The organism is Salmonella sp. 741265116_PST (assembly GCF_046567715.1).
GTDB classification, from domain to species: domain Bacteria; phylum Pseudomonadota; class Gammaproteobacteria; order Enterobacterales; family Enterobacteriaceae; genus Salmonella; species Salmonella enterica.
Genome location: NZ_JBKFPH010000009.1, coordinates 57,672 through 115,342, shown reverse-complemented (window position 1 = coordinate 115,342; position 57,671 = coordinate 57,672). Strand labels below are relative to the sequence as shown.

Annotated in this window: 55 protein-coding genes (2 of these 55 cut by a window edge); 44 read left to right on the top strand and 11 right to left on the bottom strand. The window is 53.6% G+C overall.

The features are described 5' to 3' along the window. The 4 genes from folC to purF form a co-directional block, all read left to right on the top strand. On the top strand, positions 1-864 hold the 3' portion of the coding sequence (gene folC / locus ACLD11_RS08770) for a bifunctional tetrahydrofolate synthase/dihydrofolate synthase (RefSeq protein WP_000792275.1). 405 nt of this gene lie to the left of the window's left edge; only the last 864 of its 1,269 coding nucleotides appear in the window; its start codon lies off the left edge, out of view; the stop codon is at positions 862-864. Continuing rightward, positions 854-1,528 carry a cell division protein DedD gene (gene dedD, locus ACLD11_RS08765; protein WP_057393737.1) on the top strand — a complete coding sequence of 225 codons (675 nt, stop codon included), beginning with the start codon at positions 854-856 and terminating at the stop codon, positions 1,526-1,528. Before folC ends, dedD begins: the two co-directional genes overlap by 11 nt. A 310-nt stretch (positions 1,529-1,838) precedes the next feature. After that, positions 1,839-2,327 carry a colicin V production protein gene (cvpA, locus tag ACLD11_RS08760; protein WP_000262102.1) on the top strand — a complete coding sequence of 163 codons (489 nt, stop codon included), beginning with the start codon at positions 1,839-1,841 and terminating at the stop codon, positions 2,325-2,327. Positions 2,328-2,364: 37 nt separating this feature from the next. Next, positions 2,365-3,882 carry an amidophosphoribosyltransferase gene (gene purF, locus ACLD11_RS08755; RefSeq protein WP_000334205.1) on the top strand — a complete coding sequence of 506 codons (1,518 nt, stop codon included), beginning with the start codon at positions 2,365-2,367 and terminating at the stop codon, positions 3,880-3,882. Between the two features lie 35 nt (positions 3,883-3,917). Here purF and ACLD11_RS08750 read toward each other — a convergent pair whose 3' ends face one another. After that, positions 3,918-5,345 carry a sigma-54 interaction domain-containing protein gene (locus tag ACLD11_RS08750; RefSeq protein ID WP_000168925.1) on the bottom strand — a complete coding sequence of 476 codons (1,428 nt, stop codon included), beginning with the start codon at positions 5,343-5,345 and terminating at the stop codon, positions 3,918-3,920. Positions 5,346-5,555: 210 nt separating this feature from the next. Between ACLD11_RS08750 and ACLD11_RS08745 the strand changes: the two genes are divergently transcribed. The 10 genes from ACLD11_RS08745 (at position 5,556) to hisP (ending at position 16,085) form a co-directional block, all read left to right on the top strand. After that, positions 5,556-6,953, top strand: coding sequence for a diaminopimelate decarboxylase family protein (locus ACLD11_RS08745; protein WP_000132306.1), 1,398 nt, complete (start codon positions 5,556-5,558; stop codon positions 6,951-6,953). Between the two features lie 90 nt (positions 6,954-7,043). Next, entirely contained in the window at positions 7,044-8,465 is a 1,422-nt protein-coding gene (locus ACLD11_RS08740; RefSeq protein WP_000072512.1) for an APC family permease, read from the top strand. Position 8,466: 1 nt separating this feature from the next. Then, a complete protein-coding gene (locus tag ACLD11_RS08735; protein ID WP_411014792.1) occupies positions 8,467-9,570 on the top strand; it encodes an alanine/ornithine racemase family PLP-dependent enzyme in 1,104 nt (367 codons plus the stop codon). Positions 9,571-9,633: 63 nt separating this feature from the next. Further along, positions 9,634-11,040: an amino acid permease gene (locus tag ACLD11_RS08730; RefSeq protein WP_411011493.1), complete on the top strand. Its 1,407-nt coding sequence runs from the start codon at positions 9,634-9,636 to the stop codon at positions 11,038-11,040. Positions 11,041-11,066: 26 nt separating this feature from the next. After that, positions 11,067-11,636, top strand: coding sequence for a UbiX family flavin prenyltransferase (locus ACLD11_RS08725; protein WP_001727041.1), 570 nt, complete (start codon positions 11,067-11,069; stop codon positions 11,634-11,636). A 288-nt stretch (positions 11,637-11,924) separates the two neighbouring features. Continuing rightward, on the top strand, positions 11,925-12,707 hold the full coding sequence (argT, locus tag ACLD11_RS08720) for a lysine/arginine/ornithine ABC transporter substrate-binding protein ArgT (protein WP_000754418.1): 783 nt from the start codon (positions 11,925-11,927) through the stop codon (positions 12,705-12,707). Positions 12,708-12,944: 237 nt separating this feature from the next. Then, positions 12,945-13,727: a histidine ABC transporter substrate-binding protein HisJ gene (gene hisJ / locus ACLD11_RS08715; RefSeq protein WP_183058686.1), complete on the top strand. Its 783-nt coding sequence runs from the start codon at positions 12,945-12,947 to the stop codon at positions 13,725-13,727. A gap of 180 nt (positions 13,728-13,907) precedes the next feature. Then, positions 13,908-14,594, top strand: a complete 687-nt coding sequence (locus ACLD11_RS08710) for a histidine ABC transporter permease HisQ (RefSeq protein WP_000965498.1) — start codon at positions 13,908-13,910, stop codon at positions 14,592-14,594. Next, on the top strand, positions 14,591-15,298 hold the full coding sequence (gene hisM / locus ACLD11_RS08705) for a histidine ABC transporter permease HisM (RefSeq protein ID WP_000569771.1): 708 nt from the start codon (positions 14,591-14,593) through the stop codon (positions 15,296-15,298). Before ACLD11_RS08710 ends, hisM begins: the two co-directional genes overlap by 4 nt. A 13-nt stretch (positions 15,299-15,311) precedes the next feature. Then, complete coding sequence (hisP, locus tag ACLD11_RS08700; protein WP_001293591.1) at positions 15,312-16,085, top strand: histidine ABC transporter ATP-binding protein HisP; 774 nt, start codon at positions 15,312-15,314, stop codon at positions 16,083-16,085. A gap of 51 nt (positions 16,086-16,136) precedes the next feature. Here hisP and ACLD11_RS08695 read toward each other — a convergent pair whose 3' ends face one another. After that, positions 16,137-17,030: a TIGR01777 family oxidoreductase gene (locus ACLD11_RS08695; RefSeq protein ID WP_001166274.1), complete on the bottom strand. Its 894-nt coding sequence runs from the start codon at positions 17,028-17,030 to the stop codon at positions 16,137-16,139. Positions 17,031-17,155: 125 nt separating this feature from the next. Then, entirely contained in the window at positions 17,156-17,803 is a 648-nt protein-coding gene (gene yfcG / locus ACLD11_RS08690; RefSeq protein WP_000566562.1) for a GSH-dependent disulfide bond oxidoreductase, read from the bottom strand. A 142-nt stretch (positions 17,804-17,945) separates the two neighbouring features. On the opposite strand from yfcG, the gene yfcF reads away from it, so the two are divergent. Genes yfcF through yfcD form a run of 3 tightly spaced genes read left to right on the top strand, consistent with a single transcriptional unit; the run spans position 17,946 to position 19,808 of the window. Then, positions 17,946-18,590: a glutathione transferase gene (gene yfcF / locus ACLD11_RS08685; RefSeq protein WP_411014791.1), complete on the top strand. Its 645-nt coding sequence runs from the start codon at positions 17,946-17,948 to the stop codon at positions 18,588-18,590. Between the two features lie 55 nt (positions 18,591-18,645). Beyond that, positions 18,646-19,197 carry a phosphodiesterase gene (gene yfcE / locus ACLD11_RS08680; protein ID WP_411014790.1) on the top strand — a complete coding sequence of 184 codons (552 nt, stop codon included), beginning with the start codon at positions 18,646-18,648 and terminating at the stop codon, positions 19,195-19,197. Between the two features lie 56 nt (positions 19,198-19,253). Beyond that, positions 19,254-19,808, top strand: coding sequence for an NUDIX hydrolase YfcD (yfcD, locus tag ACLD11_RS08675; RefSeq protein ID WP_000230215.1), 555 nt, complete (start codon positions 19,254-19,256; stop codon positions 19,806-19,808). A 5-nt stretch (positions 19,809-19,813) separates the two neighbouring features. Here the strand turns inward: yfcD and ACLD11_RS08670 are convergent, their stop codons facing one another. Beyond that, positions 19,814-20,833: a LacI family DNA-binding transcriptional regulator gene (locus ACLD11_RS08670; protein ID WP_000026946.1), complete on the bottom strand. Its 1,020-nt coding sequence runs from the start codon at positions 20,831-20,833 to the stop codon at positions 19,814-19,816. A 252-nt stretch (positions 20,834-21,085) separates the two neighbouring features. Here ACLD11_RS08670 and ACLD11_RS08665 point away from each other — a divergent pair, with 252 nt between their 5' ends. From ACLD11_RS08665 to ACLD11_RS08645, 5 genes are all read left to right on the top strand, one after another. Continuing rightward, positions 21,086-21,529 (top strand): PTS sugar transporter subunit IIA, encoded by a 444-nt coding sequence (locus ACLD11_RS08665; RefSeq protein WP_000901810.1) that lies wholly within the window; start codon positions 21,086-21,088, stop codon positions 21,527-21,529. 80 nt (positions 21,530-21,609) lie between these two features. Continuing rightward, entirely contained in the window at positions 21,610-21,882 is a 273-nt protein-coding gene (locus ACLD11_RS08660) for a PTS sugar transporter subunit IIB (protein ID WP_000699818.1), read from the top strand. 20 nt (positions 21,883-21,902) lie between these two features. Then, positions 21,903-23,294: a PTS ascorbate transporter subunit IIC gene (locus ACLD11_RS08655; RefSeq protein ID WP_001522266.1), complete on the top strand. Its 1,392-nt coding sequence runs from the start codon at positions 21,903-21,905 to the stop codon at positions 23,292-23,294. Beyond that, entirely contained in the window at positions 23,291-24,121 is an 831-nt protein-coding gene (locus tag ACLD11_RS08650; RefSeq protein ID WP_411014789.1) for a transketolase, read from the top strand. The genes ACLD11_RS08655 and ACLD11_RS08650 overlap by 4 nt, the downstream gene beginning before the upstream one ends. Beyond that, on the top strand, positions 24,114-25,067 hold the full coding sequence (locus tag ACLD11_RS08645; protein ID WP_227242248.1) for a transketolase family protein: 954 nt from the start codon (positions 24,114-24,116) through the stop codon (positions 25,065-25,067). The genes ACLD11_RS08650 and ACLD11_RS08645 overlap by 8 nt, the downstream gene beginning before the upstream one ends. 48 nt (positions 25,068-25,115) lie before the next feature. Here ACLD11_RS08645 and yfcC read toward each other — a convergent pair whose 3' ends face one another. The 3 genes from yfcC to ackA form a co-directional block, all read right to left on the bottom strand. Continuing rightward, the gene (gene yfcC, locus ACLD11_RS08640) at positions 25,116-26,636 is read right to left on the bottom strand and encodes a putative basic amino acid antiporter YfcC (RefSeq protein WP_411014788.1); all 1,521 of its coding nucleotides are present in this window, start codon (positions 26,634-26,636) and stop codon (positions 25,116-25,118) included. A gap of 217 nt (positions 26,637-26,853) precedes the next feature. Next, positions 26,854-28,998, bottom strand: coding sequence for a phosphate acetyltransferase (gene pta / locus ACLD11_RS08635; RefSeq protein WP_000086692.1), 2,145 nt, complete (start codon positions 28,996-28,998; stop codon positions 26,854-26,856). A 76-nt stretch (positions 28,999-29,074) separates the two neighbouring features. Beyond that, positions 29,075-30,277, bottom strand: a complete 1,203-nt coding sequence (ackA, locus tag ACLD11_RS08630; RefSeq protein ID WP_000095689.1) for an acetate kinase — start codon at positions 30,275-30,277, stop codon at positions 29,075-29,077. 339 nt (positions 30,278-30,616) lie between these two features. On the opposite strand from ackA, the gene yfbV reads away from it, so the two are divergent. The 4 genes from yfbV to ACLD11_RS08610 all read left to right on the top strand — a co-directional run bounded on the left by yfbV (position 30,617) and on the right by ACLD11_RS08610 (position 34,222). Then, positions 30,617-31,072, top strand: a complete 456-nt coding sequence (gene yfbV, locus ACLD11_RS08625; RefSeq protein ID WP_000106617.1) for a terminus macrodomain insulation protein YfbV — start codon at positions 30,617-30,619, stop codon at positions 31,070-31,072. Between the two features lie 82 nt (positions 31,073-31,154). Beyond that, positions 31,155-31,649 (top strand): YfbU family protein, encoded by a 495-nt coding sequence (locus ACLD11_RS08620; RefSeq protein ID WP_000426135.1) that lies wholly within the window; start codon positions 31,155-31,157, stop codon positions 31,647-31,649. Beyond that, the gene (locus tag ACLD11_RS08615; RefSeq protein ID WP_411014798.1) at positions 31,642-32,319 is read left to right on the top strand and encodes a sugar phosphatase; all 678 of its coding nucleotides are present in this window, start codon (positions 31,642-31,644) and stop codon (positions 32,317-32,319) included. The genes ACLD11_RS08620 and ACLD11_RS08615 overlap by 8 nt, the downstream gene beginning before the upstream one ends. Positions 32,320-32,395: 76 nt before the next feature. Beyond that, positions 32,396-34,222 (top strand): SLC13 family permease, encoded by a 1,827-nt coding sequence (locus ACLD11_RS08610; protein ID WP_080250239.1) that lies wholly within the window; start codon positions 32,396-32,398, stop codon positions 34,220-34,222. Positions 34,223-34,312: 90 nt separating this feature from the next. Here the strand turns inward: ACLD11_RS08610 and yfbR are convergent, their stop codons facing one another. Together yfbR and alaA are read right to left on the bottom strand one after the other, a co-directional pair. Beyond that, entirely contained in the window at positions 34,313-34,912 is a 600-nt protein-coding gene (gene yfbR, locus ACLD11_RS08605) for a 5'-deoxynucleotidase (protein ID WP_000813882.1), read from the bottom strand. Positions 34,913-35,005: 93 nt separating this feature from the next. Beyond that, a complete protein-coding gene (gene alaA, locus ACLD11_RS08600) occupies positions 35,006-36,220 on the bottom strand; it encodes an alanine transaminase AlaA (protein WP_000074540.1) in 1,215 nt (404 codons plus the stop codon). A gap of 1,055 nt (positions 36,221-37,275) precedes the next feature. Here alaA and lrhA point away from each other — a divergent pair. The 15 genes from lrhA to nuoN all read left to right on the top strand — a co-directional run bounded on the left by lrhA (position 37,276) and on the right by nuoN (position 53,985). Next, positions 37,276-38,214, top strand: coding sequence for a transcriptional regulator LrhA (gene lrhA, locus ACLD11_RS08595; RefSeq protein ID WP_000606288.1), 939 nt, complete (start codon positions 37,276-37,278; stop codon positions 38,212-38,214). A 79-nt stretch (positions 38,215-38,293) separates the two neighbouring features. Next, positions 38,294-38,446, top strand: coding sequence for a hypothetical protein (locus ACLD11_RS08590; protein WP_001121022.1), 153 nt, complete (start codon positions 38,294-38,296; stop codon positions 38,444-38,446). 394 nt (positions 38,447-38,840) lie between these two features. After that, a complete protein-coding gene (gene nuoA / locus ACLD11_RS08585; protein WP_000062993.1) occupies positions 38,841-39,284 on the top strand; it encodes an NADH-quinone oxidoreductase subunit NuoA in 444 nt (147 codons plus the stop codon). 15 nt (positions 39,285-39,299) lie between these two features. Further along, positions 39,300-39,962 (top strand): NADH-quinone oxidoreductase subunit NuoB, encoded by a 663-nt coding sequence (nuoB, locus tag ACLD11_RS08580; protein ID WP_000386728.1) that lies wholly within the window; start codon positions 39,300-39,302, stop codon positions 39,960-39,962. 86 nt (positions 39,963-40,048) lie between these two features. Then, positions 40,049-41,851, top strand: coding sequence for an NADH-quinone oxidoreductase subunit C/D (gene nuoC / locus ACLD11_RS08575; protein ID WP_000247855.1), 1,803 nt, complete (start codon positions 40,049-40,051; stop codon positions 41,849-41,851). Positions 41,852-41,853: 2 nt separating this feature from the next. After that, the gene (gene nuoE / locus ACLD11_RS08570) at positions 41,854-42,354 is read left to right on the top strand and encodes an NADH-quinone oxidoreductase subunit NuoE (RefSeq protein ID WP_000545038.1); all 501 of its coding nucleotides are present in this window, start codon (positions 41,854-41,856) and stop codon (positions 42,352-42,354) included. Continuing rightward, complete coding sequence (gene nuoF, locus ACLD11_RS08565; protein ID WP_000800048.1) at positions 42,351-43,688, top strand: NADH-quinone oxidoreductase subunit NuoF; 1,338 nt, start codon at positions 42,351-42,353, stop codon at positions 43,686-43,688. The genes nuoE and nuoF overlap by 4 nt, the downstream gene beginning before the upstream one ends. Before the next feature lie 30 nt (positions 43,689-43,718). Beyond that, positions 43,719-46,445: an NADH-quinone oxidoreductase subunit NuoG gene (gene nuoG, locus ACLD11_RS08560; RefSeq protein ID WP_001518099.1), complete on the top strand. Its 2,727-nt coding sequence runs from the start codon at positions 43,719-43,721 to the stop codon at positions 46,443-46,445. Then, complete coding sequence (gene nuoH / locus ACLD11_RS08555) at positions 46,442-47,419, top strand: NADH-quinone oxidoreductase subunit NuoH (protein ID WP_000118515.1); 978 nt, start codon at positions 46,442-46,444, stop codon at positions 47,417-47,419. Before nuoG ends, nuoH begins: the two co-directional genes overlap by 4 nt. Before the next feature lie 14 nt (positions 47,420-47,433). Next, positions 47,434-47,976 carry an NADH-quinone oxidoreductase subunit NuoI gene (gene nuoI / locus ACLD11_RS08550; RefSeq protein ID WP_000172747.1) on the top strand — a complete coding sequence of 181 codons (543 nt, stop codon included), beginning with the start codon at positions 47,434-47,436 and terminating at the stop codon, positions 47,974-47,976. Positions 47,977-47,986: 10 nt separating this feature from the next. Then, positions 47,987-48,541, top strand: a complete 555-nt coding sequence (gene nuoJ, locus ACLD11_RS08545; RefSeq protein WP_000393522.1) for an NADH-quinone oxidoreductase subunit J — start codon at positions 47,987-47,989, stop codon at positions 48,539-48,541. Then, the gene (gene nuoK / locus ACLD11_RS08540) at positions 48,538-48,840 is read left to right on the top strand and encodes an NADH-quinone oxidoreductase subunit NuoK (protein WP_000612687.1); all 303 of its coding nucleotides are present in this window, start codon (positions 48,538-48,540) and stop codon (positions 48,838-48,840) included. The genes nuoJ and nuoK overlap by 4 nt, the downstream gene beginning before the upstream one ends. After that, positions 48,837-50,678, top strand: a complete 1,842-nt coding sequence (gene nuoL, locus ACLD11_RS08535; RefSeq protein WP_198895121.1) for an NADH-quinone oxidoreductase subunit L — start codon at positions 48,837-48,839, stop codon at positions 50,676-50,678. Before nuoK ends, nuoL begins: the two co-directional genes overlap by 4 nt. A 313-nt stretch (positions 50,679-50,991) precedes the next feature. Further along, on the top strand, positions 50,992-52,521 hold the full coding sequence (gene nuoM, locus ACLD11_RS08530) for an NADH-quinone oxidoreductase subunit M (protein WP_000926430.1): 1,530 nt from the start codon (positions 50,992-50,994) through the stop codon (positions 52,519-52,521). 6 nt (positions 52,522-52,527) lie between these two features. Beyond that, a complete protein-coding gene (gene nuoN / locus ACLD11_RS08525; protein WP_000156669.1) occupies positions 52,528-53,985 on the top strand; it encodes an NADH-quinone oxidoreductase subunit NuoN in 1,458 nt (485 codons plus the stop codon). 140 nt (positions 53,986-54,125) lie between these two features. On the opposite strand, the gene ACLD11_RS08520 is transcribed toward nuoN, so the two are convergent. Together ACLD11_RS08520 and rbn are read right to left on the bottom strand one after the other, a co-directional pair. Further along, positions 54,126-55,130, bottom strand: coding sequence for a chemotaxis protein (locus tag ACLD11_RS08520; protein ID WP_411010749.1), 1,005 nt, complete (start codon positions 55,128-55,130; stop codon positions 54,126-54,128). A 65-nt stretch (positions 55,131-55,195) separates the two neighbouring features. Then, positions 55,196-56,113 carry a ribonuclease BN gene (gene rbn / locus ACLD11_RS08515; RefSeq protein ID WP_411011487.1) on the bottom strand — a complete coding sequence of 306 codons (918 nt, stop codon included), beginning with the start codon at positions 56,111-56,113 and terminating at the stop codon, positions 55,196-55,198. Between the two features lie 60 nt (positions 56,114-56,173). Between rbn and ACLD11_RS08510 the strand changes: the two genes are divergently transcribed. From ACLD11_RS08510 to menF, 3 genes are all read left to right on the top strand, one after another. Beyond that, on the top strand, positions 56,174-56,635 hold the full coding sequence (locus tag ACLD11_RS08510) for a GNAT family N-acetyltransferase (protein WP_080108212.1): 462 nt from the start codon (positions 56,174-56,176) through the stop codon (positions 56,633-56,635). 54 nt (positions 56,636-56,689) lie between these two features. Further along, positions 56,690-56,995 (top strand): stress response protein ElaB, encoded by a 306-nt coding sequence (gene elaB / locus ACLD11_RS08505; protein ID WP_001519663.1) that lies wholly within the window; start codon positions 56,690-56,692, stop codon positions 56,993-56,995. 101 nt (positions 56,996-57,096) lie between these two features. Beyond that, positions 57,097-57,671 carry the beginning of an isochorismate synthase MenF gene (gene menF / locus ACLD11_RS08500; protein WP_000555675.1) on the top strand. 721 nt of this gene lie beyond the right edge of the window, so only the first 575 of its 1,296 coding nucleotides appear in the window; the start codon lies at positions 57,097-57,099; the stop codon falls past the right edge of the window.

The following is a 57,671-nucleotide window of genomic DNA, read 5'->3' as shown; positions in this document are numbered from 1 at the left end:
AAACAGGCTAACCTTGACGTGGTGATTCTGGAGGTCGGGTTGGGCGGGCGCCTGGACGCCACGAACATTGTGGATGCCGATGTAGCGGTAATTACCAGCATCGCGCTTGACCATACTGACTGGCTGGGGCCGGATCGCGAAAGTATCGGCCGCGAGAAGGCCGGGATTTTTCGTGCGGAAAAACCCGCTATTGTCGGCGAACCGGAAATGCCGGCAACCATCGCGGATGTCGCTCAGGAGACCGGCGCGCTGTTGCGGCGTCGCGGCGTTGACTGGCGTTATGAGGTGACAGCGACCCACTGGGCGTTTACCGATGGCGACGGTACGCTTGCCGGACTGCCGTTGCCGCAGGTTCCCCAGCCGAATGCCGCCACCGCCCTGGCCGCGCTGCGCGCCAGCAGGTTGAACATTGACGAGCAGGCGATTCGCGACGGTATTGCGCAGGCTACCTTGCCGGGACGTTTTCAAATCGTGAGTGAGTCGCCGCGCGTTATCTTTGATGTCGCCCATAATCCCCACGCGGCGGAATACCTGACGGGTCGTCTGAAAATGTTGCCGAAACGCGGGCGCGTGCTTGCGGTGATTGGTATGCTGCATGATAAAGATATCGCCGGCACGTTAGCCTGGTTGAAAAGCGTGGTTGACGACTGGTATTGTGCTCCGTTAGAGGGGCCGCGCGGCGCGACGGCGGAACAACTTCTGGAACATCTGGGGAAAGGGAATGTCTATGATAGCGTCGCGCAGGCATGGCAGGCCGCTATCGACGCGGCGCAGCCAGAAGATACCGTGCTGGTGTGCGGATCGTTCCACACCGTCGCACATGTTATGGAAGTGATAGACGCGGGGAGAATCGGTGGCGAGTAAGTTTCAGAATCGTTTAGTCGGCACGATTGTGTTAGTCGCGCTGGGGGTTATTGTGCTTCCCGGTCTGTTGGACGGACAGAAAAAGCATTATCAGGATGAATTTGCTGCGATTCCACTGGTACCGAAGCCTGGCGACCGCGATGAGCCGGATATGATGCCTGCCGCAACGCAGGCGCTGCCGACACAGCCGCCGGAAGGGGCGGCTGAAGAGGTGCGGGCGGGAGATGCGGCAGCGCCATCGCTGGACCCGTCGCGCATGGCGTCTAACAATGTCGAGCTTGATCCGATACCGGCGGAGACGCCTAAACCGAAGCCGGTTGAAAAGCCGAAACCGCAGCCTAAACCGCAACAGCCGGTTGTCGCCGCTTCCACGCCGACGCCCGCGCCGAAACCGGCCGCCGACGATAAACCTGCACCGACCGGCAAAGCCTATGTCGTACAGTTGGGCGCGCTGAAAAATGCGGATAAAGTCAACGAGATAGTCGGCAAGCTTCGTTCCGCCGGGTTCCGGGTTTATACTTCACCCTCAACGCCGGTACAGGGTAAAATAACCCGTATTCTCGTCGGGCCGGATGCGTCGAAAGATAAGATGAAAGGATCGCTTGGCGAGCTCAAGCAGATTTCCGGGTTAAGCGGCGTGGTGATGGGGTATAGCCCGAACTAAGGCGCGTTTTGCCCGACTGCGCAGCGTTAAGGCCTACGGTGTTCATCTGGTAATATCCGACGTTCTGTAGGCTGGATAAGGCGTTTACGCCGCCATCCGGCAGAAGGAATGAACCTGGTATCCTGCGCTTATCAGGCCGATGGCAGCTCTTCTGGTCGTGCCCGAAGAGATAAAAAGTGTGATGGCGTTGAATATTTTTTCAGCGCCATTTTTATTTACGCGTGGGAAGGAAATCCCTACGCAAACGTTTTCTTTTTCTGTTAGAATGCGCCCCGAACAGGACGACAGGGCGTAAAATCGTGGGACATCTATGGTCTGGATTGATTACGCCATTATCGCGGTGATTGCTTTTTCCTGTCTGGTTAGCCTGATCCGCGGCTTTGTTCGTGAAGCGTTATCGCTGGTGACGTGGGGTTGTGCTTTCTTTGTCGCCAGTCACTACTACACTTACCTGTCTGTCTGGTTTACGGGCTTTGAAGACGAACTGGTTCGTAATGGGATTGCTATCGCGGTACTGTTTATCGCGACGCTTATCGTCGGCGCTATCGTGAATTTTGTGATAGGTCAGCTAGTAGAGAAGACCGGCCTGTCGGGAACTGACCGGGTGTTGGGGATCTGTTTCGGCGCACTGCGAGGCGCGCTGATTGTCGCCGCCATTCTGTTCTTCCTTGATACCTTTACCGGCTTGTCGAAAAGCGAAGACTGGAGCAAATCGCAGCTCATCCCGCAGTTCAGCTTCATCATCAGATGGTTCTTTGACTATCTGCAAAGCTCGTCGAGTTTCTTGCCCAGGACGTAACAGGTTCTGAGATGTGGCTTAACGAGGAAAATGACGTATGTGCGGTATTGTCGGTATCGCCGGTGTTATGCCGGTCAACCAGTCGATTTATGACGCGTTAACAGTGCTCCAGCATCGTGGTCAGGATGCTGCCGGTATCATCACCATTGATGCGAATAACTGCTTCCGCTTGCGTAAGGCAAACGGACTGGTGAACGATATTTTTGAAGCTCGCCACATGCAGCGTTTGCAGGGCAACATGGGGATCGGCCATGTGCGCTACCCTACCGCAGGCAGCTCCAGCGCTTCCGAAGCGCAACCTTTTTATGTTAACTCGCCGTATGGCATCACGTTGGCCCATAATGGCAACCTGACTAACGCGCACGAGCTACGTAAAAAGCTGTTTGAAGAAAAGCGCCGTCATATCAACACCACCTCCGATTCCGAAATCCTGCTCAATATTTTCGCCAGCGAGCTCGACAACTTCCGTCACTATCCGCTGGAAGCCGACAATATTTTTGCCGCGATTGCCGCGACTAACCGTCAAATCCGCGGCGCCTATGCCTGCGTGGCGATGATTATCGGCCACGGCATGGTGGCTTTTCGCGATCCGCACGGCATTCGCCCGTTAGTGCTGGGTAAGCGTGACGTTGGCGATGGTCGTACGGAGTATATGGTCGCTTCTGAAAGCGTGGCGCTGGATACGCTGGGCTTTGAATTCCTGCGCGATGTTGCGCCGGGCGAAGCTATCTATATTACCGAAAAGGGACAACTGTTCACGCGCCAGTGCGCGGATAACCCGGTCAGTAACCCCTGTCTGTTTGAGTACGTTTATTTTGCTCGCCCGGACTCCTTTATCGACAAGATCTCCGTCTACAGCGCTCGTGTGAATATGGGCACCAAACTTGGCGAAAAAATCGCTCGTGAATGGGAAGATCTGGACATCGACGTCGTGATCCCTATCCCGGAAACCTCCTGCGATATCGCACTGGAAATTGCCCGTATTCTCGGCAAGCCGTACCGCCAGGGATTTGTCAAAAATCGTTACGTGGGACGTACCTTTATCATGCCGGGCCAACAGCTACGCCGTAAATCCGTGCGCCGTAAGCTCAATGCTAATCGCGCGGAATTCCGCGATAAGAACGTCCTGCTGGTGGATGATTCCATCGTGCGTGGCACCACATCAGAGCAGATCATCGAGATGGCCCGGGAAGCCGGCGCGAAGAAGGTTTATCTGGCGTCCGCCGCGCCGGAAATTCGTTTCCCCAACGTCTATGGCATTGATATGCCGACCGCCAATGAACTGATCGCGCATGGTCGCGAGGTGGATGAGATTCGTCAGATCATCGGCGCAGACGGGCTTATCTTCCAGGATCTGAACGATCTGATCGAAGCCGTACGCGCGGAAAACCCGGATATCCAGCAGTTTGAATGTTCGGTATTTAACGGGGTATATGTCACCAAAGACGTAGACCAGCAATACCTCGACTTCCTGGATTCATTACGTAATGACGACGCCAAAGCGGTGCTGTTCCAGAACGAAATGGAAAACCTGGAAATGCATAACGAAGGCTAATGGCTTTGCCAGCGGCGCGATGCCGCTGGCCGATGTCAATTACGCACCACGCCGAAGCGAATAGCGTATTTTTGTACTTTGTACTGTAACGTGGTGCGCGATACGTTAAGGCTGCGGGCCGCGGCGGCAATATTCCCCTGATGCGTATCCAGCGCGGTTTCTATTAAATGCCTTTCGTAGTTGGCAACCCGTACCTCCAGCGACCCTTCATACTGCGGATCGGGTGACGAGGGAAGGGGATTTTCCGGCGCGGTTTCCGGTACGCCTAAATTTAACTCGTCCTGTTCAAAAATGATGTGTTTGAGCAGCCCATCTTTTTCCTGCATGATCATGCTGCGTACAATCGCGTTTTCCAGCATCCTGACATTACCCGGCCAGGCGTGATTGAGCAGATCAGCACGCGCCGTCTCGCTTAATCCGTGAATATCCTGCGGCACGTCATTACGGTATTTATCAATAAAATAATTCGCCAGTAAGGGAATATCTTCCGGGCGGGCACGCAGCGGCGGTAACGTCAACATTCCGACGCTCAACCGATAAAAAAGATCTGCCCGCAGACGTTCTTGTTGAATTAATTTGACGGGCGCTTCGTTCATGGCGGCAACGATCCTGACATCAGAGTGGAGCTGCTGCTGTCCGCCGAGCCGCCAGAAGGTTTTATCCTGCAAGAATCGCAGCAGCTTACTTTGCATCTCTATCGGCATGGCGTTCAGCTCATCAAGAAAGAGCGTTCCCCCGTTTGCCAGTTCCAGATAGCCCTGGCTATTTTCCGCGCCGGTATAGGCGCCGCGCACGGTGCCGAAAAGCGTACTTTCGATAAGCGTAGGCGGTAGAGCGCCGCAGTTCAGGGCGATAAATGGTTTATTCGCCCGCTTGCTGCATTGATGGATCAGGCGGGAAAATAGCTCCTTACCCGTACCCGTCTCCCCGACAATCGTCACCGGAATATTACTGGCGGCCAGCCGTTTGGCTTTGGCGATATTACTGAGCATTTCCGGGTTTTCGGTAATAATGGCATGGTGCTTCTCATGGTGATCGGCATACAGCAGTTGGTTCAGTTCTACCACCTGCTCCTGGAGCCGCCTGACGCCGGACATATTCCTGCCGATTTCGATAACGCCGACCATGCCGCCATCGCTTGCATAGAGCGGCGCGGTGGTGTGCTGATAGTCAACGGCCTGGCCTCGCGCATTGTAATAAATTTGATAATGGCCAATGTATTCCACGCCTTTTTTTAACGATGAAAGCATCGTACTTTGGGTCTCTTTCATGCCCGGATAGACATCCAGCATATGTTTTCCCATTGCCCGTTCAATACTGTAGCCGTCCAGATCCGCGCTTTCCTGATTGTAGTAAACGTATTCACCACGCTCATTAATGACGGCCAACGGCTGATGAATCAAATCGAAAAAGCGGGAAAACATCCTGAGCGCCGAGGCCAGTTCCTGATTGGTGGATGCCATACATGCATTCCTCATATCTATTGTTCATGTTGCCATTATAAAAGTGACGAATTTTCGTCGTTGTGATGAATAGCAAACTCAATGACGAAAATGAGAAACAGCTTATTTTTATAAGTAATTGATTATTTTGATAAAAAATAGTGGCATACCTTTTGCCTTATCCCTGTAAAGAATGCGGATTTTTACCATAAACATTAAGCAGAGGGCGTTATGACTGACTCGATTATGCAGAATTACAACCAGCTACGTGAGCAGGTAATCAACGGCGATCGCCGTTTCCAGCACAAAGACGGTCATTTGTGTTTTGAAGGGGTCGATCTGGACGCTCTGGCGCGCCAGTACCCCACGCCGTTCTATGTGTTTTCTGAGCCGGAGATTATTCGTAACATTCATGAAATCCAGCAGGCATTTGCGGCGCATAAAAATACCAAAACCTTCTTTGCGTCAAAAACCTGCTCGGTCATGGGGGTGTTGAAAGCCATTCGTGACGCCGGAATTTGCGCGGAGGCAAACTCACAATATGAGGTTCGCAAGTGTCTGGAGATAGGCTTTCGCGGCGATCAGATCGTCTTCAACGGCGTGGTGAAAAAGCCTGCCGATCTGGAATATGCTATCGCCAACGATCTGTATCTTATTAATGTTGATAGCCTGTATGAGCTGGAACATATTGATGCCATCTCTCGCAAGCTGAAGAAAGTCGCCAATGTTTGCGTCCGCGTAGAGCCGAATGTTCCCTCGGCGACGCATGCGGAACTGGTTACTGCTTTCCATGCGAAGTCGGGTCTCGACCTGGAACAGGCGGAAGAAACCTGCCGCCGCATTCTGGCGATGCCTTATGTGCATTTGCGCGGCTTGCATATGCATGTGGGCGATCAGGTGCCGGAGTCAGAGCCTTTCGCAAAAGCGACTAAAGTGCTGGTGGATGAATCCCGTCGCCTGGAAGAGGTGCTCGGTATTAAATTTGATTTGATCAACGTGGGCGGCGGAATTCCGGTTCCCTATAAATATGACGATGAGAATGGCGACCCGTTAAAAGATAATATGTATGCCGGTATTACCGCCCAGGATTTTGCCGATGCGGTCATTCGCGAAGTGCATAAATGGCGTACCGATGTGGAAATATGTATTGAACCGGGACGTAAAGTGACCGGGTCGGCGGCGGTGTTACTGACGGAAGTCTCCTGCGAAAAACGTAAAACAAATTACGATCTTAACGGCAATGTGGAATGCCACGTTGAATGGAAATTTGTCGACGCTGGTTACAGCGTACTCTCTGACAGCCAGCATTTTGACTGGTTCTTTTATGTCTATAACGCCTCTCGCATGACGGCAGCGCACGACGCCTGGATAAAATTAGCCGGGCCGCTGTGTGATGGTGGAGATTATTTCCACATGGGAGTGAAAGGCGAAGAGTTTTTACTGCCGAAGGAGACTCATGTTGGCGATATTGTCGCGTTTCTTGATGCCGGGGCATACACCATTGAAAGTCAAACCGTTTATAACAACCGTCCGCGCACGGGCGTGGTGATGATCGATAAAAATGGTGAGACGCGTCTGATTCGTCGGGAAGACAGTTACGAAGATATGGTCAAGTACGACATTTATTAATACTGTTTTGGGCTTCAGTTTTATGCTGAAGCCCGTCGTCAGATGATAAGAAGAGGGCAGTGATGCCTGAATGCATAACAGGAGATGGCCATGAGTAACACAAATTCTGGCTTACTTGGCATCAAAGACATTGTCTTTATGAATGTCATCGCTATTCTGAGTTTGCGGCAAATCCCTAACGTGGCGCCTTACGGGGCATCGGCCATGTTGTTATGGGTGATAGCCGCATTCTGCTTGTTTTTTCCTTTAGCGATGGTATGCGGCGAGCTGTCAACCGGCTGGCCGAAAGATGGCGGGATATTTGTCTGGATTAAAGAGGCATTTGGTAAACGTATTGCATGGATTGTCGTGGTTTGTTTTCTCTTTTCCTGCGTACTGTTTTTCCCATTAATGCTGCAATTCGGCTTTACCGCGTTGGGCTATATGATCGGCGGCGGCCTGGCGGAAAATAAAGCATTTATCGGTATTGGTTCCGCGGTAATTTTCTGGCTATTAACGCTGATGAATATCCGTGGGATGGAATGGACAAAAATTATTAATAGCATCAGCGCCTGGTGCGGCGTATTTATTCCCTCCGCCATCCTCATTTTACTGGCGGTGGTATGGCTATGTACCGGACACCAGATGCAGACGGACTACACTACAGCGAAAAACTGGATTCCGGATCTCGGACACTGGGATACGATCGTTTTCTTATCCAGCATGATGTTTGCGTTTGCCGGACTGGAGGTCGCCCCGATGATTGCCGGGCGTACCCGTAATCCACAGCGTGATTTTCCGCGAGCGATGGCCGTCTCCGCTGCCGTTATCGTTGGGATCTATATGGTCGGCACCTGGGCGCTAAATACGCTTTTACCCGCCGGGAAAACCGACATTGTGGCAGGCGTCATGCAGGCTATGCATGCTGCTGCGGACACGCTGCATATGCCGTGGTTAATTCCTGTTATGGCCATCTGTATGTTTTTTGGCGCTCTCGGGCAAATTAACTCCTGGCTGGTGGGGCCGATTTATATGCTCCAGGAAGCCTCGCGTGAAGATAATCTGCTGGGGGACCGAATTGGCAAATTACATCCGGTGTGGAAAACGCCCGCCTTTGCCTTGACTGTACAGGCGATTATTGTCACGGTCCTGTGTTTTTCGACTTTTATTTCGCCAAGCGTTGCGGCGGCTTACTGGATGTTAACGGCGCTAACGACCATCACCTATTTTATTCCTTATCTGGTGATGTTCCCGGCGTTCTGGCGTTTACGTAAGACTCAGCCGGATACGCCAAGAAGTTTTAAAATTCCGGGCAAGGTTTTACCGGCTATTTTACCCGCGCTGGGCTTTCTTTCTATCGCCTTTGCCGTTGCGCTGTTATTTATTCCGCCTTCTCAAATTGATATGGGCGGATATTTCCAGTACGCCGGGAAAATTATTGGCGGAGCCGTGCTGGCGGTTGTCGTCGCGGAGTACATTTACCATCGGGCGCAGAAACGTAATGCCCGTTTAAGCATGGCGGGAGGAAAATAAAATGTATATGCCAGTTCTGGAAATAAATCTACGCAAGCTGGAAGAAAACGCCCGCACGGAAAAAGCTCTGCTGGCAAGCAGCGGTATTGACGTGATGGCTGTCAATAAAGTTTTTGACGGCTGCGTGGAAACCGCGCAGGCGGTGTTCAACGGCGGAATTACCGTTATTGCTGAATCACGAACCTATAATTTGAAAAAAATACGCGAGACAGGATGTACGACCTGCCTGTTACGCAGCCCGTGTCTGAGTGAAATCGAAGATGTGGTGCGCTACGCGGATATTAGTTTAAATAGCGAGCCGGTGGTATTACGGGCATTATCGCAAGAAGCCCAACGCCAGGGGAAAACGCATCAGGTATTACTGATGGTGGATATGGGCGATTTACGCGAGGGTATCTGGTTTGGTGAATATCAACGCATTCTTGAGACCGTGACTCTGATTACTGGTCTGCCCGGTCTGGAATTATATGGACTGGGCACCAACTTTAATTGTTACGGCACCGTGTTGCCAACGGTAAAAAATGGCGAGGATTTTCTGGCGCTGGCCGCCCGGCTGGAAGCTGACAGCGGTATTCCTGTCCGGCGGCTTTCTGCGGGAAACTGCACCAGCTATCACCTGCTGGATAAAGGTATCTGGCCGCAGGGGCTGAATCATCTGCGCATCGGCGGACTGCATGAATTCGGCATTGAATATGTGGACATGAAATACCTGAATGAATTTCACCACTCCGCAAAACCGGTCGATAAAGCCTGTTCCGATATGTATATCCTGGAAGCGGAAATCATCGAACTGAACAGTAAACCGACCGTCCCGGTCGGGGAGCTGGGCGTCGATGCCTTTTTGCAAAGTAAAACCTTTGTCGATCGTGGCATACGCCGACGCGCATTGCTGGCGTTTGGTCGTCAGGATGTGCCGTCGGATAACTGTGTGCCATGCGACGACGCTATCACTATCTTAGGGCAAACCAGCGATCATACGCTGGTGGATATTGAAGATTGCCGTCAGTCGCTAAAAGTAGGCGATGTGATTCGCTTTGAGCTGGATTATACGGGCCTGTTAATGGCCTGCCAGACCAAAGGCGTCGCCTGGAGGTTTACGCGTTAACGCATAACCGCCGCGGCGATGTCGCGGCGGCATCTTTGACCTCACGAAAGACAGGGAGTAACGATGGATACCCTGCAACAATCACCGCCAGCAGAGCCTGAAGGCGGTCTGCGACGTAACCTGAAGAAGCGGCACCTGCTGATGATGTCGTTGGGCGGCACGATTGGCACCGGCTTATTTATCGGCATTGCCGAACCGTTAAGCAGCGTCGGGCCGGCGGGAACCTTACTGGCCTATCTGTTTGCCGGAACCATTATGCTGGCGACGATGATGTGTCTTGGCGAATTATCATGCGCCTTTCCTCACTCCGGTTCATTTCAACATTACGCGCTGATGTTTATGCCGTCACCTTGCTGGAGCTATACCATTGGCTGGCTTTACTGGTTTAGCTGGGTCTTTTCCCTGGCAGCCGACCTCACTGCCGCAGGGTTTATTGCTCATCAGTTTTTCCCCGCGGTTCCGGTATATATGTTCTGCCTGGCGATTCTGCTCATCCTGACGGCCATCAATCTCACCTCCGCAAAAAGTTTTGGCGAATGCGAATACTGGCTTTCGGCCATTAAGGTTTTCGCGATCGTGCTGTTTATCTGCGCGGGCGGGGTCATGATCTACTCGCTAATGGGCCATAGCGACTGGCACCCGACATTAAAAGCAGACGGAATGTGGTTTCCCCACGGTTGGGAGCAAATTGTGGTCTGTATGACGATCGTGATTTACTCTTTCCAGGGGGTGGAACTGGTAGGAAATGCGGCAGGGGAGACCGAATCGCCGCACATTATTTTACCGAAAGTGATCCTGGGGATCGGTCTCAGAATCATTTTATTTTACGGCCTGGCGATTGCGGTGCTGGCGCTGGTCTATCCGCATGGACTGACGCCAAATGGACAAAGCCCCTTTGTATGGGTATTCTCCCACGCGGGTATTCCGGGGGCGGATACGCTGATGACGCTGGTGATCTTTTCCGCCGCGATTTCTGCCGCTAACTCGGCCATTTACGCCAGTTCGCGTATGCTGTGGTCTATGGCAGGCGATCGCTTTGCGCCAGCCTGCTTTGGTAAAACGAACGGCGGCGGCGTGCCGGTGTATGCTATTTTAATCACGGCCTTGCTGGCGTTGGTGTCGTTGCTGACCCGCTATATTCCCGCACAGCAATTTTATTTATATCTGATCGCCAGTACCGGGCAGGTGGGTTGCCTGGCATGGATAACCATCGGATGGTGCCAGTATCGCTTCCGGCAATCGGTGCGTAATGGAACGTACGCCAGCGATTTGCTACGCTATCGATCGCCGCTTTTCCCCTGGACGGCCCGATTTGTCATTATCACCAATTTTGCCATTATGGTCGGCACCTGGTTTAGTGAGCAAGGGGTAGTGATAATGTTGGTTGAGCTGGCTTTTATGATAGGGATTCTTTTGTCATGGTATCTCTTCAGACCCACTTTGAGCCGATTACGTAACACAGTGGGATGAACGGCGCTCGTAAACGGTAAGAGAACATGAAACGACTCATTGTAGGAATTAGCGGCGCCAGCGGAGCGATTTATGGCGTGCGCTTATTACAAATTTTGCGCGATGTCGATAGCGTGGAAACGCATCTGGTGATGAGCCAGGCGGCCCGGCAAACGCTGGCGCTGGAGACCCATTTTTCGCTGCGCGAGGTGCAGGTGCTGGCCGATGTGACGCACGATGCGCGCGACATTGCCGCCAGCATTTCCTCGGGCTCTTACCCGACGGCGGGAATGGTTATCTTGCCCTGTTCGATTAAAACGCTGTCGGGGATTGTCCACAGTTATACTGACGGACTGCTTACCCGCGCGGCGGATGTGATATTAAAAGAGCGGCGACCTCTGGTGCTGTGTGTGCGTGAAACGCCGCTGCATATCGGGCATTTGCGTTTAATGACCCAGGCCGCTGAGATAGGCGCGGTGATTATGCCGCCGGTTCCGGCTTTTTATCATCTTCCTCAGACGTTAGATGATGTTATAAATCAAACGGTTAACCGAGTGCTGGATCAGTTTGATATCCCCCTTCCGCACGATCTTTTTGTTCGCTGGCAGGGCGCATAGCGTTGTCTGTTTAGCGTGCATTATTGTCCCTGTTGCCCTGTTTCAGGGCAATTTTGTAACCGCGATCATATCCTCAACATTTAATTCGTTAAAAGCCGCCGAAACGCTGCGGTTCAACCGTCATACCTGCTATCTTCAACATCAGGACAATATTGCAACGTTTTATTAACAAATTTAACGTCGAATCGTTTTGCTGACGTGAAAATGGCATAAGACCTGCATGAAAAAGTCTGCAAACACACAACACCACGTAAAACATAAGAAAATGACGCCACTTGAGGGGTATGTATGAAGAAGACCGTTCTCGCTTTGTCTTTGCTGATAGGTCTGGGCGCGACGGCGGCCAGTTACGCCGCGCTCCCGCAAACGGTTCGTATTGGAACAGATACCACCTACGCGCCTTTCTCATCGAAAGATGCCAAAGGCGACTTTATTGGCTTTGATATCGATCTCGGTAATGAAATGTGTAAGCGTATGCAGGTGAAATGTACCTGGGTCGCCAGCGACTTTGATGCGCTTATTCCCTCACTAAAAGCGAAAAAGATCGATGCCATTATTTCATCGCTCTCTATCACCGATAAACGCCAGCAAGAAATTGCGTTTTCCGACAAACTTTACGCGGCGGATTCACGCCTGATTGCGGCAAAAGGGTCTCCCATTCAGCCGACGCTGGAATCGCTGAAAGGCAAGCATGTCGGCGTGCTGCAAGGGTCCACGCAAGAGGCTTACGCCAATGATAACTGGCGCACTAAAGGTGTGGATGTGGTGGCTTATGCCAACCAGGATCTTATCTATTCCGATTTGACCGCCGGTCGTCTGGACGCCGCATTGCAGGATGAAGTCGCCGCCAGCGAAGGATTCCTGAAGCAGCCAGCGGGCAAAGAGTATGCGTTTGCCGGTCCTTCCGTGAAGGATAAAAAATATTTTGGCGACGGGACGGGGGTTGGGCTGCGTAAAGACGATACCGAGCTAAAAGCCGCGTTTGATAAAGCGCTGACCGAACTGCGCCAGGACGGAACTTACGACAAAATGGCCAAAAAGTACTTCGATTTTAATGTCTACGGCGATTGAGGGAAGGGGATAACGCGCCGCGCTGGGGAACTATCACGGTGCAAAATAGATGTTATGCACCTTTTTGGTGCATAAGCCGTTGCGGAACAGGCGCATAAATGCATACTTAATCGATTTTTATGCAAAATAAACCGGCTGACAAGGTAGAATGCTTTGCCTTGTCGGCCTGATTAATGGCACGATAGTCGCATCGGATCTGTAAAGATCTCCTGGAAAGACAGTCTGTTGAGGATAGTTATGAAAAAACTGGCGTTATCCCTTTCTCTGGTGCTGGCATTTTCCAGCGCTACCGCAGCATTTGCCGCTATTCCACAAAAGATTCGTATCGGTACCGATCCTACATACGCACCGTTTGAATCCAAAAATGCACAAGGTGAATTGGTCGGCTTTGATATCGATCTGGCCAAAGAGCTGTGCAAACGTATCGACACACAGTGTACGTTCGTGGAAAACCCGCTGGATGCGCTGATTCCGTCTTTAAAAGCGAAGAAAATTGATGCCATCATGTCCTCGCTGTCCATCACTGAAAAGCGCCAGCAGGAAATCGCGTTTACCGACAAGCTTTACGCCGCTGATTCCCGTCTGGTGGTGGCGAAGAACTCTGATATTCAGCCGACCGTCGCGTCGCTGAAAGGCAAGCGCGTCGGCGTGCTACAGGGGACGACGCAGGAGACCTTCGGCAATGAGCACTGGGCGCCGAAAGGGATTGAGATCGTCTCTTACCAGGGGCAGGACAACATTTATTCCGATCTGACGGCGGGCCGTATTGATGCAGCGTTCCAGGACGAGGTCGCGGCCAGCGAAGGTTTCCTTAAACAGCCTGTCGGAAAAGACTATAAATTCGGCGGCCCGGCGGTGAAAGATGAGAAGTTATTCGGCGTAGGAACCGGTATGGGGCTGCGCAAAGAAGATAACGAGCTGCGCGAAGCGCTGAATAAAGCCTTTGCTGAAATGCGTGCTGACGGTACTTACGAAAAGCTGGCGAAAAAGTACTTTGTTTTTGATGTTTATGGCGGTTAATCACCGTCGGTGCAGATAAAGCCCAAAGAATGTTGACTGTCTGCATTGCCTGATGGCGCTGCGCTTGTCAGGCCTACGGAGCATCGTAGGCCGGGCAAGGCACAGCCGCCATCCGGCGTGATGTGAGGCAAAAATGCAAAAGAGGCTTCTTACTTCACCACACACAACAGGACAGGCTGCATGTTGTACGGGTTTTCAGGCGTAATTTTACAGGGCGCGATCGTCACGCTGGAACTGGCGCTCAGTTCCGTGGTGCTGGCCGTGCTTATCGGTCTTGTCGGCGCGGGGGCGAAGCTTTCGCAAAACCGGGTAACGGGGCTTATTTTTGAAGGGTACACCACCCTGATTCGCGGGGTGCCGGATCTGGTCTTAATGCTGCTGATATTTTACGGATTGCAAATCGCGCTTAACGTGGTGACCGATTCGCTGGGTATCGACCAGATAGATATTGATCCGATGGTGGCCGGTATTATCACCCTTGGTTTCATCTACGGCGCCTATTTTACCGAAACCTTTCGCGGCGCGTTTATGGCGGTGCCGAAAGGCCATATCGAGGCGGCGACGGCCTTTGGTTTTACCCACGGGCAAACCTTCCGGCGGATTATGTTCCCGGCGATGATGCGTTACGCCCTGCCGGGGATCGGCAATAACTGGCAGGTGATACTCAAAGCGACGGCGCTGGTGTCGCTGCTGGGCCTGGAAGATGTCGTCAAAGCCACGCAGCTTGCCGGTAAAAGCACCTGGGAGCCTTTCTATTTTGCCGTGGTCTGTGGACTTATCTACCTGGTATTTACCACCGTTTCCAATGGTGTGCTGCTCTTACTTGAGCGTCGCTATTCCGTGGGCGTGAAGAGGGCCGATTTGTGATTGAGATCATTCAGGAGTACTGGAAATCCCTGCTGTGGACGGATGGCTATCGTTTTACCGGCGTGGCGATTACGCTGTGGCTGTTAATTTCATCGGTGGTGATGGGCGGTCTTCTGGCGGTGATTCTGGCGGTAGGTCGCGTTTCCAGTAATAAATTCATCCGTTTTCCCATCTGGCTGTTTACGTATATTTTTCGCGGCACGCCGCTGTACGTACAGCTACTGGTATTCTATTCGGGGATGTATACGCTGGAGATAGTCAAAGGCACCGATCTTCTTAACGCGTTTTTCCGCAGCGGACTGAACTGTACCGTACTGGCGCTGACGCTGAATACCTGCGCGTACACCACGGAAATTTTCGCCGGGGCGATTCGCTCGGTGCCGCACGGTGAAATTGAAGCGGCACGGGCCTATGGCTTCTCGTCATTTAAAATGTATCGCTGCATTATTTTACCGTCGGCATTACGCATCGCCTTGCCTGCCTACAGCAACGAAGTGATTTTAATGCTGCACTCTACGGCGCTGGCGTTTACCGCGACGGTGCCGGATTTGTTGAAAATCGCCCGTGATATTAACTCAGCGACTTACCAGCCGTTTACCGCGTTTGGCATTGCCGCCGTGTTGTATTTACTCATTTCGTATGTCCTGATAAGCCTGTTCCGCCGGGCGGAAAGACGCTGGTTGCAGCACGTGTCCTCTAAATAATTCGAGTAACATGATGTCAGAAAATAAATTACACGTTATCGATTTGCACAAACGCTACGGTGGTCATGAAGTGCTGAAAGGGGTATCGCTGCAGGCCCGCGCCGGAGATGTGATTAGCATTATCGGCTCGTCCGGCTCCGGTAAAAGCACTTTTTTGCGCTGCATTAACTTCCTCGAAAAACCGAGCGAAGGCGCGATTATCGTGAACGGTCAGAACATTAATCTGGTGCGCGATAAAGACGGGCAGCTCAAAGTGGCGGATAAAAATCAGCTACGCTTGTTGCGTACCCGCCTGACGATGGTGTTTCAGCACTTCAACCTCTGGAGCCACATGACGGTGCTGGAAAATGTGATGGAAGCGCCGATTCAGGTACTGGGATTAAGCAAGCACGACGCGCGCGAGCGGGCGTTGAAATATCTGGCGAAGGTGGGGATTGATGAGCGCGCTCAGGGCAAATATCCCGTCCATCTCTCCGGTGGCCAACAGCAGCGCGTTTCTATTGCGCGCGCGCTGGCGATGGAACCTGACGTTTTACTGTTCGATGAACCTACTTCGGCGCTCGATCCTGAACTGGTCGGCGAAGTGTTGCGCATCATGCAACAACTGGCGGAAGAAGGCAAAACGATGGTGGTGGTCACGCATGAAATGGGCTTCGCCCGCCATGTCTCTTCGCACGTTATTTTTCTGCATCAGGGGAAAATTGAAGAAGAGGGCGATCCGGAGCAGGTGTTCGGCAATCCGCAAAGCCCGCGTTTACAGCAATTCCTGAAAGGCTCGCTGAAATAAAAGAAGCCCGGCGGCGCATCGCTTACCGGGCAGGATACGGCGCTTTGGGAACTAGCGAATCACATCCGCCAGCGCCTCTTCTAAATCATACCAGCGAAATGCGAATCCGGCGGCTTCAAGCCGTTTTGGCAGCGCCCGCTGACCGCCCAGCACCAGCACTGACGACTCTCCCATCAATAAGCGAATTGCCGTCGCCGGAATGCGAATAATCGCCGGACGGCGCAGCGCGCGACCCAGAGCATGAGCAAAATGCTCATTATGGACGGGATACGGCGAGACCATATTGAAGGGACCGCGAAGATCGTTATCCAGCAGCCACAGAATGCCGTTGACCATATCGTCGATGTGAATCCAGGCCAGATATTGCCGACCATTACCCACCGGACCGCCGAGTCCGAGGCGAAACGGCGGAACCATTTTCCCCAGAATCCCGCCTTGCGGCGCCAGGACAACGCCGGTACGCAGCAGGCAGACGCGGGTCTGGTCGCTCTGCGCACGACAGGCAATCTGTTCCCAACGGGCGCAAAGTTTATGCGTAAATTCGTTGTGCGGCGGCTCATCTTCAGTGACGACAACGTCGCCCAGATCGCCGTAATAGCCCGTGGCGGAGCCGGATATCAACACCGAGGGCGGCGTTGCGCTGGCATGAATTAAATCCACCAACTTTTGCGTGATAGCCCAGCGGCTTTGGCACAACCGTTCTTTTTGTTGCGACGTCCAGCGCTTGTCGGCAATCGGTTCGCCCGCCAGATTGATGATGGCATCAATCTCATTGAGGTGCTCACGTTCCGCAAGCCCTTTCCATAATGTCACTCTGGAATCGAGAATCTGACGCGCGTTATCGGGATTGCGCGTAACGACCGTCACCTGGTGCCCCAGTGTTAACAGCCGGGGAATGAGATGACGCCCTATCAGGCCCGTACCGCCGGTAATCAGAATCTGCATATGACCTCCAGAGTAGGGAGGATTTCCTCTTCCCTAATGTCAGGTTTTTAATACGAATAAGGGTGCCGGACGCAGGTTTTTTCCGTGTATACACCTCTACATCATACATGATGTATGCCACCGCGTTACGCTTTCGCACTGTTACAGTGCAGTTGCGCTTGTAACAGTGCGCGCGCTGTCGCAGGACGCGTGCGAATGCGTTCAAACCAGTTATACACCGCCGGGTAGGTGTCAAGATCGATTCGCTGACGCTGATGTGCGTTAACCCACGGCCAACTGGCGATATCCGCAATACTGTAGTGGTCGCCGCCCAGCCACGGGGAGGTTTCCAGGCGTTTATTCAGGACGTTGTATAAGCGTTGCGTTTCAACCTGATAGCGTTCAATCGCATAGGGGATGGCCTGCGGCGCAAAATGGTTAAAGTGATGATTCTGGCCCAGCATCGGCCCTAACCCGCCGACCTGCCAGAACAGCCATTGCAGCGTGGTATGGCGTTCACGCAGCTCCCCGCTAAGCAGTTTGCCGCTTTTTTCCGCCAGGTAGAGAAGAATTTCGCCGGATTCAAAAAGACTAAGCGGTTGACCGCCGTCTGCCGGGGCGTGATCGACGATGGCAGGAATTTTATTATTGGGAGAGATAGCCAAAAAATCAGGGCGAAACTGATTGCCCTTGCTGATATCTACTTTTAGCAAACGATACGCCAGCTCCGCCTCTTCCAGAAACAGCGTTATTTTATGCCCGTTGGGCGTGGGGGCGTAGTAAAGGTCAATCATTTTGGCTCCTGCATATGCGTAAAGAGTCTGGGCTGAATTAAGTATAGAAAGCCTCCTGATGTGTGTGAGTTTTCATCAGGTGACAGCAGGCGAAAGACGCTATATTTTGGGAAGAAACCTAATACGCCCTCAAGAGGACATTATGAGTAAGCCTGTTATTGTGCTGTGGTCGGATGCGAACTTTTTCTCTCCCTACGTCTTGTCCGCCTGGGTGGCATTACAAGAAAAAGGGCTTTCCTTTACTCTGAAAACCCGCAATCTGGACCAGGGAGAACATCTGCAACCTGGCTGGCGGGGATATGCGCTGACGCAGCGCGTACCGGTGCTTGAGGCAGACAATTTTGAGTTGAGCGAGTCGTCCGCTATTGCGGAATACCTGGAGGAGCGTTTCGCGCCGCCGCAGTGGGAGCGTATCTACCCGCACGATTTACAAAAACGCGCCCGCGCGCGACAGATTCAGGCGTGGCTACGCAGCGATTTACTGCCGCTTCGCGAAGAACGGCCTACCGACGTGGTGTTTGCCGGGGCGAAAAAAGCGCCGCTAAGCGAGGCTGGAAAAGCCAGTGCGGCAAAACTGTTTGCGACGGCTGAAGCGCTATTGGGGCAGGGGACGCAAAATTTATTTGGTGAATGGTGCATTGCCGATACCGATCTGGCATTGATGATTAATCGTCTGGCGCTGCATGGCGATGACGTGCCGGCGTCGCTGGCGGCGTATGCGACATTCCAGTGGCAACGTGCTTCCGTACAGCGTTTTATTGCGCTTTCCTCGAAGCGTTCAGGCTGAAAATCTATTCATATTCCAGTATCATAACGCCGTTTTTCACAACGAGGAGTGAGCGATGAAACTGATGTTCGCATCGGACATTCATGGTTCTTTACCCGCCACGGAACGCGTGCTTGAGCGGTTCGCGCAAAGCGGCGCGCGTTGGCTGGTGATATTGGGCGACGTCCTTAACCACGGCCCGCGCAATGCGCTGCCTGAAGGCTATGCGCCTGCCCAGGTTGCCGAACGCCTGAACGCGGTGGCGACGCAAATCATTGCCGTGCGCGGCAACTGCGATAGCGAAGTGGATCAGATGCTGCTGCAGTTCCCGATAACTGCGCCGTGGCAGCAAATATTGACGCAAGAGAGGCGGCTATTTTTAACGCATGGGCACCTCTTCGGGCCGACGAATCTGCCCGCTCTGCATACTGGCGATGTGTTGGTCTATGGTCATACGCATCTGCCGGTGGCGCAACAGCAGGAAGGACTGTATCACTTTAATCCTGGGTCAGTGAGCATCCCGAAAGGCGAGTATGCGGCAAGCTACGGCATTCTGGATGATAATGTGTTGAGCGTAATCGCACTCAATGATCAAAGTATCATTGCGCAGGTTGCAATTAACTCGTAATTTACCTCACAAACGTAAATGCGCCGTAAGAGCGCCAGAAATAAGAAGGTTTCCTGATGGTGGAACAGCGTCGTTTGGCAAGTACGGAATGGGTGGATATTGTGAATGAAGACAATGAAGTCATTGCACAGTCCAGCCGGGAACAGATGCGTGCGCAACGCTTACGGCATCGTGCGACGTATATCGTCGTTCATGATGGTATGGGTAAAATTCTGGTACAGCGTCGTACCGAAACAAAAGATTTTTTGCCCGGTATGTTAGATGCTACCGCAGGCGGCGTGGTCCAGGCTGATGAGCAGCTACTGGAATCTGCCCGCCGCGAAGCGGAAGAAGAGTTGGGTATTGCAGGCGTGCCGTTTGCCGAACACGGTCTGTTTTACTTTGAAGACCAACATTGCCGGGTTTGGGGCGCGCTGTTTAGCTGCGTTTCCCACGGGCCTTTCGCGCTTCAGGAAGATGAAGTCAGCGAAGTGTGTTGGCTGACCCCGGAGGAGATCACCGCGCGCTGTGATGAATTTACGCCGGACTCGCTCAAAGCGCTGGCGCTGTGGATGACCCGCAACGCCAAAAACGAAGCCGCGCTTCAGGAGAAACCGGAAGAAACGGAATAAGCGTTTTAGCAGCTTTCCCGCATACATAAACTGGAGGCGATGGATTTTCGATCGCTCCAGTTTCCCTGATTTAACCTTTCCAACAGCGCCCGTCCGGCTTCACTGCCAATCTTACGGTGCGGTACGGCCATGGTGGTTAACGGCGGCTGGCAGACCCGGCTGACATCGCTATCGCCAAACCCGACAACCGCTAAATCGTCCGGAACTTTGATCCGCCGTCGTTGGCACTCGTATAACGCGCCACAGGCCAGCTCATCCGATACGCATACCAGCGCGTCCAGCTCCGGCCACGCCAGTAAAAACTCCGGCAGTTGCGACGCGCCGGTAGAAAAATTGGGCGGCAAGGCGGCATTAATCACCCGGTTTGGCGACATATGGTGGCGAAGCATCGCTTTGTACCAGCCGTGCAGATGTTGCTGAAAAATCCACTGCTCCTGATTGGCACATAGCAGCCCAATATTCTGATAACCGCGCTGAATCAGCATTTCCGTCAGCTCATACATTGCCGCAACGTTATCAATACCGATATTCATATCAATAGGATCGCTGCGAATTGCGCCCATTTCCATCACCGGAATAGACGCATTTTTCAGCCACTGGCGCACGGTATCGCTATGTTCGACGCTAAGCAGAATCGCCGCGGCAATGTTGGAGGCCAGCAGCGTTTCGAGCAGCTTCTCCTCTTGTTCCACGCGATGCTGCGATTCCGCCAGCATAATCTGGTAGCCTGCGGGCTGTAAAATTTGTTGCAGCCCGGCGAACATTTCAGAACACCCCGCTTCCGCAAGGTTCGGTACGACCATCGCGATGGTGTGCGAGGAGGCAGACGCCAGCGCGCTGGCGGCGAGATTAGGCATATAGCCCAGCTCATGCACTGCCGCTTCGATTTTTTCCCGGAGTTTATCAGAGACCTGTTCCGGCGTGCGTAAGGCTCGTGATACGGTCATCGTGCCTACACCGGCAAGTTGGGCTACATCGGCGATAGTCACTTTACCGGTACTGCGCCGTTTACGGGGTATCGACATACAAATTCCTGCGTCATTACAACATGTTGAGATGCTTTTTTATTGTCGTTCTTTGCTTCGCATGACTGGCAGTATACGCCTTAAATCCGCTTTTTTGCTGTGATTTCACACCATGATTTTAATTTGATAGCGCTATCACAATTCTGAGTAATAGTCGCTGGTAGCGCTATCTTTGTGATAACGATCGCAGCTAATATCGAATGGCTTGAATAAAGTTTGTTCATAATTTCATACACCGTGGGGGCGAATAACATGCTGGGAACCTGGTTATCTGACGCAACCATCACGCTACAGGAGAGCGTGGAAACGTGGCCGCAGGCGCTGGAAATTTGCGGCAAACCCCTGCTGGACGCAGGTGTTATCGCACCGGAATACATTACGGCGATTGTTCAGCAGCACCAAAAGCTTGGGCCGTATTATGTATTAGCGCCAGGGTTAGCGATGCCACATGCGAGGCCGGAAGAGGGGGCGAAAGGGTTAGGTTTATCGTTACTGAAACTACAGCGCGGCGTTTCATTTGGCGCAGACGAATTCGATCCGGTTGACATCATTATTATGCTGGCGGCGCCTGATAAGCACAGTCATATCGAAATGATATCGGCGCTGGCAGAATTATTTTCCAGTGATGTAGATATGGAAAAATTACATCAGGCAAAAAACCTGGAGGACATTAAAACGATTATTGACCGTTTCTGATTTTATTCCATTTTCTTGCGGTAAATAACATTACGCCCGTGCGTGATGCAGACCAACTCTACTTTTAAAAGGTGACAATAATGAAAATCATGGCAATTTGCGGTTCCGGCCTGGGTAGTAGTTTTATGGTAGAAATGAACATTAAAAAAGTATTAAAGAAACTCAATATTGACGCTGAAGTGGAACACTCCGATCTCTCATCGGCCACGCCCGGGGCCGCCGATCTTTTTGTAATGGCCAAAGATATTGCGGCCAGCGCCAGCGTACCGGAAAGCCAACTGGTGGTGATCAATAACATCATCGACATCAACGAACTGGAAACGCAGCTGCGCGCATGGTTCGCTAAACAATAATTATTGCTGGCGAGGTGGATATGTTTATCCTTGAAACGCTAAATTTTGTTGTTGATATTTTAAAAGTGCCATCGGTGCTTGTAGGGTTAATTGCGCTGATTGGTCTGGTGGCGCAGAAAAAAGCGTTTTCCGATGTGGTAAAAGGCACGATTAAAACCATTTTAGGTTTTATTGTGCTTGGCGGCGGCGCAACCGTACTGGTGGGTTCATTAAATCCGCTAGGGGGTATGTTTGAACACGCTTTTAATATTCAGGGTATTATTCCTAATAATGAAGCGATAGTCTCAATCGCGCTGGAGAAATATGGTGCGTCCACGGCGTTAATTATGGCATTTGGTATGGTGGCCAATATTGTCGTGGCGCGCTTTACGCGTCTTAAATATATCTTTTTGACCGGGCATCACACCTTTTACATGGCCTGTATGATTGGCGTAATCCTGACCGTGGCGGGTTTCGAGGGCGTAGGGCTGGTCTTCACCGGATCGCTGATCCTGGGGCTGGTGATGGCCTTCTTCCCGGCGTTGGCTCAGCGCTACATGAGGCGGATTACCGGTACCGATGACATTGCGTTTGGTCACTTCGGTACCCTGGGATATGTGCTTTCCGGCTGGATTGGCAGCCTGTGTGGTAAAGGCTCCCGCTCCACGGAAGAGATGAACCTGCCGAAAAACCTCAGTTTTTTACGCGACAGTTCTATCTCGATTTCGCTGACCATGATGATTATCTATCTGATCATGGCAGTCAGCGCAGGGCGTGAATATGTCGAAGCGACGTTTAGCGGCGGGCAAAACTATCTGGTGTACGCCATCATCATGGCAATCACCTTCGCCGCCGGCGTATTCATCATTCTGCAAGGCGTCCGTCTGATTCTGGCGGAAATTGTTCCGGCCTTTACCGGCTTTTCAGAAAAACTGGTACCAAACGCGCGTCCGGCGCTGGACTGCCCGGTGGTGTATCCCTATGCCCCTAACGCGGTACTGATTGGCTTCCTGTTCAGTTTTCTCGGCGGGCTGGTGGGACTGTTCCTGCTTGGACAGATGAAGCTTGTGTTGATCCTGCCAGGCGTTGTGCCGCACTTCTTTACCGGCGCGACCGCAGGCGTCTTTGGCAATGCCACCGGCGGTCGCCGCGGGGCGATGATCGGCGCATTTGCTAATGGTCTATTAATCACTTTCCTGCCAGTGCTGTTACTGCCGGTTCTCGGCGCGATCGGCTTCGCCAATACCACGTTCTCGGATGCTGACTTTGGCGTAATCGGTATTTTGCTGGGCAACCTGGCGCGTTATCTGTCGCCGATGGCTATCACGGGGCTGGTGGTGGCGCTATTCGCGCTACTGGTGGCGTACAACGTGTTGGCCAAAAACAAAAAAGCGACTGCCGAAGTGCAGGAAAATAGCGGAGCGAAAGAATGAACGTAACCGAAATCACCCAACTGGCGCGCGACATTCGCGTCGCCACGCTCAAATCCTTAAACCATCTTGGCTTTGGTCACTATGGCGGCAGCATGTCGGTAGTGGAAACTCTGGCGGTTCTGTACGGCGCGGTGATGAAAATCGACCCTGCCGACCCGGACTGGCCGGAGCGCGATTACTTCGTGCTGTCGAAAGGCCATGCGGGCCCCGCGTTGTACAGTACCCTGGCGATTAAAGGCTATTTCCCGCGCGAAGAGCTGAATACGCTTAACCAGAACGGCACCCGTCTTCCCAGCCATCCGGATCGGCTAAAAACGCGCGGCGTGGACGCCACGACCGGCTCACTGGGGCAGGGCATCTCTATTGCGGGCGGAATGGCGCTGTCGCATAAACTGGCGCGGCGACCCAACCGGGTATTTTGCATTGTCGGCGATGGCGAGCTGAATGAAGGGCAGTGCTGGGAGGCGTTTCAGTTTATTGCCCACCACCGCCTGAATAATCTGACCGTTTTCATTGACTGGAACAAACAGCAGCTTGACGGCGAGCTGGAGGAGATTATCAATCCATTCGATCTGGAAGGGAAATTCCGCGCGTTTGGTTTCGATGTCGTCACCGTCAAAGGCGATGATATTGCCGGACTACTGGCGGTGGTTCAGCCTGTGCCGCCCGCCGATGCCCAGCCACGGGTAGTGATCCTTGACAGCATTAAAGGGCAGGGGGTGCCATGCCTGGAGCAGTTAGCGAATTCTCACCACTTACGCCTGACGGATGGCATGAAGCAGACGCTCAATGAGGCCATTCATCAACTGGAGGTCATGCATGATTAAGCTTGCGCCCGCAGGGCTTAAAGACGATATCGAAATGCGCAAAGTTTACGCCGGTTTTGTCGCCGGGCAGATTGAGGCCGGAAGCCCAATTATTGCGCTTGAGGCTGATTTAATGAGCTCAATGGCGATGGACAGCGTGGCGCGTGACTACCCGCAGCATGTCATTAACTGCGGTATTATGGAGGCGAATGTGATTGGCACTGCGGCGGGACTGGCGCTGACCGGTCGCAAACCGTTTGTGCATACCTTTACCGCTTTTGCCAGCCGTCGCTGTTTTGATCAGCTCTTTATGGCGCTGGATTATCAGCGTAACAACGTCAAAGTGATCGCCTCCGATGCCGGAGTGACGGCGTGCCATAACGGCGGCACCCATATGTCTTTTGAAGATATGGGGATTGTTCGCGGGCTGGCGCACTCCGTAGTACTGGAGGTGACGGATGCGGTAATGTTCGCGGATATTTTACGCCAACTAATGGACCTGGACGGTTTTTACTGGCTGCGTACCATCCGTAAGCAGGCGCAAAGTATCTATGCGCCAGGCTCTACCTTTACCATTGGCAAGGGCAACGTACTGCGCGAGGGCGATGATATTACGCTTATCGCCAACGGCATTATGGTGGCGGAGGCGCTGGAGGCGGCGCGCCAACTGGAGCAGGAAGGCGTGAGCGCCGCGGTCATTGATATGTTCACCTTAAAGCCTATCGATCGCATGTTGGTGAAAAACTACGCGGAAAAAACGCGGCGTATCGTCACGTGTGAAAACCACAGCATCCATAATGGACTGGGGTCAGCGGTGGCGGAAGTGCTGGTGGAAAACTGCCCGGTGCCGATGCGCCGTGTTGGCGTCAAAGAGCGTTATGGGCAGGTAGGAACGCAGGATTTCTTACAACAAGAGTACGGACTCACCGCCGAAGCGATTGTAGAAGCCGCGAAATCACTGCTTTAATCATGGAGATATTGCCGGATGGCGCTGATGCTCATCCGGCATTTTGGATCAATGATATCCCATCATCTGCGCGCCAATGACGACCACGCTGGACATAATAAACAGTAGTCCCAGCAGTGACGCCCCCACTTTCAGCCAGTTGCGAAAATCGACCCGGCATACGCCCAGCGTGGCCATCAGCGAGGCCGATGTCGGATAGATGATATGGCTGAAGCCATCGCCAAACTGGAAGGCCAGAACAGTCACCTGACGGTTAACGCCGACCAGATCGCCGAGCGGCGCCAGTAATGGCATGGTTAACGCCGCCTGACCCGAACCGGACGTGACAAAGAAATTAAATACCGCCTGGAAGAGCAGCATAAACCAGGCGGCGATAGCATTATTAAGCCCGCTGATGCCATGCGCGATACTGTTAAGCAGCGTATTGAGCACGCTGGGTTCCCCAGCTTCGCCGTTGCCGACCAGCAGCAGAATGCCTTTGGCAAAACCCACCAGCAAGGCGGGCGCGATCATCATTCTCGCCCCTTCGGTGAATGAGGACGCCATCACGTTGATCGTCATACCGTTGAGGCGGAAGATAACGCCGATGAGGCCGATCACCACGCCCATGGTGAAAAACTGGCTGGCGATCTCCGGAATAAACCAGGCGTGGACAATCACGCCCCAGACGACCCAAATCATTACGCCGGTCAGAACCAGCAGTACCAGCCAGTCACCGAAGGTGAAAGGGCGCTGGACGACTTCATCCTGCTGTTCGCGGAAATAGCGATCGGATTCGTGGACACGGGAAAGCAGCGGATTCTTTTTCACGCGTGAGGCGTAGACCAGCGTAAAAACCAGCCCAATCAGCGTGGCGACAATCCAGACCACAATACGCAGCCCGGAGCCGGAAAGTACCGGCACGCCGGCAATCCCCTGGGCGACGACTACGCAGAAAGGGTTCATCCACGAACTGGCAAAGCCAATTTGGGTGGCGATATAGGTCACCAGGACGGTGGTAATGCTGTCATAGCCCAGCCTGACCATCAGCGGGGCTATGATAATTGCAAAGGCGACCGCCTCTTCGCCCATGCCAAATACGGCACCCCCTAACGAAAAGAGGACAAATAGCACCGGAATAAACAGGGCTTCGTTGCCCCGCGTGTGGCGAATCAGCGCCAGAATGCCGTTATCCACGGTGCCGGTACGCATCACGATGCCGAATGCGCCGCCAATCACCAACATAAACATAATGATGCCGACGGCAGTGCCGAATTTCGATCCGGATGTTAACCCTTCAAACGGAAAATTCATCAGCCCTGGTCTTTCATCGCCGGTAGTGAAAAATTGTACGCGATGATACTGCGCTTCCCCGACCTCATTGGTCACAATGCGAAAAGAGTGCGGGTCGACGACTTTGCGGGTTTTTGTCTGACCATCGACCTGATACTGCACTTCCTGGCTATCAAACATCCCAACGGGGACGACCCAGGTGGCGATACTGGTTAAAATGGCGACAAAAAAGATGATGACCAGCGTATCGGGCATTGCCCATTTTCTGGCTGTTTTTGATTCTGTAACGACAGACATGACAGACTATCCCTGTTGCAAAGCAAAGAGGCTAAGTATGAGAAGAAGGGAATAGTTATTCATTGATGCAGCGCAGTTAAGCAAAAAATTCCGCTTTGCAGGGTAAATAGCAGAATGCCGGATGGCGATGCTAACGCGTCTTGTCCAGCCTACAACGGTATTTCACCTGTAGGCCGGACAAGGCGTTCACGCCGCCATCCGGCATTAGCTTTTACTGTTACTGCTGCTGTTGAGAAGCCTGGATCGCCGTCAGGGCGATGGTGTAGACGATATCGTCAACCAGCGCGCCACGGGACAGGTCGTTCACCGGCTTGCGCATACCCTGCAGCATCGGCCCGATGGAGATCAGGTCGGCAGAACGCTGTACCGCTTTGTAGGTGGTGTTACCGGTGTTCAGATCCGGGAAAATGAACACGGTAGCGCGACCCGCAACCGGCGAGTTCGGCGCTTTGGATTTCGCTACGTCAGCCATGACCGCGGCGTCGTACTGCAACGGACCGTCGATCATCAGGTCAGGACGTTTTTCCTGCGCCAGACGCGTCGCTTCACGGACTTTCTCTACGTCGCTGCCCGCGCCAGAGGTGCCGGTGGAGTAGGAGAGCATTGCCACACGCGGTTCGATGCCGAAGGCAATGGCGGAATCCGCAGACTGAATCGCGATTTCTGCCAGCTGCTCTGCAGTCGGGTCTGGGTTGATTGCGCAGTCGCCGTAAACGTAAACCTGCTCCGGCAGTAGCATAAAGAACACAGAAGAGACCAGGGAGCTACCCGGCGCCGTTTTAATAAGCTGCAGCGGCGGACGGATGGTGTTGGCGGTGGTATGAACCGCGCCGGAAACCAGGCCGTCGACTTCGTCTTGCTCCAGCATCAGCGTGCCGAGCACCACGTTGTCTTCCAGCTGTTCGCGGGCTACCGGTTCGGTCATGCCTTTGCTCTTACGCAGCTCAACCAGGCGAGCGACATAGCTTTCACGCACCACTTCCGGATCGACGATTTCAATGCCTGCGCCCAGCTCAACGCCCTGAGATGCCGCGACGCGGTTGATTTCATCCGGGTTGCCCAGCAGTACGCAAGTGGCGATGCCGCGTTCAGCGCAGATTGCCGCCGCTTTGACGGTACGCGGTTCGTCGCCTTCTGGCAGCACTACGCGTTTACCGGCTTTACGCGCCAGCTCAGTCAGTTGGTAGCGGAACGCCGGCGGAGAGAGACGACGGCTACGCTCGGAAGTGGCGGTCAGCGACTCGATCCACTCAGCGTTAACGTAGTTCGCGACGTATTCCTGAACTTTCTCGATGCGCTCATGGTCATCAACCGGGACTTCCAGATTGAAGCTTTGCAGGCTCAGCGAAGTCTGCCAGGTGTTGGTGTTCACCATAAAGACCGGCAGACCGGTAGCGAATGCGCGTTCGCACAGTTTAGAAATGCGTGCGTCCATTTCATAGCCGCCGGTCAGCAACAGGGCGCCGATTTCTACGCCGTTCATCGCGGCCAGGCAAGCTGCGACCAGTACGTCCGGACGGTCAGCGGAGGTCACTAACAACGATCCTGCGCGGAAATGTTCCAGCATATGCGGAATACTACGCGCGCAGAACGTAACGGATTTAACGCGGCGGGTTTTGATATCGCCTTCGTTAATGATGGTGGCGTTCAGGTGACGCGCCATATCGATAGCGCGGGTCGCAATCAGGTCGAAGCTCCACGGCACCGCGCCCAGAACCGGCAGCGGGCTGGATTCCTGCAGTTTAGCAGGATCGATTTTGATCACCTGCGCTTTGGAAGAGTCGTCAAAGATCTCCGACAGATCCGGGCGAGTACGGCCTTGTTCATCAACCGGCGCATTCAGTTTGTTGATGATAACGCCGGTGATGTTGGTGTTTTTCGCGCCGCCGAAGCTGCTGCGCGTCAGTTCGATACGCTCGTTCAGCTGTTCTGGCGTGTCGGTACCCTGAGACATGACAAAAACGATTTCCGCATTCAGCGTTTTCGCGATTTCATAGTTCAGAGACTGAGCGAACTGATGTTTACGGGTCGGAACCAGACCTTCAACCAGCACCACTTCCGCGTCTTTGGTATTCGCATGGTAGTTCGCGATGATCTCTTCCATCAGCACGTCTTTCTGGTTGCTGGAGAGCAGAGATTCAACGTGGCTCATCTTCAGCGGTTCAGCCGCCGGCAGGGTAGAGTTCGCGCGAACGATAGTGGTGGTCTGGTCAGGCGCATCGCCGCCAGCGCGAGGCTGGGCGATAGGCTTAAAGACGCTCAGACGAACGCCTTTGCGTTCCATAGCACGGATGACGCCGAGGCTGACGCTGGTCAGGCCGACGCTGGTTCCGGTAGGGATCAGCATAATAATACGGGACACGGTTTATCCTCTTTCGTTACCGTCTTTTGGGGACGGGTTACAAAACAGCACCGCCAGCGAGGCTGGCGGTGTGAAATCAGGCAGTCAGACGGCTCGCGTCCTGCGCTATAACCAGTTCTTCGTTGGTTGGGATCACCACCGCCGGACGGGTACCTTCTTTGTTGATGAAACCAGATTTGCCGAAGCGGGCCGCCAGGTTACGTTCGTGGTCGACTTCAAAGCCCAGTACGCCCAGTTTACCCAGAGACAGTTCGCGAACCATCGCGGCGTTTTCACCGATACCGCCGGTGAACACGACTGCATCCAGACGACCGTCCATCAGAGCGGTGTAAGAACCGATGTACTTCGCCAGGCGGTGGCAGTAAACGTCCATCGCACGTTTTGCGTCTTCTTTGGTGGCGTAGTTGTCTTCAACATAACGGCAGTCGCTGGTCACTTCAGTCAGACCCAGCAGACCGGACTCTTTGGTCAGCATTTTGTTGATCTGATCCACGCTCATGCCCAGAGTGTCGTGCAGGTGGAAGATAATCGCAGGGTCGATATCGCCGGAACGGGTACCCATGACCAGGCCTTCCAGCGGGGTCAGACCCATAGAGGTATCCACGCATTTACCGTTACGGATAGCGGAAACAGAACCGCCGTTGCCCAGGTGGCAGGTGATAATGTTCAGTTCTTCTACCGGCTTGTTCAGCATTTTTGCCGCTTCCTGAGTTACATAGAAGTGGCTGGTGCCGTGTGCGCCATAGCGACGAACGCCGTGTTCTTTATACAGGCTGTACGGCAGGGCATACAGGTAAGATTCTTCCGGCATGGTCTGATGGAAGGCGGTGTCGAATACTGCAACGTTTTTATCTTTCAGCTGCGGGAAAGATTTCAGCGCTTCGGCGATACCAATCAGGTGAGCCGGGTTATGCAGCGGTGCGAAAGAGGCGGAATCTTTGATGCCCTGAATGACGGACTCATCAATGACTACGGAGCTGGTATACTTCTCGCCGCCGTGTACGATACGGTGACCAATTGCAGTTAACTGCGCAGACAGTTCTGGTTTTTGTGCCAGAATAGTGTTAACGATAAAGTTCAGCGCTTCACTGTGAGCGGCGCCTGCACCTAAAGCCGCTTCTTGTTTACTGCCGTCCATTTTCCATTTGATGCGTGCTTCTGGCAGATGGAAACATTCGGCTAAACCAGAAAGGTATTCATCACCATTAACTGCATCAATAATTGCAAATTTCAGTGAAGAACTACCGCAGTTCAGAACCAGTACTAACTTACTCGACATGGAAGTACCTATTTATGATACGTGGCTAAAAAAACGTCAGTGAGCCATAGAGCGTAGCGCATGATAGCCCTGACATTTATGATTAACATCATGCGCAGGAGTTTTTTTGGGCATGATGGAAGAAATACCTTTGAGTCTATGCCATTTTGCGTATTTTTCAGCCAATGGCATACTATGTGTAATATTGACGACTCAATGATTTTAAACTACCGGCCTTTGACAGGCCGACACAGGATACCTGATAGTGGGTATCGAAGACAAAATGTTTTGAACGTTGTCCCTCGCAGTTGTTGTTTTGCACAAATTTTTTAAATTTTATATGTGAAGTTGAGGTAGGCCATGTCGACACCGGATAATCGCTCCGTAAATTTTTTTAGCTTATTTCGCCGGGGGCAGCACTACGCGAAGACGTGGCCGATGGAAAAGCGGCTGGCGCCCGTTTTCGTCGAAAACCGCGTCATTCGTATGACGCGCTATGCCATACGATTTATGCCGCCTGTCGCCGTCTTTACATTATGCTGGCAGATAGCGCTGGGCGGTCAGTTAGGTCCGGCCGTGGCGACCGCCCTGTTCGCCCTGAGCTTGCCTATGCAGGGATTATGGTGGTTAGGGAAACGTTCTGTGACGCCATTGCCGCCTTCAATCCTTAACTGGTTTTACGAAGTTCGCGGTAAATTGCAGGAGGCTGGACAAGCGCTGGCGCCGGTAGAAGGAAAGCCGGATTACCAGGCATTAGCTGACACGCTTAAGCGCGCCTTCAAACAACTGGATAAAACTTTCCTGGATGATTTGTAATTGACCCCGGATTACGCATATAAAAGAAGGCATACCAATGCCTTCTTTTTTTCATCGCCATAGCGTGATACAGGAGTTCAAAATGGAAATGACCAACGCGCAACGTCTGATTTTGTCTAACCAGTACAAAATGATGACGATGCTCGATCCCACCAACGCCGAGCGTTACCGTCGCTTACAAACAATTATTGAACGCGGCTACGGCCTGCAGATGCGCGAGCTGGATCGCGAGTTTGGCGAGCTGACGGAAGAGACCTGTCGTACCATCATCGATATTATGGAGATGTACCATGCGCTGCACGTCTCCTGGACCAACCTCAAAGATACGCAAGCCATCGACGAACGTCGCGTCACCTTCCTGGGGTTTGACGCCGCGACGGAAGCGCGTTACCTCGGCTATGTCCGTTTTATGGTGAATATAGAAGGACGCTACACTCACTTTGACGCCGGGACGCACGGCTTTAATGCCCAGACGCCGATGTGGGAAAAATACCAGCGGATGTTGAATGTCTGGCATGCCTGCCCGCGTCAGTACCACCTGAGCGCGAATGAAATCAATCAAATCATTAATGCCTGAGGAGGCTCGCGTGCAGTGTAAAGGTTTTCTGTTTGATCTGGATGGAACGTTGGTTGACTCATTACCTGCCGTCGAACGCGCGTGGTGTAGCTGGGCCGATCGTTTTAACCTTGCTCATGATGAGGTGCTGGGCTTTATTCATGGCAAACAGGCGATCACCTCGTTGCGGCATTTTATGGCGGGTAAATCGGAGGCGGAAATTGCCGCTGAGTTTACGCGCCTGGAGCAAATAGAAGCCACTGAAACCGCAGGGATCACCGCGTTGCCGGGGGCAGTCGATTTACTCAATCACCTGAATAAAGCGGGCATTCCGTGGGCTATCGTCACCTCCGGTTCAATGCCGGTCGCGCGTGCGCGCCATCAGGTCGCGGGCCTTCCAGCGCCAGAGGTGTTTGTCACCGCCGAACGAGTCAAACGCGGCAAACCGGAGCCGGATGCGTATTTGCTGGGCGCACAACTGCTTGGCCTGCCCCCTCAGGAGTGCGTCGTAGTAGAAGATGCCCCGGCTGGCGTGCTGTCCGGACTGGCTGCGGGCTGCCACGTCATTGCGGTCAATGCGCCGGCCGACACGCCGCGTCTGGCGGATGTTGATTTTGCGTTGGATAGCCTGACGCAATTATCGGTCGCTAAACAACCAAACGGCGATGTGGTGGTGTTAAGAAAGACCTGATCATGATATCGCCCCGCTTTGGCGGGGCATATTTATGGCAGAATCGCGTTATCTTCTCATCTGACAAGGATATGTTGTGAACGGTGAATTGATTTGGGTTCTCTCTTTACTGGCGATTGCCGTCGTGTTGTTTGCGACGGGCAAAGTACGTATGGATGCGGTGGCTTTATTCGTCATTGTTGCTTTTGTCCTTAGCGGTACCTTGACCCTTCCGGAAGCCTTCTCCGGCTTTAGCGATCCGAATGTCATTCTTATCGCCGCCTTATTTATTATTGGCGACGGCCTCGTGCGCACCGGCGTTGCTACGGTGGTCGGTACCTGGCTGGTTAAAATGGCGGGCAGCAGTGAAATCAAAATGCTGGTTTTACTGATGATCACTGTCGCCGGACTTGGCGCTTTCATGAGTTCAACCGGCGTGGTGGCGATTTTTATCCCCGTTGTTCTTAGCGTTTCTATGCATATGCAGACCTCGCCTTCGCGCCTGATGATGCCGCTGAGTTTTGCCGGGCTTATCAGCGGAATGATGACGCTGGTGGCGACGCCGCCGAACCTGGTGGTTAACAGTGAACTGCTGCGTGAAGGCCTGCACGGGTTCAACTTTTTTAGCGTGACGCCGCTGGGGGTAGTGGTGTTGGCGCTCGGCATTGTTTATATGCTGGTGATGCGCTTCATGCTAAAAGGCGATGCGCCCGGACAACAGGCCGGTAAGCGGCGCACTTTCCGCGATCTTATCCGCGAGTACCGTCTGACGGGGCGCGCTCGCCGTCTGGCGATTCGCCCCGGTTCGCCGATGGTGGGACAGCGACTGGACGACCTTAAACTGCGCGAACGTTACGGCGCCAATGTCATCGGCGTTGAACGCTGGCGGCGCTTTCGGCGGGTTATCGTCAATGTGAACGGCGTATCGGAGTTTCGCGCTCGCGACGTTCTGCTGATTGATATGTCGGCGGCGGAGGTTGACCTCAGAGAGTTCTGCGCCGAGCAACTGCTGGAACCGATGGTATTGCGAGGAGAATATTTTTCCGATCAGGCGTTGGATGTCGGGATGGCGGAAATTTCGCTTATTCCGGAGTCTGAACTGATTGGCAAGTCGGTGCGTGAAATCGCCTTCCGTACACGTTACGGGCTGAATGTGGTCGGCCTGAAACGCGACGGCGTCGCTCTGGAAGGGTCGCTGGCCGATGAGCCGTTATTGATGGGCGATATCATTCTGGTCGTGGGGAACTGGAAGTTAATCAGCCTGCTGGGGCAAAAAGGCCGCGACTTTGTGGTGCTGAATATGCCAGTCGAGGTCAGCGAAGCCTCTCCTGCGCACAGCCAGGCGCCGCACGCCATTTTCTGCCTGGTATTGATGGTGGCGCTGATGTTGACCGATGAAATTCCCAACCCGATCGCGGCGATTATCGCCTGCCTGCTGATGGGAAAATTTCGCTGTATTGATGCTGAAAGCGCATATAAAGCGATCCACTGGCCGAGCATTATCTTGATTGTGGGTATGATGCCGTTTGCGCTGGCGTTGCAAAAAACCGGCGGCGTCTCTCTGGTCGTGCAAGGGTTAATGAATATCGGCGGCGGCTATGGGCCATATATGATGCTGGGATGCCTGTTCGTGCTGTGTGCCGTCATAGGACTGTTCATTTCTAACACGGCAACGGCGGTGCTGATGGCGCCGATTGCGCTGGCGGCGGCGAAATCGATGGAGGTGTCGCCCTATCCGTTTGCGATGGCGGTGGCGATGGCGGCATCCGCCGCCTTTATGACGCCGGTTTCATCGCCGGTGAATACTCTGGTTCTGGGGCCGGGAAACTATAGCTTTAGCGATTTTGTGAAGCTTGGCGTGCCGTTCACGCTTATTGTGATGGCGGTTTGTATTGTGATGATTCCGATGTTGTTTCCGTTTTAACCCAGGCTGGAAAAGGCCTGATGGCGCTACGCTTATCAGGCCTACGGGAAGAACGGTAGGCCGGATAAGGCGTTAGCCGCCATCCGGCAACTAAAGCGGTGAATCCTGGCTTATCTCGTCAAGAGAGAGATGGAAACTTGGTACGAACACCGCCATAAAATAGTCCATCTCCTGGCTGCGACGTAATTCCAGCGTTTTTTCCAGCCGTGTTTTTGCCAGGCCAAACTCATTATTTCCCGCTGAGAGCTCCTCCAGGCATTTCAGGTAGGCGCAAAGCGCATCGGCCTGTTTTACGATTGCCTGTTCTTCTTCGCTCCAGGCATTCTCATCAATAAGCGGTGCGAAAATATCGCGTAATTCATCCGGCGCCATATCAACCAGCTTTTGCTGGGCGATTTTTTCGATCGCTTTATATTCCTGGGCTATCTGGGAATTAAAATATTTTACCGGCGTCGGCAGATCGCCGGTCAGTACTTCCGAGGCATCATGATACATCGCCAGAAGCGCGATGCGTTCAGCATTGAGCTGACCGCCAAATTTACGGTTTTTTATCGCCGCCAACGCATGGGCGACCATCGCCACCTGCAGACTATGTTCGGAGACGTTTTCCGTACGCACGTTACGCATCAGCGGCCAGCGGTTAATCAACTTCATGCGGGAGAGATGGGCGAAAAAATGGCTCTGCTTCATAGATTACCTTTTGTTTTCACTGCGGCAGACTTCATTGTGCGGGGAGGGGGATGAAGATGCAATTCAGGCTACCGAAGTAGCCTGAATTTAAGATTATTGATGGTAACCTGAGAGGAAACGCCCAAAGCGGTTGATGGCCATCTCCAGGTCATCTTCACGCGGTAGCGTCACAATGCGGAAGTGATCCGGCCACGGCCAGTTAAAGGCGGTACCTTGCACCAGCAGCACCTTTTCCTGTAGCAGGAAGTCCAGCACCATCTTCTGGTCGTCGTGAATATTAAAACGTTTAGCGTCGATCCTGGGGAACATGTACAACGCGCCGCGCGGTTTTACGCAGGAAACGCCGGGAATATCGTTAATCAACTCCCAGGCGCGGTTACGCTGTTCATACAGTCGACCGCCCGGCAGAATAAATTCGCTAATGCTTTGATAGCCGCCGAGCGCGGTCTGAATAGCATGTTGCGCCGGGACGTTGGCGCACAGGCGCATTGAGGCTAACATCTCCAGCCCTTCAATATAGCCTTTCGCATGTTTTTTCGGCCCGTTCAGCACCATCCAGCCCTGGCGGAAGCCGGCGACGCGATAGGTTTTAGACAAACCATTAAAGGTGATGGTCAGCAGATCAGGCGCCAGTGCGGCGATAGAGTGATGCTCGGCATCGTCATAGAGAATCTTGTCATAAATTTCATCGGCGAAGATGATGAGATTATGCTCGCGCGCAATGTTGACAATTTCCATCAACAATTCTTTAGAATAGACGGCGCCAGTAGGGTTGTTTGGATTAATAATGACAATACCACGCGTACGTGGGGTGATTTTGGCGCGGATATCGTCAAGGTCCGGGAACCAGTCGGAAGATTCATCGCAAAGATAATGTACCGCCTTGCCGCTGGAGAGCGATACCGCCGCTGTCCATAACGGATAATCGGGCGCGGGAACCAGCATTTCATCGCCACTGTTAAGCAACGCCTGCATCGCCTGAACGATCAGCTCGGAAACGCCGTTACCGATATAGATATCTTCCACGGTTACATCGCGCATTCCACGGGCCTGATAATGCTGCATAATCGCTTTACGGGCGGAATAAAGCCCTTTCGAGTCGCAATATCCTTGCGCCGTCGGCAAATTACGAATGACATCGACCAGAATTTCGTCCGGCGCTTCGAATCCGAAGGGGGCGGGGTTGCCGATATTCAGTTTAAGAACTTTATTACCTTCTTCCTCAAGGCGTTTCGCTTCTTTCAGAACGGGGCCACGAATGTCATAACAGACATTTTCGAGTTTGCTGGATTTTTCAATGGGGGACATGAATCTTGACCTTTTAGCTGTTATTGCCACTCCCTGCCGTGGAAGTCAGCACGAAACAATGTACTCCCACGACGGTGAGTTTTGAAGAGTGAACAGAAGAAGATTTTGTTTATTTTTAACGCGCTTTCGTGCTGTTTAAAACTTCATAAAATCATTTGGTTAGATGTATTTTCTATTTTTTCTTATGCATATAGTGTTTTGTTCTATGTGGTTGCTCGTAATGTGGTTTTTTATGTTGTCAGAAATTATCTGTTTTATGAGAGATAAGCATTCATCATTAGTGTCGCGTCGGCTATTTCGGAAATACTGAGTATTAAAGGTAAAATGAGAAGGTTATACCCTTCATACTTCAAGTCGCTTATGTGTTGGCTACGCTCACTCACCCCAGTCACATAGTTATCTATGCTCCTGGGGACTCACTCCCTTGCCGCCTTTAAGCAACTCGAATTATTTTGGGTATAGACCTTTCCGGCGGCGGGGGTGTGAAACTATTGTTAAGTATAATTAATGAATGGTGGGAATCTTAATTAATTATTATTTAATATTTAAAAAGCATTTACTAAAGTCGTAATAATATCTTTCTGGTCCGATTAGTATAACCTATCCCAGGTTAAGATTATTCGTAATAATACTTATAAATATAGCGGTTTTAGGTTAAGATAATGATCCGAAACGGGGGCGTAGTCTGCGTTGTCTGCTAATTATCATGACGCGATTTTATACATAACCTATTGTTCAATATATTGTTTTTGTATCTGTGCGTCTCGGTAAACTATTTGACGCTGTTACAAGATTTACACGTCCATCATTAGCAGAAATCTGTAGACGCCTAAAGGTATGACACATTCTCTTCGATATATCCCGAACGGTTGCATTTGGTATTATATCAGTAAGTAAGAGAAGTGTTTTGGTCGTATTTTCAATTACATTCTAACATTTACCTGGGTAACCAGGCGGTACTGCGAAGGATGCACATTACAAATGGAATTGCTTGTTTCTGAATGCACAGCATTAACCAGGTCAGCCCGATATGACCCGCCAGTAAGTGAAAAATTATGATAAATGCAAATCGTCCGATAATTAACCTCGATCTCGATCTGCTGAGAACGTTCGTGGCCGTTGCCGATCTGAACACCTTCGCCGCGGCGGCGGCGGCGGTATGCCGTACTCAGTCTGCGGTCAGTCAGCAAATGCAGCGTCTTGAGCAACTCGTGGGAAAGGAATTGTTCGCCCGCCATGGTCGTAACAAGCTTTTGACCGAACATGGTATCCAGCTTCTGGGGTACGCCAGAAAAATCCTGCGTTTTAATGATGAGGCGTGTTCATCATTAATGTTCAGTAATCTTCAGGGAGTGTTAACAATCGGCGCTTCTGATGAATCAGCTGATACTATCCTGCCTTTTTTGCTTAGCCGAATCAGCTCGGTTTATCCGAAACTCGCGCTTGATGTACGGGTAAAACGCAACGCCTATATGGTGGACATGGTTAAATCGCAGGAAGTAGATTTGGTGGTGACGACTAACCAACCTCATTCGCTGGACTGTCTGAATTTGCGGACCTCGCCCACCCATTGGTATTGTGCGGCTGAGTATGTTTTGCAAAGGGGAGAGCCCGTACCATTAGTCCTGCTGGACGATCCCAGCCCATTCCGCGATATGGTGCTGGAGACGCTAAATGCAGCGGGTATTCCCTGGCGGCTGGCCTATGTGGCGTCTACATTACCGGCGGTACGCGCGGCCGTTAAAGCCGGTCTTGGCGTAACGGCTCGACCTGTCGAAATGATGAGTCCCGACCTTCGCGTGCTGGGCGCCGCAGACGGATTACCGCCTTTGCCGGATACGGAATATCTGTTGTGCCGCGATCCCAATAGCCAGAACGAGCTGGCGATGGTGATTTTCCATGCGATGGAAAGCTATCAAAACCCATGGCATTACAACCAGTTTTCTGCAGAGGGCGGAGATGATCCGCTGATGGTGGAAGGGGGTTTTGAGTAGCTCGCAGGCAAAAGGCGCTAAGTCGTAAATGTAAAAAAGAGCCGCTGGCGATGAAAAAACGCTCAGTGGCTCTTTTTTTGTGCCCATCTGTACGCGCTTAACCGCACAAATTGTAAAAGTTGCGGTAAATCAGCCAGTAGCGATTCGCAGTTCAATGTGGGTAAAAAATAACCAGAACATCCATTTTATGAATTTGCATGTTAAAAAACTAGAGAAATTGTTGCTGTTTTAGGGGGTGAATTAACAAAAGCGTGTCACAGATCAAGAAAATACTCCCATTTAGGGGGAGGCATCTTCACAAATTCCTGTCAAAATAGGTGTGTGTTATTTCTTTTGCTTCACAACGGACACGATTCAACAACATAAAATCCCCCCTGGTCGAAGAGTCATTTTCTCCAGGATGGCACTTAATGTTAATGATGATGAATTGATGTAAATTAATGTGAAGGAACTTTTGTTAAAGTTGACAAAAGGTTATAGAAAGGAGTAAAAAACCACATCAATTAGCTGTTTTTATCATTTTCTACAGTAATTGTAGGGTTTTTTTTATTCCTCCCCATGAATCGATGTGGCGCCCATCTGCCGTAAAGAGCAGAGAAACTGGCGCTACTTTTGATGAGTAAGCAATGAGTATGTCAACATCCACTGAAGTCATCGCTCATCACTGGGCATTCGCTATCTTTCTTATCGTTGCCATTGGCCTGTGCTGCCTGATGCTGGTAGGCGGTTGGTTTTTGGGCGGTCGCGCACGCGCGAGGCACAAGAACGTTCCGTTTGAATCAGGTATCGACTCGGTCGGCACCGCCCGCTTACGCTTGTCTGCCAAGTTTTACCTGGTAGCCATGTTCTTCGTTATCTTCGACGTTGAAGCGCTGTATCTGTTCGCATGGTCAACTTCTATCCGCGAAAGCGGCTGGGTTGGCTTTGTGGAAGCTGCAATTTTTATTTTTGTGTTACTGGCTGGTCTGGTTTATCTGGCGCGTATTGGCGCGTTGGACTGGACGCCCGCGCGTTCACGCCGCGAGCGTATGAACCCGGAAACGAACAGTATCGCTAATCGTCAACGCTAACCGCGAGGCATTAAGATGGATTATACGCTCACCCGCATAGATCCTAACGGTGAGAATGACCGTTACCCCCTGCAAAAACAGGAGATCGTAACTGACCCCCTGGAGCAGGAAGTTAACAAAAACGTGTTCATGGGCAAACTGCATGACATGGTTAACTGGGGCCGTAAAAACTCAATTTGGCCCTACAACTTCGGCCTTTCTTGCTGCTATGTAGAGATGGTGACCTCTTTTACCGCAGTGCATGACGTCGCCCGTTTCGGCGCGGAAGTGCTGCGTGCGTCGCCACGTCAGGCTGACCTGATGGTGGTGGCCGGTACCTGCTTTACCAAAATGGCCCCGGTTATTCAGCGTCTGTATGACCAAATGCTGGAGCCAAAATGGGTCATTTCTATGGGTGCCTGCGCCAACTCCGGCGGCATGTACGATATTTATTCGGTAGTGCAGGGCGTTGATAAGTTCATCCCGGTGGATGTGTATATCCCTGGCTGTCCGCCGCGTCCGGAAGCGTATATGCAGGCGTTGATGCTGCTGCAAGAATCGATTGGCAAAGAGCGCCGTCCGCTCTCATGGGTGGTGGGCGATCAGGGCGTGTATCGCGCCAATATGCAGCCAGAACGCGAACGTAAACGCGGCGAGCGTATTGCCGTCACGAACCTGCGTACCCCGGACGAGATTTAATTTGCGCCTGTCGGCAGCAGCACTTCACTTCGCTAACCACTATTTTAATAGCGCGAAGCACTGCCGACCACCACGGACCATTTGCAATGGTGAACAATATGACCGACTTAACCGCGCAAGACGCTGCATGGAGTACCCGCGATCATCTTGATGATCCGGTTATCGGCGAACTGCGCAACCGTTTTGGGCCGGATGCCTTTACCGTTCAGGCGACCCGCACCGGTATCCCCGTTGTTTGGGTCAAGCGTGAACAACTACTGGAGGTTGGCGATTTCTTAAAGAAACTGCCGAAACCTTACGTCATGCTGTTTGACTTACACGGCATGGATGAACGCCTGCGTACGCACCGTGACGGGTTACCCGCCGCGGATTTTTCCGTTTTCTACCACCTGATTTCCATTGAGCGTAATCGCGATATCATGCTCAAGGTGGCGTTGTCTGAAAACGACCTGCGCGTGCCGACCTTCACTAAACTTTTCCCTAACGCCAACTGGTACGAGCGTGAGACCTGGGAGATGTTTGGTATTGATATCGAAGGCCACCCGCACCTGACGCGCATCATGATGCCGCAAACCTGGGAAGGCCATCCGCTGCGTAAAGATTATCCGGCGCGCGCGACCGAATTCGACCCGTTTGAGCTGACCAAAGCCAAGCAGGATCTGGAGATGGAAGCGCTGACCTTTAAGCCGGAAGACTGGGGGATGAAGCGCGGGACTGACAACGAGGACTTTATGTTCCTCAACCTCGGCCCGAACCACCCGTCTGCGCACGGTGCGTTTCGTATTATCCTGCAACTTGACGGCGAAGAAATCGTCGACTGCGTGCCGGATATCGGCTATCACCATCGCGGCGCCGAAAAAATGGGCGAGCGCCAGTCCTGGCATAGCTACATTCCCTATACCGACCGTATCGAATACCTCGGTGGTTGCGTCAATGAAATGCCGTACGTGCTGGCGGTAGAAAAGTTGGCAGGGATCACCGTCCCGGATCGTGTGAACGTCATCCGCGTGATGCTCTCCGAACTGTTCCGCATTAACAGTCATCTGCTGTACATCTCGACCTTTATTCAGGACGTCGGCGCGATGACGCCGGTCTTCTTTGCCTTTACCGACCGGCAGAAAATTTATGACCTGGTGGAAGCCATTACCGGTTTCCGTATGCACCCGGCCTGGTTCCGTATCGGCGGCGTCGCGCACGACTTGCCGCGCGGTTGGGATCGCCTGCTGCGAGAGTTCCTTGAGTGGATGCCGAAGCGTCTGGACTCTTACGAGAAAGCCGCGCTGCGTAACACCATTCTGAAAGGGCGTTCGCAGGGCGTTGCCGCTTACGGCGCGAAAGAGGCGCTGGAGTGGGGCACCACCGGCGCAGGGCTGCGCGCGACCGGGATCGACTTCGACGTACGTAAATGGCGTCCATACTCTGGCTACGAAAACTTTGACTTTGAAGTGCCGGTGGGCGGCGGTGTTTCCGACTGCTATACCCGCGTGATGCTGAAAGTGGAAGAGCTGCGCCAGAGTCTGCGCATTCTTCAGCAGTGCCTCGATAACATGCCGGAAGGCCCGTTCAAAGCGGATCACCCGCTGACCACGCCGCCGCCGAAAGAGCGCACGCTGCAACATATCGAAACCCTGATCACCCACTTCCTGCAGGTCTCCTGGGGCCCGGTGATGCCGGCGCAGGAGTCCTTCCAGATGGTGGAAGCGACGAAGGGGATTAACAGTTACTACCTGACCAGCGACGGCAGCACTATGAGCTACCGTACCCGCGTGCGCACGCCGAGCTTTGCGCACCTGCAGCAGATTCCCTCGGCGATCCGCGGTAGCCTGGTCTCCGACCTGATTGTCTATCTGGGTAGTATCGATTTTGTTATGTCAGATGTGGACCGCTAATTATGCACGAGAATCAACAACCACAAACCGAGGCTTTTGAGCTGAGTGCGGCAGAGCGTGAAGCGATAGAGCACGAGAAGCACCACTACGAAGACCCGCGTGCGGCGTCCATTGAAGCGCTGAAAATCGTTCAGAAGCAGCGTGGCTGGGTGCCGGACGGCGCGATCTACGCTATTGCCGATGTGCTGGGTATTCCGGCGAGCGACGTCGAAGGCGTCGCCACATTCTACAGCCAGATCTTCCGTCAGCCGGTCGGTCGCCACGTGATTCGCTACTGCGACAGCGTGGTGTGCCATATCACCGGCTATCAGGGGATTCAGGCCGCGCTGGAAAAAAATCTCAACATCAAACCGGGGCAGACGACCTTTGATGGTCGCTTTACGCTGCTGCCGACCTGCTGCCTGGGGAATTGCGATAAAGGGCCGAACATGATGATTGATGAGGATACTCACAGCCATCTGACCCCGGAAGCCATTCCTGAACTACTGGAGCGGTATAAATGAAAAACGTTATCCGTACTCCCGAAACCCATCCGCTGACCTGGCGTCTGCGCGATGACAAACAGCCGGTCTGGCTGGATGAATATCGTAGCAAAAACGGCTACGAAGGCGCGCGTAAGGCGCTGACCGGCCTGTCTCCGGATGAAATCGTCAGCCAGGTAAAAGACGCCGGTCTGAAAGGGCGCGGCGGCGCGGGCTTTTCCACCGGTCTGAAGTGGAGCTTGATGCCGAAAGATGAATCCATGAACATCCGTTACCTGCTGTGTAACGCCGATGAAATGGAACCGGGCACCTATAAAGACCGTCTGCTGATGGAACAGCTGCCGCACCTGCTGGTGGAAGGCATGCTCATCTCTGCGTTCGCGCTGAAAGCGTATCGTGGTTACATCTTCCTGCGCGGCGAATATATCGAAGCGGCTGTACATCTGCGCCGTGCGATTGCTGAAGCAACCGAGGCCGGGCTGCTTGGCAAAAATATCATGGGCACCGGGTTCGACTTTGAACTGTTTGTCCACACCGGGGCAGGGCGTTACATCTGTGGTGAAGAAACGGCGCTGATTAACTCCCTCGAAGGCCGCCGCGCGAACCCGCGCTCCAAGCCGCCCTTCCCGGCGACCTCCGGCGTATGGGGCAAGCCGACCTGTGTGAATAACGTCGAAACGTTGTGCAACGTCCCGGCAATCCTCGCCAACGGCGTGGAGTGGTACCAGAACATTTCGAAAAGCAAAGATGCGGGTACCAAGCTGATGGGCTTCTCAGGCCGCGTGAAGAATCCGGGCCTGTGGGAATTACCGTTCGGCACCACCGCGCGCGAGATCCTCGAAGACTACGCGGGCGGTATGCGCGATGGCCTGAAATTCAAAGCCTGGCAGCCGGGCGGGGCGGGAACCGACTTCCTGACCGAGGCGCATCTTGACCTGCCGATGGAGTTCGAAAGCATCGGTAAAGCAGGCAGCCGTCTGGGCACCGCGCTGGCGATGGCGGTAGACCACGAAATCGGCATGGTGTCGCTGGTGCGTAACCTGGAAGAGTTCTTTGCCCGCGAATCCTGCGGCTGGTGTACGCCATGCCGCGACGGGTTGCCGTGGAGCGTGAAAATTCTGCGCGCGCTGGAGCGTGGCGAAGGCCAACCGGGGGATATCGAGACACTTGAGCAACTGTGTCGTTTCCTCGGACCGGGTAAAACCTTCTGCGCGCATGCGCCGGGCGCGGTTGAGCCACTGCAAAGCGCAATTAAGTATTTCCGCGAAGAATTCGAAGCTGGCATCAAGCAGCCGTTCAGTAATACCCATTTAATCAATGGTATTCAGCCGAACCTGCTCAAAGAGCGCTGGTGAGTTAACGATTTTTAATTTGGAAGCATGCTAATGGCTACGATTCATGTAGACGGCAAAGAATACGAGGTCAACGGCGCGGACAACCTGCTACAGGCATGTCTGTCCCTCGGCCTTGATATTCCGTATTTTTGCTGGCACCCGGCGCTGGGAAGCGTCGGTGCTTGCCGCCAGTGTGCGGTGAAGCAATACCAAAACGCGGAAGATACGCGTGGTCGCCTGGTGATGTCCTGTATGACGCCAGCCACCGACGGTACCTTTATCTCTATTGACGACGAAGAAGCGAAACAGTTCCGTGAAAGCGTGGTGGAGTGGCTGATGACTAACCACCCGCACGACTGTCCAGTCTGTGAAGAGGGCGGTAACTGCCATCTTCAGGATATGACCGTGATGACGGGTCACAGTTTCCGTCGCTACCGTTTCACCAAACGTACCCACCGCAACCAGGATCTGGGGCCGTTCATCTCTCACGAAATGAACCGCTGCATCGCCTGCTACCGTTGTGTGCGTTACTACAAAGATTATGCCGACGGCACCGATCTGGGCGTCTATGGCGCGCATGACAACGTCTACTTCGGGCGTCCGGAAGACGGCACCCTGGAAAGCGAATTCTCCGGTAACCTGGTCGAGATTTGTCCGACCGGCGTCTTCACCGATAAAACGCACTCCGAGCGCTACAACCGTAAATGGGACATGCAGTTTGCACCGAGCATCTGCCAGCAGTGTTCCATCGGCTGTAACATCAGCCCGGGCGAGCGCTATGGCGAATTGCGCCGTATCGAAAACCGTTACAACGGTACCGTTAACCACTACTTCCTCTGCGACCGCGGTCGTTTCGGCTATGGCTATGTGAACCTGAAAGACCGTCCGCGTCAGCCGGTTCAGCGCCGCGGCGATGACTTTATTACTCTCAACGCCGAGCAGGCGATGCAGGGCGCGGCGGATATTCTGCGCCAGTCGAAGAAGGTTATTGGTATCGGTTCGCCACGCGCCAGCATTGAGAGCAACTTTGCGCTGCGTGAGCTGGTTGGTGCGGAAAACTTCTACACCGGTATCGCGCGCGGCGAGCAGGAACGTCTGCAACTGGCGCTGAAAGTGCTGCGTGAAGGCGGAATTTACACCCCGGCGCTGCGGGAGATCGAATCTTATGACGCGGTACTGGTATTGGGCGAAGACGTTACTCAGACCGGCGCGCGCGTTGCGCTGGCGGTACGCCAGGCGGTGAAAGGTAAAGCGCGTGAAATGGCGGCGGCGCAGAAAGTGGCCGACTGGCAGATTGCGGCCATCCTTAACATCGGCCAGCGTGCCAAACATCCGCTGTTCGTGACCAACGTGGACGACACCCGTCTGGATGATATCGCCGCCTGGACCTATCGCGCGCCGGTGGAAGATCAGGCGCGCCTGGGCTTTGCGATTGCCCATGCGCTGGACAATACAGCGCCTGCGGTTGACGGTATCGACAGCGACTTACAAAACAAAATTGATGTCATTGTGCAGGCGTTGGCCGGCGCGAAAAAACCGCTGATTATCTCCGGCACTAACGCCGGTAGCAGTGAGGTGATTCAGGCGGCCGCCAACGTGGCGAAAGCGCTGAAAGGCCGTGGCGCCGACGTCGGTATTACTATGATTGCCCGCTCCGTGAACAGCATGGGGCTGGGTATGATGGGCGGCGGTTCGCTTGATGATGCGTTGGGCGAGCTGGAAACCGGCAGTGCGGACGCGGTGGTGGTGCTGGAAAACGATCTCCACCGTCATGCAAGCGCTACGCGCGTGAACGCTGCGCTCGCCAAAGCGCCGCTGGTGATGGTGGTTGACCATCAGCGCACGGCGATTATGGAAAACGCGCATCTGGTGCTTTCCGCGGCAAGCTTCGCCGAAAGCGATGGTACGGTCATCAACAACGAAGGCCGCGCGCAGCGCTTCTTCCAGGTTTATGACCCGGCCTACTACGATAACAAGACGATTATGCTGGAAAGCTGGCGCTGGCTGCATTCGCTGCACAGCACCGTCGAAAACCGCGAAGTGGACTGGACACAGCTTGACCATGTGATCGACGCGGTCATTGCCGCCATGCCGCAATTTGCCGGCATTAAAGACGCCGCGCCGGATGCGACCTTCCGCATTCGTGGGCAGAAGCTGGCGCGCGAACCGCATCGTTACAGCGGTCGTACGGCGATGCGCGCCAATATCAGCGTGCATGAACCACGTCAGCCGCAGGATAAAGACACCATGTTCGCCTTCTCAATGGAAGGGAATAACCAACCGACTGCCCCGCGATCTGAAATTCCGTTCGCCTGGGCGCCGGGCTGGAACTCCCCGCAGGCGTGGAACAAATTCCAGGATGAAGTGGGCGGCAAACTGCGTCACGGCGATCCGGGCGTGCGTTTGATTGAAGCGACTGAGGGCGGTCTGGATTATTTCACTACCGTGCCGGCAAGCTTCCAGGCGCAGGACGGTCAGTGGCGTATTGCGCCGTATTACCACCTGTTTGGCAGCGACGAATTGTCTCAGCGTTCTCCGGTCTTCCAGAGCCGTATGCCGCAGCCGTATATCAAACTTAACCCGGCGGATGCCGCGAAGTTGGGCGTCAATGCCGGGACGCGCGTCTCCTTTAGCTACGATGGCAATACGGTGACGCTGCCGGTTGAAATCTCTGAAGGGTTAGCGGCAGGGCAGGTAGGGCTGCCGATGGGTATGCCTGGCATCGCGCCGGTTCTGGCTGGCGCGCGTCTTGAGGATCTGCGGGAGGCGCAACAATGAGTTGGATTACACCGGATCTGATTGAGATCCTGCTGAGCATTCTCAAAGCGGTGGTGATTCTGCTGGTGGTCGTCACCTGCGGGGCCTTCATGAGCTTTGGCGAACGTCGTCTGCTGGGTCTGTTCCAGAACCGTTATGGACCAAACCGCGTTGGCTGGGGCGGCTCGCTCCAGCTGGTCGCGGACATGATCAAGATGTTCTTTAAAGAAGACTGGATCCCGAAATTCTCGGATCGCGTCATCTTTACCCTGGCGCCGATGATCGCGTTTACTTCGCTGCTGCTCTCCTTCGCCATTGTGCCGGTTAGCCCTAATTGGGTGGTGGCCGATTTAAACATCGGGATTCTGTTCTTCCTGATGATGGCCGGTCTGGCGGTTTACGCGGTGCTGTTCGCCGGTTGGTCGAGCAACAACAAATACTCGCTGCTGGGTGCGATGCGCGCGTCTGCCCAGACGGTGAGCTACGAAGTGTTTCTTGGTCTTTCCCTGATGGGCGTGGTGGCGCAGGCCGGTTCATTTAATATGACCGATATCGTCAATAACCAGGCGCATCTGTGGAACGTGATTCCGCAATTCTTTGGGTTTGTTACTTTCGCCATCGCGGGCGTAGCGGTCTGTCACCGTCACCCGTTTGACCAGCCGGAAGCCGAGCAGGAACTGGCGGACGGTTACCACATCGAATATTCCGGTATGAAATTCGGTCTGTTCTTTGTGGGGGAGTACATCGGCATCGTCACCGTTTCCGCGCTGATGGTAACGTTGTTCTTCGGTGGCTGGCATGGCCCGTTCTTACCGCCATTCGTCTGGTTCGCGCTGAAAACCGCGTTCTTCATGATGATGTTCATTTTGATTCGTGCGTCGTTACCGCGTCCGCGTTATGACCAGGTAATGTCCTTCGGCTGGAAAGTTTGCCTGCCGCTGACGCTCATCAACTTGCTGGTAACGGCGGCTGTCATTCTGTGGCAGGCGCAATAAGGGACACAAAGACCATGACCTTAAAAGAATTATTAGTAGGTTTCGGCACTCAGGTACGTAGTATCTGGATGATCGGCCTGCATGCGTTCGCCAAACGCGAAACGCGGATGTATCCGGAAGAGCCGGTCTATTTACCGCCCCGTTACCGTGGCCGTATCGTGCTCACGCGCGACCCGGACGGTGAAGAGCGCTGCGTTGCCTGTAACCTGTGTGCGGTAGCCTGTCCGGTAGGCTGTATCTCTCTGCAAAAAGCGGAGACCAAAGATGGCCGCTGGTATCCGGAATTTTTCCGCATTAACTTCTCACGCTGCATCTTCTGCGGCCTGTGCGAAGAAGCGTGCCCGACCACGGCGATTCAGTTGACCCCGGACTTCGAACTGGGCGAATACAAACGTCAGGATCTGGTGTACGAAAAAGAGGATCTGCTGATTTCCGGTCCGGGCAAATACCCGGAATATAACTTCTACCGGATGGCGGGTATGGCAATCGACGGCAAAGATAAAGGCGAAGCAGAGAACGAAGCCAAGCCTATCGACGTCAAGAGCCTGTTACCGTAAGGAGAGGGCAATGGAATTCGCTTTTTATATCTGTGGCCTGATAGCCATCCTCGCGACCCTGCGAGTGATCACCCATACCAATCCGGTACACGCGCTGTTGTATCTGGTGATATCGCTACTGGCGATTTCCGGGGTGTTCTTTTCGCTGGGCGCTTATTTTGCCGGTGCGCTGGAAATTATCGTCTACGCAGGCGCCATCATGGTGCTGTTTGTGTTCGTGGTGATGATGCTCAACCTCGGCGGCAGCGAAATCGAACAGGAACGCCAGTGGCTGAAGCCGCAGGTGTGGATTGGTCCGGCGGTTTTGTCGGCCATTATGCTGGCGGTCATTGTGTACGCCATTCTGGGCGTTAACGACCAGGGCATCGACGGCACGCCGATTAGCGCGAAAGCGGTGGGCATTACGCTGTTCGGGCCTTATGTTCTGGCGGTCGAACTGGCGTCTATGCTGCTGCTGGCAGGCCTGGTGGTGGCGTTCCACGTCGGTCGTGAAGAGCGTGCGGGTGAAGTGCTAAGCAACCGCGCCGATGACCGCGCGAAAAGAAAAACGGAGGAGCGCGCATGATCCCCTTAACACATGGACTGATCCTCGCTGCGATTTTATTCGTCCTGGGTTTAACCGGTCTGGTTATCCGCCGCAATCTGCTGTTTATGCTGATCGGGCTGGAAATCATGATTAACGCCTCCGCGCTGGCCTTTGTGGTCGCCGGGAGCTACTGGGGCCAGACCGATGGTCAGGTGATGTACATTCTCGCCATCAGCCTTGCGGCTGCGGAAGCGAGTATTGGACTTGCGCTGTTGCTGCAACTCCATCGCCGTCGCCAGAACCTGAACATCGATTCAGTAAGTGAGATGCGTGGATGAACATGCTTGCCTTAACCATTATTCTGCCATTGATTGGCTTTGTACTGCTGGCGTTCTCTCGCGGACGCTGGTCGGAAAATCTCTCCGCGACCATTGGCGTGGGCTCCGTTGGTCTGGCGGCGTTGGTGACAGCGTTTGTCGGGATGGATTTCTTCGCCAACGGCAAACAGGCGTTCAGCCAGCCGCTGTGGACGTGGATGTCGGTCGGTAACTTCAACATCGGTTTTAACCTGGTGCTGGACGGCCTGTCGCTGACCATGCTCTCAGTGGTCACCGGCGTCGGCTTCCTGATCCACATGTTCGCGTCCTGGTACATGCGTGGGGAAGAGGGCTACTCCCGCTTCTTCGCTTATACCAACCTGTTTATCGCCAGCATGGTTGTTCTGGTGCTGTCCGATAACCTGCTGTTGATGTACCTCGGCTGGGAAGGCGTGGGCCTGTGCTCTTATCTGTTGATCGGCTTCTATTACAGCGATCCGAAGAATGGCGCGGCGGCAATGAAAGCCTTCGTGGTGACCCGTGTCGGTGACGTATTCCTCGCCTTCGCGCTGTTCATCCTCTACAACGAACTGGGCACGCTGAACTTCCGCGAAATGGTCGAGCTGGCGCCAGCGCACTTTGCTGACGGCAACAACATGCTGATGTGGGCGACGCTGATGCTGCTGGGCGGCGCGGTCGGTAAATCTGCGCAGCTGCCGTTGCAGACCTGGCTTGCCGACGCGATGGCCGGCCCGACGCCGGTCTCCGCGCTGATCCACGCCGCTACCATGGTGACCGCCGGTGTCTACCTGATCGCTCGTACCCATGGTTTGTTCCTGATGACCCCGGAGATTCTGCATCTGGTGGGCATTATCGGGGCGATTACGCTGGTCATGGCAGGTTTCGCCGCGCTGGTGCAGACCGACATCAAACGCGTGCTGGCCTATTCCACCATGAGCCAGATTGGCTACATGTTCCTGGCGCTGGGCGTACAGGCGTGGGATGCGGCAATTTTCCACCTGATGACGCACGCCTTCTTTAAAGCGCTGCTGTTCCTGGCGTCCGGCTCGGTAATTCTGGCCTGCCATCACGAACAGAACATCTTTAAGATGGGCGGTCTGCGTAAGTCGATTCCACTGGTGTATGCCTGCTTCCTGGTGGGGGGCGCGGCGCTGTCGGCGCTGCCGCTGGTCACTGCAGGCTTCTTCAGTAAGGATGAGATCCTGGCTGGCGCGATGGCGAACGGTCATATCAATCTGATGGTGGCGGGTCTGGTCGGCGCGTTCATGACCTCGCTGTACACCTTCCGGATGATTTTCATCGTATTCCACGGTAAAGAACAAATTCATGCTCATGCCGGGAAGGGGATTACCCACCATCTGCCGCTGATTGTCCTGATGATCCTGTCTACCTTTGTTGGCGCGCTGATTGTGCCGCCATTGCAGGGGGTGCTGCCGCAGACAACTGAACTGGCGCATGGTCGTGTGTTGACCCTGGAAATTACCTCTGGCGTAGTGGCGATTGCCGGCATCCTGATTGCCGCATGGCTGTGGCTGGGTAAACGCACGCTGGTGACGTCGATCGCCAACAGCGCGCCGGGCCGTCTGCTGGGGACCTGGTGGTATAACGCCTGGGGTTTTGACTGGCTGTACGACAAAGTATTCGTCAAGCCATTCCTCGGTATCGCCTGGCTGCTGAAGCGCGACCCGCTTAATGCGTTGATGAACATTCCGGCTATCCTTTCCCGTTTTGCAGGCAAAGGCCTGGTACTGAGCGAGAACGGTTATTTGCGCTGGTATGTGGCATCAATGAGCATTGGCGCTGTCGTTGTGCTGGCACTGTTGATGGCACTGCGTTGAGTTTGTTGGCTGGATGAACGACTGCCGGATGGCGCAGTGCTTATCCGGCCTACAAACCCAAAAATAATTTTTAGAATTCGTTGAAAATCTGTTCCTGAAGTACAGGCGTCATCGGCGAAGTCAGACCGGATACCGCCAGCGCACAGCAACCGGAGCGTACTGAAGTACGTGAGGATGATTCGCGAAGCTCACCCCTACGGGGCCGTCCTTACGGACGTTCAAAACGCGCTGCGTTTTGTGTGAGCACTGGCAGGATTTGGGCTGACGAGTGAGATAGCCTGAGCAGGAGTAAATATAAGGGACATACTTAGCTATGTTATTACCCTGGTTGATATTAATCCCCTTTATCGGCGGCTTTCTGTGCTGGCAGACCGAACGCTTTGGCGTGAAGGTGCCGCGCTGGATAGCGCTGATTACCATGGGGCTGACGCTGGCGCTCGGTCTGCAATTGTGGTTGCAGGGCGGCTACTCACTGACGCAATCCGCCGGTATTCCGCAGTGGCAATCTGAATTTGTCCTGCCGTGGATCCCGCGTTTTGGCATCTCTATCCATCTGGCGCTCGACGGACTGTCGCTGCTAATGGTGGTGCTGACCGGCCTGCTCGGCGTTCTGGCGGTGCTTTGCTCCTGGCGAGAAATCGAAAAATATCAGGGCTTCTTCCACCTGAACCTGATGTGGATCTTAGGCGGCGTTATCGGCGTGTTCCTGGCTATCGACATGTTCCTGTTCTTCTTCTTCTGGGAAATGATGCTGGTGCCGATGTACTTCCTGATAGCGCTGTGGGGGCATAAAGCTTCTGACGGGAAAACGCGTATCACGGCGGCAACCAAGTTCTTCATTTATACCCAGGCGAGTGGTCTGGTGATGTTGATTGCCATCCTGGCGCTGGTCTTTGTGCATTACAACGCGACCGGCGTGTGGACCTTCAACTATGAAGAGCTGCTGAATACGCCGATGTCCCACGGAGTGGAATATCTGCTGATGCTGGGCTTCTTCATTGCCTTCGCGGTGAAAATGCCGGTGGTTCCGCTGCATGGCTGGCTGCCGGATGCGCACTCCCAGGCGCCGACCGCCGGTTCCGTCGACCTGGCCGGTATCTTGCTGAAAACCGCCGCTTACGGTCTGCTGCGTTTCTCCCTGCCATTGTTCCCGAACGCGTCGGCGGAGTTTGCGCCGATCGCTATGTGGCTTGGCGTTATCGGCATTTTCTACGGCGCGTGGATGGCCTTTACCCAATACGACATCAAGCGTCTGATTGCTTATACCTCCGTTTCCCACATGGGCTTCGTGCTGATCGCTATCTACACCGGCAGCCAACTGGCGTACCAGGGCGCGGTGATTCAGATGATTGCGCACGGTTTGTCCGCAGCCGGTCTGTTCATTCTGTGTGGCCAGTTGTACGAACGTCTGCATACGCGTGACATGCGTATGATGGGCGGCCTGTGGGGCAAGATGAAGTGGTTGCCTGCGCTCTCCATGTTCTTTGCGGTGGCGACGCTCGGGATGCCGGGCACCGGTAACTTTGTCGGCGAATTTATGATTCTGTTCGGCAGCTACCAGGTGGTGCCGGTGATTACCGTGATCTCCACCTTTGGGTTGGTATTCGCCTCTGTATACTCGCTGGCGATGCTGCATCGCGCTTACTTTGGTAAAGCGAAGAGCCAGATTGCCAGCCAGGAACTGCCAGGGATGTCGCTGCGCGAGCTGTTTATCATTCTGTTGCTGGTGGTGCTTCTGGTACTGCTTGGCTTCTATCCGCAGCCGATTCTGGATACCTCGCATTCTGCGATGAGCAACATCCAGCAGTGGTTTGTTAATTCCGTTACTACTACAAGGCCGTAAATCGCCATGACAATAACTCCACAACACCTGATTGCGCTGCTACCGCTGCTGATCGTCGGCTTGACGGTGGTGGTTGTGATGCTCTCCATTGCGTGGCGACGCAATCACTTCCTCAATGCCACGCTGTCGGTCATTGGGCTTAACGCTGCTCTGGTTTCGCTTTGGTTTGTCGGCCAGGCCGGGGCAATGGACGTCACGCCGCTGATGCGCGTTGACGGCTTTGCGATGCTCTACACCGGGCTGGTGCTGCTGGCGAGCCTCGCCACCTGCACCTTTGCCTACCCGTGGCTGGAAGGCTATAACGATAACCAGGAAGAGTTCTACCTGCTGGTGTTAATCGCCAGCCTGGGCGGAATTCTGCTGGCGAACGCTAACCATCTGGCGGCGCTGTTCCTTGGTATTGAACTGATCTCGCTGCCGCTGTTCGGCCTGATTGGTTATGCTTTCCGCCAGAAACGCTCGCTGGAAGCCAGTATCAAATACACCATCCTCTCCGCCGCCGCCTCGTCTTTCCTGCTGTTCGGGATGGCGCTGGTCTATGCGCAGTCCGGCAACCTGTCTTTCGAAGCGCTCGGTAAGAGCCTCGGCGATGGTATGCTGCACGAGCCGTTGCTGCTGGCGGGCTTTGGCCTGATGATTGTTGGTCTGGGCTTTAAACTCTCTCTGGTGCCGTTCCACCTGTGGACGCCAGACGTTTACCAGGGCGCGCCTGCGCCGGTTTCCACCTTCCTGGCGACGGCGAGCAAAATTGCTATCTTCGGCGTGGTGATGCGTCTGTTCCTCTATGCGCCGGTAGGCGACAGCGAAGCGGTACGCGTGGTGCTGGGCATTATCGCCTTTGCCTCTATCATCTTCGGTAACCTGATGGCGCTGAGCCAGACCAACATCAAACGTCTGCTCGGTTACTCTTCTATCTCTCACCTCGGCTATCTGCTGGTGGCGCTGATTGCCCTGCAGAGCGGCGAGATGTCGATGGAAGCGGTTGGCGTTTACCTGGCCGGTTATCTGTTCAGCAGCCTCGGCGCGTTTGGCGTGGTCAGCCTGATGTCCAGCCCGTTCCGCGGCCCGGATGCGGATTCTCTGTACTCTTACCGTGGTCTGTTCTGGCACCGTCCGGTTCTTGCCGCGGTGATGACGGTGATGATGCTGTCGCTGGCAGGTATCCCGATGACGCTGGGCTTTATCGGCAAATTCTACGTGCTGGCGGTCGGCGTTCAGGCCAGCCTGTGGTGGCTGGTCGCCGCCGTGGTGGTGGGTTCCGCGATTGGTTTGTACTACTACCTGCGTGTTGCGGTGAGTCTCTACCTGCACGCGCCGCAGCAACCGGGACGCGATGCGCCGACAAACTGGCAGTACAGCGCAGGCGGTATCGTGGTGCTGATCTCCGCGTTGCTGGTGTTGGTACTGGGCGTCTGGCCGCAGCCGCTGATTAGCCTTGTACAGTTAGCGACGCCGTTGATGTAAGCAATAAGTAAAAACGAAAAACCCGCTTCACGAAGCGGGTTTTTTATTATCTGATGTAATGCGTTGAAATAACTATGGATTGTAGGCCGGATAAGGCGCTTGCGCCGCCATCCGGCAGGTAAGGTCTCAGCGACCAGAATTTAACTTAGCAACTGCCGGCTTACCAACGGGCCGCTGATGTTTTGCGCCGCGCGCTCCATCACTTCCTGTATCACTGAAGAGAGTTCATTGATTTCAAACTTGGCGACGTAGCCGTCGGCCTTCACCTTACGCACATGATCTTCGTTGGCGCTGCCGGAAAGGGAAGAGTGAATAACGACCGGGATCTTTTTCAGCCGTTCATCGGTTTTAATTTTACGTGTTAACGTAAAGCCATCCATCTCCGGCATCTCAAGATCTGTCAGGACCAGCGCGATTTTCTCGCTAATTGGCTTACCTTCGGCCTCCGCTTCCTGCGCCAGTTGCTGGATTCTCTCCCATGCATCCTTGCCGGTTACATGCATCTGGTGCGGAATTCCCATCGCGTTCAGCCCTTTTTCCAGCATCGCGCGGGCGACTTTGGAGTCTTCCGCCACAATGGCTACCGCGCCAGGGGTAATATAAAATTTATTGGTCTTCAGATTGGTGGCGCGCAGATCGTGGCTGGAGGGGACAATATCATAAAGGATCTGTTCGACATCAAGCACCAGCGCCAGATTATTGGTTTCTTTGTCCTCGTCCAGGCAGGCAATACTGGTAATATAACGTCCGTTGACGGCTTTCTCGGCGGTATGTACCTGCTTCCAGTCAAGACGCATAATATTTTCCACCGACTCGACGGCAAATGCCTGTACGCTGCGCGCATATTCGGTGATCAGCAAAATATTCAGCCCGGTTTCCGGCTTGCAGCCCGCTACCGCTGGCAAATCAATCACCGGAATGACCTGATCCCGAATATTGACCATGCCCAATAGCGGCGCTTTCATGCCTGCCGGGCGCGTAAAGGCGGGCATTGGTACGATTTCGCGCAGCTTAAATACATTGATGCCGAACAGCTCTGACTTCTGTTCATGCAGCGATGTACCAAGACGGAATAACAGCAGTTCAAAACGGTTGGACAGGGTTAAATTGGCCCTGTCATCAATATCTTTCTGAAAATTGTCCATCCTCACCTCATTATGAAAGCCTGCCTTTTTTAGTGTTATCGGCAATGAGGACAAAAAATGGAGCGCTAAACCGGGAAAATAGAAAAATCGTAAGCCAGTTCCGTCGCCGGGAAAATAGCGCGGCATTCCGCCAGTAAGCGCTGACAGCCTTTATCGTCATAGCGTGAGCTAATATGGGTCATGATCAGCCGACCGACGGCAGCTTCCCGCGCCAGCGTCGCGGTTTGACGGGTGGAGCTGTGTCCGCGAGCGTTGGCTTTCTCCTCCATTGACGTATCCAGCGTGGTTTCATGGACCATCACATCCACACCTTGCGCCAGCGCGAGGGCGGCCTCGCAGGGCGCGGTATCGCCGAAAATCGCCACTGATTTCCCGGCCACGGCGGGAGCAAGGTAGTCGGCGCCATTGATCTGCCTTCCATCGGCAAGCGTGACGGTTTTTCCTGCCTTCAACGCCTGAAACAGCGGGCCGGGCGTAACGCCTGCGGCTTTTAACGCCCTGGCATTCAGCGCGCCAGGCTTGTCATGTTCAACAACGCGATATCCGTAGCACTCCAGTGGATGCTCCAGCCTGAACGCGGTCACTTTACGCAGACCATCGTCAAGAATATCGCCTGCGCTAATTTCTTCAATTTGCAACGGAAAATCGGTCCATGAACCGCTAAGGCGCAGTGTGGTTGCAATAAACTCACGCACGCCTTGAGGTCCGTATACGGTTAGCGGATGGGGATTCCCCGCCATCGACCGGCTGCATAGCAGACCCGGCAGGCCAAACAGATGATCTCCGTGAAGATGGCTGATAAAAATGCGCTCAAGCTTACCGGGATGAAACGCGGTATTAAGCATTTGATGCTGTGTCCCTTCGCCGCAATCAAAAAGCCATACTCCCGGCTGCGTTGGATGTTGCAGATGTAATAAAATTGCCGTTACATTGCGTGAGCGCGTGGGAACGCCTGCGGACGTACCTAAAAAAATTAATTCCATCTTGTCCATACACGTTTGGTTATCGTTTAACCCAAGATTACCACAACACAGGAGCGCATCATGATTGACTGGCAGGATCTCCACCATAGCGAACTTACCGTTCCTCAACTTTACGCGTTACTCAAATTGCGCTGTGCGGTCTTTGTGGTAGAACAGCGCTGTCCTTACCTGGATGTGGATGGCGATGATTTAGTCGGCGACAATCGGCATATTCTGGGCTGGCATCAGGATGAGCTGGTGGCGTATGCGAGGATTCTGAAAAGCGATAACGAATCAGACCCGGTTGTCATTGGCCGGGTGATCGTCAGCGATGCCTGGCGAGGGGCGAAACTGGGCCAGCAATTAATGGCGAAAACGCTGGAATCTTGTGGGCGGCACTGGCCGGATAAGCCGCTATATCTGGGGGCGCAGGCGCATCTGCAACCTTTTTATGCGCAGTTCGGTTTTATTCCTGTCACCGATGTTTATGATGAAGACGGCATTCCGCACCGGGGAATGGCGCGGGAGGTTCATCAGGCATAAACCGAAACCGTTGACTATAGTTAGGAGCAGGTGTTAACACAACGGAGAATGAGAATGTCATATCAATTTGGTGAATCACGTGTTGATGATGATCTGACTTTGCTCAGCGAAACGCTGGAAGAGATTTTACGTTCCTCAGGCGATCCCGCCGATCAAAAATACATTGAGCTGAAAGCCCGCGCGGAACAAGCGCTGGAAGAGGTGAAAAACCGCGTAAGCCATGCGTCGGATAGCTATTATTACCGGGCAAAGCAGGCCGTTTATAAAGCGGATGACTACGTTCATGAAAAACCCTGGCAGGGTATTGGCGTAGGCGCGGCGGTAGGACTGGTACTTGGGCTGCTGTTGGCGCGGCGCTAAATCCCTCCCACTGAACAGAATTGCAACCCTCCCTAAATGAGGTACTGCTTTTTTAGGGCAGTACCCCGTATAATGTGGGGTTTTTAACAGGGAGGGGCCGCGTGCATTCTATTACTACTGCGCTGGAAAATCTGACGCGTCAGCTATCGCAAGAGATACCGGCGACGCCAGGGCTTTGCGTTTTCGATGCGCCTTTCCCTTTAAACGATGCCTTCGATGCATTGAGCTGGCTGGCCAGCCAGTCATCCTTTCCGCAATTCTACTGGCAACAGCGTAATGGCGACGAAGAAGCTGCCGTTCTCGGGGCAATCACCGTTTTTTCATCGCTCGATCTGGCGCAACGGTTTTTACGTCAGCACGCGCAGCCTGACCTGCGTATTTGGGGGCTGAATGCGTTCGAGCCGAAAGAGGGCTACTTATTGCTGCCGCGGCTGGAGTGGCGACGTAGCGGGGGTACGGCGACCTTACGCTTACATCTGCACAGTGACGTTTCGCTACGCGATGATGCGCGCCAGGCGAAAGCGTTTCTCGCTTCTCTGGTCGGTATTAAGCCTGTTCCGGCGCTGCGCCTTTCGCTCACGAGCGAACAGCACTGGCCGGACAAAGACGGTTGGGTGAAGCTAATTCAGCAGGCCACCCACACCATTGCGCAAGAGGCGTTTGATAAAGTTGTGCT

Excerpts from the sequence above, each read along its gene's own strand:
- cvpA (WP_000262102.1), top strand. The coding sequence starts at position 1,839 with ATGGTCTGGATTGATTACGCCATTATCGCGGTGATTGCTTTTTCCTGT.
- purF (WP_000334205.1), top strand. The coding sequence starts at position 2,365 with ATGTGCGGTATTGTCGGTATCGCCGGTGTTATGCCGGTCAACCAGTCG.
- ACLD11_RS08750 (WP_000168925.1), bottom strand. The coding sequence starts at position 5,345 with ATGGCATCCACCAATCAGGAACTGGCCTCGGCGCTCAGGATGTTTTCC.
- ACLD11_RS08745 (WP_000132306.1), top strand. The coding sequence starts at position 5,556 with ATGACTGACTCGATTATGCAGAATTACAACCAGCTACGTGAGCAGGTA.
- ACLD11_RS08740 (WP_000072512.1), top strand. The coding sequence starts at position 7,044 with ATGAGTAACACAAATTCTGGCTTACTTGGCATCAAAGACATTGTCTTT.
- ACLD11_RS08735 (WP_411014792.1), top strand. The coding sequence starts at position 8,467 with ATGTATATGCCAGTTCTGGAAATAAATCTACGCAAGCTGGAAGAAAAC.
- ACLD11_RS08730 (WP_411011493.1), top strand. The coding sequence starts at position 9,634 with ATGGATACCCTGCAACAATCACCGCCAGCAGAGCCTGAAGGCGGTCTG.
- ACLD11_RS08725 (WP_001727041.1), top strand. The coding sequence starts at position 11,067 with ATGAAACGACTCATTGTAGGAATTAGCGGCGCCAGCGGAGCGATTTAT.
- argT (WP_000754418.1), top strand. The coding sequence starts at position 11,925 with ATGAAGAAGACCGTTCTCGCTTTGTCTTTGCTGATAGGTCTGGGCGCG.
- hisJ (WP_183058686.1), top strand. The coding sequence starts at position 12,945 with ATGAAAAAACTGGCGTTATCCCTTTCTCTGGTGCTGGCATTTTCCAGC.
- ACLD11_RS08710 (WP_000965498.1), top strand. The coding sequence starts at position 13,908 with ATGTTGTACGGGTTTTCAGGCGTAATTTTACAGGGCGCGATCGTCACG.
- hisP (WP_001293591.1), top strand. The coding sequence starts at position 15,312 with ATGTCAGAAAATAAATTACACGTTATCGATTTGCACAAACGCTACGGT.
- ACLD11_RS08695 (WP_001166274.1), bottom strand. The coding sequence starts at position 17,030 with ATGCAGATTCTGATTACCGGCGGTACGGGCCTGATAGGGCGTCATCTC.
- yfcG (WP_000566562.1), bottom strand. The coding sequence starts at position 17,803 with ATGATTGACCTTTACTACGCCCCCACGCCCAACGGGCATAAAATAACG.
- yfcF (WP_411014791.1), top strand. The coding sequence starts at position 17,946 with ATGAGTAAGCCTGTTATTGTGCTGTGGTCGGATGCGAACTTTTTCTCT.
- yfcE (WP_411014790.1), top strand. The coding sequence starts at position 18,646 with ATGAAACTGATGTTCGCATCGGACATTCATGGTTCTTTACCCGCCACG.
- yfcD (WP_000230215.1), top strand. The coding sequence starts at position 19,254 with ATGGTGGAACAGCGTCGTTTGGCAAGTACGGAATGGGTGGATATTGTG.
- ACLD11_RS08670 (WP_000026946.1), bottom strand. The coding sequence starts at position 20,833 with ATGTCGATACCCCGTAAACGGCGCAGTACCGGTAAAGTGACTATCGCC.
- ACLD11_RS08665 (WP_000901810.1), top strand. The coding sequence starts at position 21,086 with ATGCTGGGAACCTGGTTATCTGACGCAACCATCACGCTACAGGAGAGC.
- ACLD11_RS08660 (WP_000699818.1), top strand. The coding sequence starts at position 21,610 with ATGAAAATCATGGCAATTTGCGGTTCCGGCCTGGGTAGTAGTTTTATG.
- ACLD11_RS08655 (WP_001522266.1), top strand. The coding sequence starts at position 21,903 with ATGTTTATCCTTGAAACGCTAAATTTTGTTGTTGATATTTTAAAAGTG.
- ACLD11_RS08650 (WP_411014789.1), top strand. The coding sequence starts at position 23,291 with ATGAACGTAACCGAAATCACCCAACTGGCGCGCGACATTCGCGTCGCC.
- ACLD11_RS08645 (WP_227242248.1), top strand. The coding sequence starts at position 24,114 with ATGATTAAGCTTGCGCCCGCAGGGCTTAAAGACGATATCGAAATGCGC.
- yfcC (WP_411014788.1), bottom strand. The coding sequence starts at position 26,636 with ATGTCTGTCGTTACAGAATCAAAAACAGCCAGAAAATGGGCAATGCCC.
- ackA (WP_000095689.1), bottom strand. The coding sequence starts at position 30,277 with ATGTCGAGTAAGTTAGTACTGGTTCTGAACTGCGGTAGTTCTTCACTG.
- yfbV (WP_000106617.1), top strand. The coding sequence starts at position 30,617 with ATGTCGACACCGGATAATCGCTCCGTAAATTTTTTTAGCTTATTTCGC.
- ACLD11_RS08620 (WP_000426135.1), top strand. The coding sequence starts at position 31,155 with ATGGAAATGACCAACGCGCAACGTCTGATTTTGTCTAACCAGTACAAA.
- ACLD11_RS08615 (WP_411014798.1), top strand. The coding sequence starts at position 31,642 with ATGCCTGAGGAGGCTCGCGTGCAGTGTAAAGGTTTTCTGTTTGATCTG.
- yfbR (WP_000813882.1), bottom strand. The coding sequence starts at position 34,912 with ATGAAGCAGAGCCATTTTTTCGCCCATCTCTCCCGCATGAAGTTGATT.
- alaA (WP_000074540.1), bottom strand. The coding sequence starts at position 36,220 with ATGTCCCCCATTGAAAAATCCAGCAAACTCGAAAATGTCTGTTATGAC.
- lrhA (WP_000606288.1), top strand. The coding sequence starts at position 37,276 with ATGATAAATGCAAATCGTCCGATAATTAACCTCGATCTCGATCTGCTG.
- nuoA (WP_000062993.1), top strand. The coding sequence starts at position 38,841 with ATGAGTATGTCAACATCCACTGAAGTCATCGCTCATCACTGGGCATTC.
- nuoB (WP_000386728.1), top strand. The coding sequence starts at position 39,300 with ATGGATTATACGCTCACCCGCATAGATCCTAACGGTGAGAATGACCGT.
- nuoC (WP_000247855.1), top strand. The coding sequence starts at position 40,049 with ATGGTGAACAATATGACCGACTTAACCGCGCAAGACGCTGCATGGAGT.
- nuoE (WP_000545038.1), top strand. The coding sequence starts at position 41,854 with ATGCACGAGAATCAACAACCACAAACCGAGGCTTTTGAGCTGAGTGCG.
- nuoF (WP_000800048.1), top strand. The coding sequence starts at position 42,351 with ATGAAAAACGTTATCCGTACTCCCGAAACCCATCCGCTGACCTGGCGT.
- nuoG (WP_001518099.1), top strand. The coding sequence starts at position 43,719 with ATGGCTACGATTCATGTAGACGGCAAAGAATACGAGGTCAACGGCGCG.
- nuoH (WP_000118515.1), top strand. The coding sequence starts at position 46,442 with ATGAGTTGGATTACACCGGATCTGATTGAGATCCTGCTGAGCATTCTC.
- nuoI (WP_000172747.1), top strand. The coding sequence starts at position 47,434 with ATGACCTTAAAAGAATTATTAGTAGGTTTCGGCACTCAGGTACGTAGT.
- nuoJ (WP_000393522.1), top strand. The coding sequence starts at position 47,987 with ATGGAATTCGCTTTTTATATCTGTGGCCTGATAGCCATCCTCGCGACC.
- nuoK (WP_000612687.1), top strand. The coding sequence starts at position 48,538 with ATGATCCCCTTAACACATGGACTGATCCTCGCTGCGATTTTATTCGTC.
- nuoL (WP_198895121.1), top strand. The coding sequence starts at position 48,837 with ATGAACATGCTTGCCTTAACCATTATTCTGCCATTGATTGGCTTTGTA.
- nuoM (WP_000926430.1), top strand. The coding sequence starts at position 50,992 with ATGTTATTACCCTGGTTGATATTAATCCCCTTTATCGGCGGCTTTCTG.
- nuoN (WP_000156669.1), top strand. The coding sequence starts at position 52,528 with ATGACAATAACTCCACAACACCTGATTGCGCTGCTACCGCTGCTGATC.
- ACLD11_RS08520 (WP_411010749.1), bottom strand. The coding sequence starts at position 55,130 with ATGGACAATTTTCAGAAAGATATTGATGACAGGGCCAATTTAACCCTG.
- rbn (WP_411011487.1), bottom strand. The coding sequence starts at position 56,113 with ATGGAATTAATTTTTTTAGGTACGTCCGCAGGCGTTCCCACGCGCTCA.
- ACLD11_RS08510 (WP_080108212.1), top strand. The coding sequence starts at position 56,174 with ATGATTGACTGGCAGGATCTCCACCATAGCGAACTTACCGTTCCTCAA.
- elaB (WP_001519663.1), top strand. The coding sequence starts at position 56,690 with ATGTCATATCAATTTGGTGAATCACGTGTTGATGATGATCTGACTTTG.